Below are 41,205 nucleotides of genomic sequence, written 5' to 3' on the forward strand. Positions count from 1 at the left end.
GACGCGGGCCTTTAATGCACGGAAGTGCCTGTCCTAGTTGAGAACATTGACTTGCTGAGGGTCAATTTTCGTCAAACAGGAAGGCACTCCGTAGGTGAACCNTAGCGCGGTGTGTTCGGTGGTGCTGGATTCGGGTCGCGAGTCGCTGGTTTCTTCGGCCGGCGGGCTGTTGTTGGCCCGGACTCTGCGCTGCTCGGGACTGGATAAGGCCTTGTCAGCAGCGTTGGCGTCGTGGCGAGCGCCGCGTGCCGTCCATGACCCGGCCAAGATCCTTACCGATATAGCGATCGCGGTGGCCCTCGGTGGTGACTGCGCCGCCGACCTCGCCGTGGTGCGGGCCCAGCCCGAACTGTTCGGGCCGGTGGCCTCCGATGCCACCGTGTCCCGGTTGATCAGCACCCTGGCCGAGGACATCGATGCCGCCCTCGTGGCGATCCGGACCGCACGGGCCCACGCCCGGTCACAGGTGTGGGCTCGCCGACGGCCCGTCGGCGGGGTGGGCAACCAGGTCATCGTTGATCTGGATGCCACCCTGGTGACCGCGCACAGCGACAAACAGGGTGCGACACCAACCTTCAAGTACGGGTATGGGTTTCACCCGATGCTGGCGTTCGTCGATCACGGCGTCGAAGGATCCGGTGAAGCAGTGGCGGGCCAGCTGCGGCCCGGCGCAGCGGGGTCCAACAGCGCCGCCGATCACATCAGCGTCCTGGATGCGGCCTTGGCGCAATTGCCTGAACATGAGCGTGCCCACGTCGTGGTGCGCACCGACACCGGCGGTGGGGTCAAAGACTTCCTGCACCACATCACCGACCTGAACCTGCAGTACAGCGTCGGGTTCTACGGCATGCCCCCGATCGTCGAGGCACTCTCCAGGGTGCCGCGGCAGGCCTGGCGGGCTGCACTCGACGGTGACGGAGCACCGCGCGAGGGTGCTCAGGTCGCTGAGCTGACCCGGTATCTGCCCGCGACGTTGCGGGGCTGGCCCGCGGGGATGCGGGTCATCGCCCGCCGTGAACGCCCCCATCCCGGCGCCCAGCTGCGCCTCACCGACGACAACGGCTGGCGGATCACCTGCTTTGCCACCAACACCCGCGNGGGTCATCGCCCGCCGTGAACGCCCCCATCCCGGCGCCCAGCTGCGCCTCACCGACGACAACGGCTGGCGGATCACCTGCTTTGCCACCAACACCCGCGGGTGGTCAATCCCGGATCTCGAAGTCCGCCACCGCCAACGCGCCCGCGCTGAGGACCGTATCCGCAACCTCAAAGACACCGGCCTGACCAACCTGCCCTTCTACGGCTTCGACCAGAATCAGATCTGGCTCGAGATCACCCTGCTCGCTGCTGACCTGCTGGTCTGGACCCAGGTCCTGGCATTCCATGGGCAGCCGGCCCGGCGCTGGGAACCCAAACGGCTACGCCTGCGCCTGCTGGCCGTAGCCGGACGCATCATCACCACAGGGCGACGCTGCCACCTGCGCCTACCCCGCGGCTGGCCCTGGAGCAACCTCATCGAAACCGGCTGCACCGCACTGCAACCCAGCTGACCAATCACCACCGATCCCGACAACCAAGGACCAGGAGCACCGGCGACACGCAACGCCGGAAACCCACGCCGCCCACACCCACAATCACTCACCGACACCCGACCCGAAGATCAACTACCAACCAGACGAAAGATCGAGGCTAGGGGCATAAGTCACTGATCCCGGGAACTGCGTCTCGAACGCGCGGCGCCGGGCAACAGGACCACTCCACGATGTTCGAAAGTCCCTCTGCAGGAAGGGCGCCGAGGCGCACCATGACGTCCTACAACGTCTAAACCGCGCCCCTTAGACTCTGGTGCCCCCATGGTCGAACGTGCCGGCTTCAGGCAACCACGGACTGCGGACCGCCGGATCCGGCGGTCAACGACGCGTACCTGACCTCTCAGGACCTCTCATGTCGGGTGCAGCTAGACCTTCTTCGTCTCGCCGTAGTAGGCCAGGATCGCGTCGGACTCGTCGGTCGAGCGGGTCAGCAGCGCGAACGACCGGATGAACGACTCACCGACACAGCCGTCGATCTTGATCCGGAAGCCGTCGACCATGACCCACGGCTCGGCACCGGTGAATTCTTTCTCGGCGACCGCAACGGTGTTGATCAGTCCCGGCTTGAGGCCGATGATGATGCCGCCACCGAGATTGCCCGCAACCCCGGGGAGGATGCCCTCCGGGAACGGCGAGATGACGTCGGTTCCGAGAATGCCGATGGACGGGGTGATCCCCGCCGTTCCGGTCAGGGACACGCCGTTGGAGGTGCTCATGTCGATGCCGCAACCGATCTGGTATCCCACCTCGAGCACACCGTGCGGCGGTTCGTCCTCGGCGGGTCCCGTCATCGAAGCGGTGTAGGTTCCCCCGACCTCGTACTCGCGCGTCGACAGCGCCGTCGTCAACGGCGGGATGGCCAGTTGGGTTTCCTCCCTGGCCCCTACGGTCAGCGTCCAGCCGTCCGGGCTGGTCGTCGTCGCCGGCGGCGGCGACACCACCGCGCCCGGCTCAGCGACGGCCTCGGCCGGTGGCGGACCCGCTTCTCCGAGGGGCGCCTGCACGCCTACCGGCCTCGCTTCGGGGTCGGCCGACGCCGCAGGTGTGACGAGCGCTCCGGCGAGCAGCCAGCAGACCGACAGCACCAGGGGACGAACCAGCACGGCACCCCTCCGTTTCTCGCGTTATCAAAGCGTGACGTGAAGGGAAACTTAGAGCGTCTAGATAGTCAGCCGACGTGCGGTCTGCAGACAGCGCAGCGCGATGGGAGAGAGTCCGCGCACTGCCCGGCGGTCAGCGAACGCCCGGACCCGCCTGTCCCAGCAACGGGTTGACCCCGCCGCCCTGCGGGTTGTGCTCGCGCTGGTGCTGCTGGATGGCGTTGAGCAACGGGTTGTCCTTCATCAGCTGGCGGCGGTCTTCGTCGGAGAGTTCGTAAAACGTCCACATCCCCCATGCCGCCGGACGGACGTAGAGGGTGACCTTCTGCCGCTTCCGCGCGCCCTGCGGCAGCATCGCCGGAATCGGAACCACCCGGTCCAACGTCACCGCGCTGACGAGTTCCTGGGCGAGCCCGTCGATGTCGGTCGAGTCCTGAAGCTCGTAGACCGACGACTGGTGACTGGGCTGCGCCGGACCTTGCAGGGCGAGAAACCACGCCATGGCGCGTCTCCTTTGCTCGTCGTGGACAGCGCCAGCGTAGAGGACTGAGCACCGGGGTCGCCCGCGGCCTCCCGCCCGGGACCGGCCACAGGGGTTCGCGGCAAGCGCTCGACTGCGGCGGATCGCCGATCGTGAAAACTCTGCCCAAATCGCACACCATTCGCTCGTCGATGTGCTAGGCATCACATTCAGGGGGTTTCCATGGCTCGCTTCACCGAGGCCCGGGTAGTAACGGCTACCGGCGGTATTCGTCCATGCATGGGCTGTGCGCTGGGCAAAGAGCGGCATCGGTGCTATGGTCGGCGTTAGCTGGTACGCACGAAGTCCGCACGTTGCGGGCCCGGTCGGCACGAATCGAGGAATTAGCTGATGTCAAGCCTGGGCGATCCGGTGTCATCCGGTGCCATCGGCGAGGACTCGGTTCGAGGCGCACCTGCGCAACTGCCCCTCGCGGTGCACTCCTGCAACCGCCTCGGCCGCGTGGCCAATCCGCCCGGATTCTCGTTCGCCGAGTGGTTCCGGTCCGGCCGCAGACGCTGAGGCGTCGCTCAGGGCCGGCGCAGCCAGCGCACCGTGATCACGAGGACGAGCACACCCACCCCGGCCAGCGAGATGGCCACCGGGGGTTTCTTGACGAACCGGATCACACCCGCCTTGAGGTCTTCGGCCACCCTGCTGGGGTTCGCCCGAGCCGCGAGAGAGTCGACCGTCAACGCCAACTGATCACGCGCCTGGTCGATCTCCTGCTTGATGGTGTCGGGATCCCGGTCCGCCACATCTGCCTCCGCTGCCTCAACGCCCAGTCCACTACCCTGCCTTGCCGAACTACCCTAGATCAGCCGGCGCGCACCGCAGCGCCCGGTCTACAGATCGATCAGAGGAACACCGCCGATGCCGCAGAACCCCCGCCTCGAAGTGGGCGACAAAGCGCCCGCGTTCAGCCTGCCCGACGCCGACGGCAACACCGTCAAACTCTCGGACTTCAAAGGCCGCAAGGTCATCGTGTACTTCTACCCGGCGGCGTCCACGCCGGGCTGCACGAAGGAGGCCTGCGACTTCCGCGACAACCTCGGCGAGTTGGGCGAGGCGGGTCTCGACGTGGTGGGCATCTCCCCCGACAAGCCGGAGAAGCTCGCCAAGTTCCGCGACGCGGAGAAGCTCACCTTCCCGCTGCTGTCGGACCCCGACCGCAAGGTCCTGCAGGCCTGGGGCGCCTACGGCGAGAAGACCATGTACGGCAAGACGGTGCAGGGCGTCATCCGCTCGACCTTCGTGGTCGACGAGTCGGGCAAGATCGCGCTGGCGCAGTACAACATTCGCGCCACCGGCCACGTCGCGAAGCTACGACGCGACCTGTCCGTCTGAGCTAACCGAGGCGTCCGACGAGGAACCATTCCGCGGCCGGTCCGCGCGCGTCACAGAGCGAAAAGCTGGTTGACTCTGGGAACCGTTGCCTCCCAGCCTAACTCGTGATCCAGACGTCTGCGCAGCGTGTCCGCCGCCTGCGGTTCGCCGTGAACGACGAACACCCGCCGCGGAGGCTTCGCGAACCCGCCGGCCCATCGGATGAGTTCGTCGGCATCTGCATGCGCGGACAGCATCTGCAGGTTTGCCACCTGCGCATTGATCGGGACCCACTCGCCGTGGATCTTGACGTACCGTTCGCCGGCGGCGATGGATCGGCCGCGTGTCCCGGGCACCTGATAGCCGGTGACCATGATCGTGTTGCGTGGATCCGGAGCAAACGTCTTGAGGTGGTGCAGGATCCGGCCGCCGGTGGCCATGCCACTGGCGGAGATCACCACCTTGGGGTCGCGGTTGGCCGAGATCCTCTTGGACTCCTCGGCCTCCCGCGTGTAGATGGCCATCGCGCACATGCCCTGGTAAACCTCCGGCGGCAGGCGGTGGTCACGAGGGTAGGCGCCCAGCAGGTCGCTGGCGTTGATCGCCATCGGGCTGTCCAGGTAGATCGGGACGTCCGGCAGCTTCCCGCCGGAGCGCAACTGCCACAGGTAGTAGAGCAGCGTCTGCGCCCGACCCACCGCGAACGCCGGTATCAGCAAGGTGCCACCGCGTTCCACCGTCTCGTTGACGACCTTGGCGATAACGTCGGCCGGGTCGGCACGCTCATGCGTACGGTCACCGTAGGTCGACTCCATTAACAGGTAGTCCGCGGCCGGCACCGGCTCCGGGTCAAGCATCACCGGATCGTCGTAGCGGCCCAGGTCGCCGGTGAAGACGATACGGCGGCCCTGCCACGTCAGGTCGACTGTCGCCGCCCCGAGGATGTGTCCTGCGCGGCGGAACATCCCCACCGCATCTCCCGGCAGGCTGAACTCACGGCCGAACGGATGGGTGACGAACAACTCGAGAGCGCGACCGGCGTCGTCGCTGTCGTACAGCGGTAGTGCGGGGTGATGTTTGGTGGCGCGGTGCCTGTTGAGGAAGTCCGCGTCGCGCTCCTGGATAGCGGCACTGTCCCGCAGGATGATGTCGGCGACGGCGGCGGTCGCCTTGGTGGACACGATCGGCCCACGGAATCCGTCGCGCACCAACCGGGGCAGGTAGCCGGTGTGATCGAGGTGGGCGTGAGTCACGACGACTGCGTCGATACTGGACGGGTCGACCGCAAGCGGTGCCCAGTTGAGCTCCCGCAGGTTCTTCACACCCTGGAAGAGCCCGCAGTCCACCAGTATTCGCTTGCCGTCGCTCTCCAGGAGATGTTTGGAGCCGGTCACCGTGCTGGCGGCTCCCAGGGGGCGGAAAGTGAGTTCGGTTTGCCGCGCTGGGCTGTCACCGGCCGCCATGCCACCGAGTCTTCCAAAGTCGACGACGACGGGAGACAACTTGCCCGAACGCGGTCGGTCGAGGCCCGGCGCCGCGTCCCTGCCGCGGCGACACACGACAACTCCTGGTCGCGCATCAGGCCCATCGCACTTCTCCGACCCGTTTAGCGAAACCCGCGACGGTTTGAGGAAAACCACATAAGCTGCCCATGCAAGGGAAGCCTTGCATGGGCCTGGTTGAGCGGAGACACGAATGGCCGACAGGGCGGCGGACTGCCGCGCCGGTGGTGATTTCAGCGACGGCGCACCGTCGCCCACCCCGAACGCGGAGCATGGGGTATGACCGGAACCCGAATAGTGGTGATAGGCAGCGGGTTCGGGGGCGCGATTCCCGCTGCCCGACTAGCCGAAGCCGGCTTCGAGGTCATACTTCTGGAGCGCGGGCCGTGGCGCGACAGCGTTCCCGTGCGATCCATAGGGATCAGAAGTCGGGCACCGCTGCCGACGGGTCGCCATCTGGTCGGCGGCTTTCTACGCTCGATTCGCACACCCCGGGGTCGAGTCACCCTGAACAAGCGGGGGTTCCTCGAGGTCTACCTCAGCAAAGGCCTCAAGATCCTCAGCGCCTCCAACGTCGGCGGCGGCAGCCATGCGTACCTCGGCCTACACATGCGTCCGCCCGAACCCGGATACTGGGACGCCGCGGGGCTGAGCGATACCGGGATGGAGCGCCATTACGAGACGCTCATGGAACGAATGGGGACAACCGTCCCGGGGCCCGCACACCGCCGTAACTCAATCGGAAAGCTGGTTGAGCGTTCGTCGGTACTGTCGACCGACGATGTCGCGGCCGCGCTGCCGATGGGTCTGCGCCTCCCGGACGAGCCGGATTCGCCGCAGTTGATCAGCAACGACGGCCTGAGCCGGATGGAAGCTGCCCCGGGCCGGGACGGCACCTTCGGATCGCCGGGCGGAGGCAAGACCACGCTGGACGCCGCCTACCTCTACGCCGCCATGCGCGACCACGGCCTTCAGGTGCACGATCTCACCGAAGCGGTCCTCGTCCGACCGGCGGGTCCCGCGGCGGCTGGGCGGTGGCGGGTGACCGCGCGGAATCTGCGGTCCGGACGCGTTCGAGACCACTTCGCCGATCACGTTTTCGTGGCCGCCGGCACCGTCGGCACGTTGGACCTCCTATTGCGCAGTAGGCAAGCCCAGCACGGCCTGACCGGAATGCCTCGTCTTGGCGAGAAGTTCTTCGCCAACGGCGATTTGGCCTTCACCTGCCGCCTTCCCGATCGCCGGATGACCCGCCCGTCGATCGCCGTGGACGGCGCCGTGCGGTGCGTCGACGGTATTCGCCCACTCGGCGAACGGGCATGGCCGCTGCTGATCGTGAGCACACTGCCGACGGGCGATCTGCCCCTACCGAAATTTCTGAAGCGACGATTACGTCGCGACGTCATCATCGCCGGCATGGGGAAGGACCGCGGCGGTCGCGTGCGTCTGGTAGGCAACAGGCTCGTGGTCGAGTACGAGCCCGACACCAATCCGATCTACCGCGATGTCGCCGAGGCCGTCGCCATCGTCGCCGCCGAACTCGGCACCACCGTGTCCAAACCGGGAACGCCCACGACAGCCCACCCGATGGGCGGTGCCTGCCTGGCCGACAGCCCCGATCGCGGCGTCGTCAACCTTGGGGGCGAGGTTTTCGGCCACCCGGGGCTGTACGTCACCGACGCCGCCGCACTCCCCCAACCCGTGGGCGGCCCGCCGTCGCTGACGATCGGGGCTTGGGCAGAACATGTCGCCGAGCGGTTCATCGAGAAAAATGCACCGGCAGACCGGCGAGGAGTTCCGGTCGGCAAGAAGTCGATTCCCACACAAACGGCGATGGACGGCTGGTGGGGACGTCATGTGGTCACCCGGGTGGTCCGCGATGGCTGCCGTCGGCCCGCTCTCATGTCGGCCCGCGACGAGCTGCTTGCCCATGCCCACGGCGCCGTGTTCGAGCTCGGCTGCGGCGACGGCATCAACATCCCGCTGCTCGACGAGCCGCGGATCACCAGCTATACGGCGATTGATCCATCTGACGAGCTGCTGCTGCGGGCCCGCGACGTCGCTGCCGGGCATCGAATCCCCGCCGACATCCGCTGGGGCGTCGGCGAGGACGTGCCCTTCCCTGACGCGAGTTTCGACACCGTGATCACCAGCTACGCGCTGTGCTCCGTTCGAAGCCCCCACGAGGTTCTGCGCGAGATGCGCAGGATCCTGCGCCCCGACGGGGTGGTGCTGTACCTCGAACACGGACTCGCGCCCGATCGGGCGGTACGACGGTGGCAGCGCCGAGTCGACCCGATCTCCACGAGACTCTTGGGCAACTGCCACATGTCTCGCTCGATTTCGGACAGCTTCGGGCACGCCGGCTTCACCGTCGAGCGCTTGGGCGCGGCCTATGCCGATGGCCTGCCGCGTTTCGCCGGATGGCTGGAGTGGGGCGTAGCCCGCCCGGCGCCGAAGGTCGAACCGGAAGAGCGGGAAGGCACGGGTCAGCCGCAACTCCGTGACCTCGGCTTGCGGGCGGAACCGTGAGTGGCAGGATCAGTACCCGCGAACGCATCCTCGACGCCGCACTGGACCTGTTCAGCGACGTTGGCTTCGGCGGTACATCGATCAGCGAAGTCGAACGCCGCGTCGGACTGGCGGCGGGGACCGGCAGCTTTTACCGGCACTTCCGCTCCAAAGAGGAGCTCTTCCGGGCCGCGGTCGAATGTGAGGTGGCTCGTTGCATGGCCGCCGTCGCCGCCGACCGTGATCAATCGTCGGCTCCCGACGCACACGAGGTTCGGGAGGTGGTACTTCAGCGGATGCTTCGGGCAATTCAGCGGTTCGACCGGCTCTTCCGCCTCATCCTCAGTGAGGGCGACCGCATCCCCGAACTCCGCGACGTGATCGGCACCGCCCTTGCCGGCCTCGGGGAGTCGCTGACGTGGAAGGAGCATCCCACCGAAGTGTTGCTCCTGTCGGCGCTCGGCGGCTACCACTTCTTCGGGCTCGTGCAAGCCCAACCCTTCCAGGGGGCGAGTGAGGAGGAATTCATCTCAGCCCTGGCGGCCTTCGCCCGAGAATGGGATCCGCCGGCGGCATGACACCCATACCGGTACCGCGGGGACGCCAGCACTGACGTGGCCAACCGCACTATGGCCCGCCAGCTGCCCCGAGCGGCTTCATCTGCCTTGTGCCGCCGCCGGATTTAGGGACCAATGCCTCCTGACACTCCTGCGCTTTCTGACTAACGTCGGGACTGCACCGGACATCCGCGCCCACGTGCCTGTTTCAGGTATGTCGTCCGCTAGGAGTGGTACCAGAATGTCGACGCAAAGAACCGCTCGGAATCGTGGTCGGCGTGGACGGGTCGTCGCCGATCAGCGGTCACAAAGCAGCCCTGGACACCCAGGCCAGGGAGGCGTCGGTCCGGGCGACGTTGAGGTCGCTCGGTTCCACTCTGGTGCGCCACACGGTCAGATTCCGGTGATCATCGCCGGAAATTCTTAAGAGGGCCAACACGGGTTACGTCGAGAGGAAGGGCGACAGATGAGTTGCTGGTGCGGCCACGGGCCGTGGCATTACTACCAGGGGTATCCCTATCCGCCACCGGCGGGTTATGCGCCGCCACCGGCGGGTTATGCGCCGCCACCGGCGGGTTATGCGCCGCCACCGGCAGAGCATTACCCGCCGGCCGGTCCGGTGCGGCGGCGCCGGCGGCGCAGGGCCGACGCCCAGGAACTGGCCGACTATCTGGAGGATCTCGAGGCAGAGATCACCCGTATCCGAGGGGAACTCGACGAGCTTCGCCGGTCGGAAACGGCCGACGAGTGACTCGGCGCGGCAGTTGCCTCAACCGTTGACAGACCGCGATGGGGCGTCACGGGGCACCTTCGCCGAGTTCACGCCCGCGGCAGCGCACGATTACGACGCCTGGTTCGACCGGCCCTGGGGTGCTCATGCGTGGGCAGTGGAACTGGCAGCGGTCGACGACGCCCTGCCCGATCGTCCAGACCAGACCGTCGTGGAGGTGGGATGCGGCACCGGTCGCCTCATCGCACATCTGACCAAGCGGGCGGCAACTGTCGTGGGCGTGGACTCGTCACCGGCGATGCTCGCTGTGGCCACCGGCCGCGCGCCCGGCCGACTGGTCTGTGCCGACGGGCGACGGCTGCCGTTCCCGGACGGTGTCGCCGACGTCGCGATCACCATCGCAACGCTCGAATTCGCCGACGCCGCGGCGGTTCTCGAAGAGATGGCCCGCATCACCCGCCCCGGTGGCCGCATCATCGCCCTTACCCTGAATCCGGTCAGCCCGTGGGGGCTCCTTGATCGACCCACCCGTCGTGCCCCGTTCTCGACGGCCGCGTTCCTGACGCGCTCCGAGCTGAGACGCCTCGGCAGCCGCCACGGCCGGGCACGCCTGGCGGGCCGGCTGTTCACCTCAGCGCAGCCAGGGTTGCGCCGCCTCGAGCCGATCGCAACAGTCGTCGGAGCTGGGGTCCCGTGGTTCGGCGCCGTCCAGGTCCTCGTCGTGGACAGACCGATACGGCGTTGCGGCCGCGACCTTGTGCGTTTCAGCCGGCCGGGCAACACAGCAGTAGGTTGAGCCCTCTTCGTTTCGTTGGACGGTCGCACGATGGACGACCACGGGACCCGGCCCCGCTGTCCGAGGAGAAGACGCCGATGAGACCGACTCTGAGATGGCTGTTGAGCGCTATGTTGACGAGCATCGCCATGATGGCGGCGGCTCCGGTGTCCAGCGCCCGACCCGACGTCCGCGACGGTGTCTTCATTCACATCACCCGGGGACCGGAGGACCCGCACCGGGTGCTGATGACTTTGAACATGGCGACCATGATGTCTGAGGACCACGATGTGGCCGTCTACTTCGACATCAACGGTGTCAATGCCGTTCTCGCCGACGCCGCGGATCTCACGTAGGCCCAATTCCCGTCATCGAAGACGCAAGTTGCGACGCTCCTTGGCAGAGGGTCCCGTTGATGGCGTGCCCAGGCTGCTTCGCCGCTGCCGGAAAGAGCGCGGCCGATCTAGCGTCGGGGATCCAGGTGGCCGACACGCAGAAGTTCTTCTCGTTCACAAACGGCCGAATTCTCACGCTGGACTATTGATCGAGGCAGTACACATTCGCGCCACCGGCCACGTCGCCAAGCTGCGACGCGACCTGTCGGTCTGAGCTAACCGAGGCGTCCGAGACGCTCCAACAGCAGGGCCTCGGCGGTCGCCGCACGTTCCAGCACACCGAGGTGTAGGCTCTCGTTGATGCTGTGCGCCTGCGTGTCCGGGTCCTCGACACCGGTTACGAGGATCTCGGCCTCGGGGAACGCCGCCGCGAACGCCGCGATGAACGGGATCGATCCCCCGACGCCTGTGTCGACCGCATCGTGGCCCCAGGCCTCGCGGAACGCGTGCCGCGCCGCGTCGTAGACGGGGCCGCCGGCATCGATCGCATACGGCTCACCGATGTCGCCGGGGGTGACGGTCACCTGCGCGCCCCACGGCGCGTGCTGCTCGAGATGGCGGGTCAGCGCGGCGAGGTGCTCGGCAGCGCCGCCGCCGGGGGCCACCCGCATGCTCACCTTGGCACGCGCCCGCGGGATCAGCGTGTTCGACGCCTGCGCGATCGGAGTCGTGTCGATGCCGATGACGGTGATCGCAGGCTTGGCCCAGAGTCGTTGCGCCACTGAGCCGGAACCGATCTCGCGGACCCCTTCGAGCAGGCCGGTGTCGGCGCGGACCCGCTCGGGGGTGTACTCGACGTTCGCGGCGGTCGCTTCGTGCAGGCCGGCGACCGCGACGTTGCCGTCGTCGTCGTGCAGGCTGGCCAGCAGTCGGACCAGGACCGTGAGCGCGTCGGGCACCACCCCGCCCCACATCCCCGAGTGCAGGCCGTGGTCGATCGTCGCGACCTCGACGACGCAGTCGGCGAGTCCACGCAGCGAGACGGTCAGCGACGGGATGTCGGTGCTCCAGTTGTCGGAGTCCGCGATGACGATGACGTCGGCGGCCAGCAGGTCGCGGTGCGCCGAGAGCAATCGCGCCAGCGACGGCGAACCCGACTCCTCCTCCCCTTCGACGAACACCGTCACACCGACCGGCGGGTCACCACCGTGAGCCCGGAAGGCGGCCAGATGCGTTGCGATGCCCGCCTTGTCGTCCGCGGTGCCGCGTCCGTACAGCCGCCCGTCACGCTCGGTGGGCTCGAACGGCGGCGAATGCCACTGCGAGCGATCCCCTTCCGGCTGCACGTCGTGGTGCGCGTACAGCAGCACCGTGGGCGCCCCCGCAGGTGCGGGGTGTCGGGCGATGACGGCGGGCGCACCGCCCTCGGCCACGATCCGCACATCCCCGAATCCCGCCTGAGACAACAGTTTCGACACTGCGTCGGCGCTGCGCTCGACCTCCGGGCGGCGAGCGGGGTCCGCCCACACGGACTCGATGCGCACCAGATCCTCGAGGTCGGCGCGCACCGACGGCAACACGTCGCGGACCCGGGCGATCAGATCACTCATGGCGCCAAGGCTAGTCGGAGGGGGCGTCACGCTCTTCGAGTACCGCGACCGCGGCCGCGGTGTCGGCCTCGTGGGTCAGCGACAGGTGGATCGTCACCTCTTTGAGGTGCTCGGCGATGGCGCCGGAGAGGCGCACCCGCGGCCTGCCCCACATGTCGGTGATCACCTCGATGTCACGGTGGATGCCCTCGGGCAGCACCGGACGCTTGGCGAAGCGGGACCCGGACCAGGCCTTGATCACCGCCTCCTTGGCCGCCCACCGCGCCGCCAGGTGGCGCGCCGCCGACGAACTCTTGTCGGCGGCGTCGCGCCGCTCACCCGGGGTGAACGTCTCGGCGAACACCGTGCCGGGACGGTCCACCTGTTCGGCGAAGTCGGGGATGGATACGAGATCGATGCCTATCCCGACGATGCCCACGCGCAGCACGCTATCTCACTGGTCACCGCTGGTACGCGCCGTCCTCGCCGAGTCGCGACGCCGCGTCGAGCAGCATGGCCGCCTCCTGCGCCTTCTCCGGATGCTCGTGGTCGAAGCGCCGGTCGGCCGGTCGCTCGTACATCGGCCGCCCGCCGGCGATCGCCGACACCAGCCTGCGCTGCCCGGCCAGCGTGCGCTCCTGAGCCCGAGCGGTGTACTCGGCGCGCTGCTCGGGATCCAGTGCGGCCAGGAACGCCTGCGGGTGCACCAGGGCGATCATTCCCGACACGTGGCCGAACCCCAGACTGGTCACCAGACCGGCCTTCAGCGGGTACTTCTCCCCGAGTCGCAGCGTCTCACGCGGCCACACGAAGTGCGCCGAGGTCGCCAGTTCCTCGTCGACACAGTCCAGGCTGCGGTTCGGCGGGATGACACCGTCACGCAGGATCTGGCACAGACCCATCGTCTGGAAGACCGCCGCGCCGCCCTTGGCGTGCCCGGTGAGGCTCTTCTGGCTGACGATGAACAGCGGCGCACCCTCGGAACGACCCAGCGAGTCCGCGAGCCGCTCGTGCAGCTCCTGCTCGTTGGGATCGTTGGCCAGTGTCGAGGTGTCGTGCTTGGAGATGACGGCGATGTCGTCGGCTCCGACTCCCAACCTGTTCAACGATTTGGCCAGCACCGACTCCCTGCCGCCGCGACCCGCGCCGAGAGCGCCGAGCCCCGGAGCGGGGATCGAGGTGTGCACGCCGTCGCCGTAGGACTGCGCGTAGGCGACGACGGCCAGCACCGGCAGGCCCATCCTGACGGCCAGGTCGCCGCGGGCCAGCAGAATCGTGCCGCCGCCCTGCGCCTCGACGAAGCCCAGCCTGCGCCGGTCGTTGGCGCGGGAGAACCGCGAATCGCTGATGCCCTTCGCCCGCATCACCTCGGTGTCGGCGGTGGCGGCCATGTCACCGAAGCCGATGACGGCTTCCAATGTCAGGTCGTCATATCCGCCGGTGACGACGACTTCGGCCTTGCCCAACCGGATCTTGTCGACGCCCTCCTCGAGCGAGACGGCCGCGGTCGCACATGCCCCGACCGGGTGGATCATCGATCCGTAACTACCCACGTAGCTCTGGATCACGTGGGCGGCAACGACGTTCGGCAGCGTCTCCTGCAGGATGTCGTTCGGCTTGTTCGCGTCCAGCAGATTGCCGTGGAACATGGTCTGCATCGAGGTCAGCCCGCCCATGCCGGTGCCCTGGGTGCTGGCGACCAGGCTGGGGTGCACCCAGCGCATCAGCTCCGTCGGGGAGAACCCGGCGGACAGGAACGCGTCGACCGTCGCGACGAGGTTCCACAACGCCACCCGGTCGATCGAATTCGCCATGTCCGGCGTGATGCCCCAGACCTGCGGGTCGAACCCGGTCGGGATCTGCGCGCCGACCGTGCGGGACAGCTTCGACTTGCGCGGCACCCGGATCTCGGTACCGGCCTTGCGGGTGACCGCCCAGTCGGCGCTGTCGGGCACCGGGCTGATGACGGTGTGCTCCGGGTCGAATTCGACGAACGCACGCGCGTCGGCCTCGGACGACACCACGAAGGAGAAGTCCTTGTCCAGAAACACGGACACCAGCAACGGCGCCGAGTGATCCGGATCGATGGCCGCGTCACCGACGAACTCGCGGATGCCCACCCGCTCGACGACCACATCGTGGTAGCGCTCGACGATCTCGGATTCGTCGACCAGCTCGCCGGACTCGGTGTCGTACCAACCTGGTTGAGGATCGTCCTCCCACTTGATCAGACCTGTGGTCCACGCAAGCTCGAGAACACCGGCTGCCGACAGTTCGTTGTCGACCTCCATCTCGAAGCGGGTACGCGAGGACCCGAACGGTCCGAGTTCGGCACCGCCGACGATGACCACCAGATCGGCAGGGTCGACGTCGAGGTCCTCCCACGGCGGCGGGGGCGCCGGGGTGGCCGGACGCGGCGGGGACGGCAGGGCCGCGATCATGTGACCGGGAACCTCGTCGTCGGTGGCCTCCTCGGCCGGGCTCGCCACCGCTTCTTCGCGGGCCTTGGCGGCCAGCGCCGACAGATCCAGGTCGACCTCCGCCAGACCTCCGGTCAGGTCGGCCTGCACGGGCTCCCGCGCGGCCGCGACCCTGGTCTCGACGTCGCACAGGGCCAGCAACATGCTCGCCATCTGCTCGGTCGAGTAGGTGGTCACGCCGGCTTCCTCGACCCCGTCGACGATGACGTCGTTGTGGCCCATCAGGCCGGTGCCGCGCGTCCAGCCGATCAGAGCGTGGGCCAGGCTGACGCGCTGCGCCCACGACGACTCGGCCTTCCAGCGCGAGACGACCGCGTCCAGCGCGGACTTCGACTCGCCGTAGGCGCCGTCACCGCCGAACATGCCCCGGTTCGGCGAACCGGGCAGCACCACGTGCAGCCGCGCCGCGATGTCGCGATCGGCGCCGATGTGAGACAGGCCCGCTATCAGCCGCTGCACGGCCCACAGCAGAACCTTCATCTCCATCTCGGAGCGCGACCCGGCGTCGGACAGATCGCCTGCCACCCGAGGTGCCGCGAACGGGAACAGCAGTGTCGGTGTGAGCGCGTCCTTGATGTGGATCGATTTCGGTCCGAGGCTCTCGGTCTGCTCGCCGCCGACCCACTCCGCCAATGCGTCGATGTCGTTGTAGGAGGCCATGTTCGCGGGCACCACCCACAACTGAGCGCCATAGCGGGCGTTGTCGCGGTACAGGCTGCGGTAGAACCCGAGCCTGCTGTCGTCGAGCTTGGACGTCGTCGCGATGACGGTGGCGCCGCCGTCGAGCAGCTGAGCCACCACCGATGCCGCGATCGAACCCTTCGAAGCACCCGTCACGACGGCGACTTCGTCGGTGTAGCGGCCCTTGCCCGGGTTCTCCGCGCCTGCTGCGGCACGGGCGTAGAGCGAGGCGTGGATGTTCAGGCCCGCGGCCAGCGCCTTGCCCTGCCAGTAGGTGGCCTGGGTGCCCACGACGTGTCCGGCACCCTCGAACCGCTCCGACAGGCGAACCCAGTCGGCCTCGAGGTCGTCCTCGTCCATCAGCCAGATCTTGGCCAGATCCTCACGGGCACTGGCCCACCGGTCGTCGAACAACACCGCCTTGCGGCTGTCGAACGCCGGCGCCACCAGACGTGGCCAGTCCGAACCGAGTTCGGCGGTGACCAGATCGATGAGCTCCGCGTCGGCGGCCGGCTCGGGGGTGACAACGGGACGGCCGTGGCCGAGCTGATCGAGTATCGCGCGGGCCGCCGAGGCCAGCACCCCGTCAGGCCCGGTCACCTTCTCGGCGAACTCGCCGAGGGCGGCCGAATCGACGACGCCGCCACCGCCACCGGCAGCGGACGGCAGCGACACCGGCACACCGCGGCGGGCGCCCACGGCGGCCACCGCGGCGTCGATGGCCTTGTCGACACTGGCGGCGTCCCCCAACGCGCCGTCGTGCAGACCGCCGAGGGCACCGCCGCGCACGCTGGTTCCCTCGCGGGTTCCCAGCGCCACCTCCACGGTGACGTGCTTGGCCCAACCCTCACCGAGCTCCCAGGTCTTCTTGACCCGCTCGGCGATGTAGGCGGGCCGCTTGCCCGACGGCCCGAGGACCGTGCGCAGCTGGTCGTTGATCGCGTCGGAGAGCACCGGACCGAATGGCTTGTAGGTCCGGGCCAGCTTCGTCACCTGGGTCTTCAAGCCGGCGAGGTCGGCCTCGGCGGCACCGTCGATGGCGCCGAGGTTCAGCTCCGAGCCGAGGTCTACCAGCATCTGGTTGCGCCGCGAGGACGCACCGTCGGTGATCGACTCGATGGAGTCCAGCGCCTCGATCTGGTCGATGCGGATCTTGGCCGACAGCGCGATGAGCGCCATGGTGGCGTCCGACGCGTCGAATCCGAGGTCGTCGGGGCGCGGAGCGCCGCTGGGCGCGACATTGGACCCCGGAGCGCCGCTGGGCGCGACATTGGACCCCGGAGCGCCGCCGGGGCGCGGAGCGCCGCCGGGCGCGACATTGGACCCCGGAGCGCCGGCCGGGGCGGCCTGCGCCTGCGCAGTCTCGGCCGCCGGCGCCGGGTCCGCTGCGGACTCCTCGAATTCCGGCTCCGGATCGGTGTCGGTGGCGAACAGCACCGCGGCGTCGCGCTCGGCGTTGAGCACCTCGGTGGTGTTGTGCGAGTACTCCGGCAGCTTGAGCGTGTTGGTGGCCAGGCCCGCGACGGTCGGCGCGGACTTCACGCCGATCTCGACGAACCGCTCGACCCCGAGACCGCCTGCGGCCTCCTCGATGAAGAGCAGATCCTGGGTCTCGATCCAGCGCACCGGGCTGGCGAACTGCCAGGCCAGCAGCTCGATGACGATCTTGCGGCACAGCTCGCGCGGCCGCTCGTTCCGCCAGGTGTCGTAGTCGGCGAGGATCTCGTCGAGCGGCTCGGCGGGCACCAGGTCCCGGATCTCCTCGATGAAGTCGCGGTCCAGGGTGAACGGCCGCGGCACCAGGTTCGGGATGTAGCGGCCGACGAGCAGCGCCGGATCGGCGTCGCGCGGCATGACCCGCTCAAGGGCGCGCCGGAAGTCGGCGACGCCGACCCGCAGCACCGAGGAGTGGAACGGCACATCGATGCCCGGCACCAGGATGAACGACCGCTTGCCGCCGCTGATCTCGCGGCGGCGCTCGACCTCTTCCTCCAGCTCCTCGAGACCGCGGACCGTGCCGGCGATCGCGTACTGCGAGCCGCGCAGGTTGTAGTTCACGATTTGCAGGAATTCGCCTGTGCGCTCGGAGATCTCGTCGATGAAGGCGGGCACGTCGTCATCGTCGAGGTCGATCTGCGACGGGCGGATGGCCGCGAGCCGGTAGTTGGAGCGGCCCTGGGCGTCGCGGGGCACGATGTCGTGCATCTTCGACCCGCGGTGGAACACCACCTCCAGCAGGGCCTCGAGCTCGTAGACACCGCTGACGCATGCCAGCGCGGTGTACTCGCCGACCGAGTGGCCGCACGCCATCGCGTCCTCGACGAACGCGCCCTGCTCACGCATCTCGGCGACCTGGGCTGCGGCCACCGTGGCCATCGCGACCTGGGTGAACTGCGTCAGGTAGAGCACGCCCTCGGGGTGGTGGTAGTGCACGCCGGAGGCGATCAGGCTGGTCGGGTTGTCGCGCACCACGTGCAGCACCGAGAAGCCCAGCGTCTCGCGGGTGAACTTGTCCGCCGAGTCCCAGACCTTGCGCGCTGCCTTGGACCGGGCCCGCACGTCCATGCCCATGCCCTTGGACTGGATGCCCTGGCCGGGGAACGCGTAGACGGTCTTGGGGGCAGCCAGCTGGGCCGTCGCCGCCATCACCAGTTCGTTGTTGACCTTCGCGGTGACCTCGATGATCTCGGCGCCGCGGTCGATGCCGACGCGGTCGACCCGGAACTCGATCTCGTCGCCGGGCAGCACCATCCCCAGGAAGCGGGACGTCCAGCCGACCAGGCGGGCCGGCGGGGTCGCGCGGCCGTCGGTGGCGGTGACGGCGTGCTGAGCCGCCGCCGAGAGCCACATGCCGTGCACGATCGGTGTTTTCAGACCGGCGAGCAGCGCGGCCGCCCGATCGGTGTGGATCGGGTTGTGGTCACCGGAGACCACCGCGAACGCACTCATGTCGACCGGTGCCGTGACGACGACGTCGCGGCGCCTGCGTCGCGGAGTGTCGGTGGCGTTGTCGGTGATGGCACCGCCGGCCCGCGGCGGATCGGTCAGCTCGACCGCACCGGTCCGGCCGCGGATCGCGAAGCGCTCCTCCAGCGTGGCCAGCACCGCGTCACCGCCGGTCTCCCTGATGGTGACGGTGACCGGGACGACGCGTCCGACCTCGGTGTCAGTGGCCGCCGAAGTGGTTGCGGTGACGGTCAATTCGGACTTGGCCGTCGGCATCGCCTGCATCAGGTGAGCCGCGTGGTCGAGGTGCACCAGGCTCAGCAGCCCCTCCACGACGGGGAAGCCGTCGTCGGTGAGCGCCGACCCGATCGCCGAGAACACGGCAGGCCAGCACAGCCCGACGAGGGCATCCGGCACCAGGGTGAGGCCGGGCGCCAGCGGCGCACCGAACGTCGCGGTGACACCGGTGTGGTCGGCGACCTTCTCCGGATCCCATTCGACAGTGACCGTCGCGGTACCCTGATCGCTCCTCCCGTCCGCGGTGCCCTGATCGCTCCTCCCGTCCGCGGTATCGTCGTTCACCGGCGGAAGCGCTTCGGGCCCTTCGACACCGGCGGCGATCGCCAGCACCGCGCGCATCGCCTTGGACGCATCCTCGACGGTGACGATCGGCATGCCGCCGTCGACCGTGCAGGACGGCAGGGTGAAGTGGATGTCGATCCAGATGTCGGACAGCGGCACGCTCAGCGTGACGGAATCCCCCGCCAGCTCCAGCCGGGCACCCGTGGACGGATGTGTGGCGCTGGGCTTTCCCGGCACGTCGTTGACCTGCCACTCGCCCGGCTCACCGATGCGGTGCACGGGATTGATCGCGGTGCGTCCCGCCCAGAGCACGTCGGGCGAATCGAGGACGACGGCCAGTGGTCCGGTGACGTCGGCGCGCGCCTGACGGCGGGAGACCACGGCGACGGGCTCGGCTCCCGAGCCCACCACGCGGTCGATGATCTCCTGCTCGAACCGGTCCAGCAGCTCGCCGACCGGCTCGTCCACCCGGGTGATGCCCGCGACGGCTTGGGTTCCGGGGATGATGCACACCTGGTCGGCGGAGTAGCGGGCGTCGTGTGCCTGCCACAGCGAGTCGCTGCGCCACCAGCGCCGGACGTCCTTGTCGATGACCGGGACGAAGTTGACCGGCTTGCCCGGCTTCTTGCACAGCGTCACGAAGAACGGCACGTCAGCCGGATGCAGCCTGACCGTCTCCGCGTCGGGGTAACGAGCCAGCAGTTCGGCAATCGCCTGGGCCGGATTGTCAAGCAGCGCTTGACCTTCCGGGCTGTCGTCAAAGAGCGACTCGATCGGCCCGAAGTCCTTCTCGTGCAACCGCGACTCGGCGCGCTTGAGCATCTCCTCGAAGCGTTCCCTCCAGGTGTCGGCCAGCCAGATGCTGCCCGGCGCCGCGGTGTCGGCGGTGCTGTCGCCGTCTCCGATCGCCAGCTCGATGTAGCGCTGCAGCCACTGCAGGTAGGTCATGTCGCCGACGTCGCCGAAGTACGGCTTGGCGGTGTCGGCCATCGCGGCGATGATCTCGGCGCGGCGCTCGGCGACGGCGTCGGCGTCACCGGCGACCTCGTCGAGAAGGCGGCCGCAGCGTGACGCGGTGTTGTCGATCTCGTGGATGTCGGCGCCGAGCTGGCTGCGACCGCTGGCCATGCCGTTGATGGCCCGGCCCGCCCCGACCCAGGTGTCGGTGCCGGTGGTCTCGACGAGCATCTGCTTGACCGCAGGCGACGTCGTCGCCTCCTTGGTGGCCATCGCGGCGGTGCCGACGAGGATGCCGTCGACCGGCATCGACGGGAATCCGTACTGCTTGGCCCAGTCACCGGACAGGTATTCGGCCGCGCGTTCGGGAGTGCCGATGCCGCCGCCGACGCAGATCGTGACGTTGGTGTACTTGCGCAGCTCCCCGTAGGTGGCCAGGAGCAGGTCGTCGAGGTCCTCCCAGGAGTGGTGTCCGCCGGCACGGCCACCCTCGATGTGGACGATGACGTCCCTGTTGGGGACCTCCGTCGCGATCTTGATGACGGACTTGATCTGGTCGACGGTGCCGGGCTTGAAAACCACGTTGCTGATGCCGACGGAGTTGAGCTCCTCGATCAGGTCGACGGCCTCTTCGAGGTCGGGGATGCCCGCGGTGACGACCACCCCGTCGATCGGCGCACCGGACTGGCGGGCCTTCTGCACCAGCCGCTTGCCGCCCACCTGCAGCTTCCACAGGTACGGATCGAGGAACAGGGAGTTGAACTGCACGGCGCGGCCCGGCTCCAAGAGCTCCGTCAACTCTTTGATGCGCGCATCGAAGATCTCTTCGGTGACCTGACCGCCACCGGCGAGCTCGGCCCAGTGACCGGCGTTGGCTGCGGCGGCGACGATCTTGGCGTCGACCGTCGTCGGCGTCATGCCCGCGAGCAGGATCGGGGACCGGCCGGTGAGGCGGGTGAACTTGGTCGAGACCTTGACCGACCCGTCGGGCAGCGTGATCGGCTTGGGAGCGTAGCTCGACCAGGCCGGGGCGACCGCCGGGGCGGCACCGACGGTGAACAGGCTGCGCTGCCCGGCGCGGGTGGCGGCGGGCACGATGCCGATGCCGAGTCCGCGGATCACCGGCGCGGTCAGGCGCGTCACGGTGTCGCTGGGACCCAGGTCGATGATCCACTTGGCGCCCGCGGCGGCGAGGCCCTCGACCTCGGCGACCCAGTCCACGGGCCTGACGAAGATGATCTCGGTGAGCTCGCGCGTCAGATCGTGGTCGAGACCGGTACGCGCGGCCCACTCGTTGACGAGGTCGACACCACCGGACAGCCGCGGCGTGTGGAACCCGACCTCGACGTTGAGCTGGCTGAACACCGGGCGGAAGATCGCCCCGCCGCGCGTCTTGTTCTTGCGCTCGGCTTCTTCCTTCTCGGTGATCTTGGTGCAGTAGAGCTCGAATCGGGCGAGCTGCTCGGGGGTGCCGGTGATGACCACCGAACGCCTGCCGTTGCGAATGGACAGGGCGGGCGGCAGCACGGTGCGCACGTCCTGAGCGAACTCGTCGAGGAGCTCGGCCACGCGCGCGGGGTCGACGTTGGTCACCGACACCATCGGCGACTTGTCGCCGCGGCCGACCATGCCGCACCGGCGGGAGACCAGCGATCCTGCCGCGCCGATCAACTGACCGATGGCGAGCAGCTCGACGTCGCGGGTGCCGTGCGCCTTGAGCGATTCGACGGCGGTGACGCCCTGCGAGTGCCCGGCGATGGCGACCGGCGGGTGACCGGTGAGATCGAGACCCTGGCGCCTGAGCGCGCGCATGGCCGCCATCTGGGTGAGCAGGATTCCCGGTCCGGAGATCGCGGCGGTGGTGAGGTCCTTCGCGGCGGGCAACGGCTCGTCTGCCGCCAGCGCGCGGATCCACGTCATCGGTTCGAAGCCGATCGGGCGCACCACGACCAGCTCGCGCGCCAGCGGCTCCAGCAGCAACTCGGCCTCAGCGACCAGCTGACTGATCTCGGACTCGATACCGGCCGAGTTGACCAGCTCCTCGAGGTTCTCCAGCCAGGAGCCACCCTGGCCGCCGAAGGCCACGGCGTAGGGCTCGCAGGAATGGAGTCGATCGACGAGTGCGTGCGTCCCTGTCAGCGGTTCGTAGGCCCGGCCCGTGTCGGAGCCGTTGTCTGCAGAGGTGGTGGCACGCTGCTGGTCGTTGATCGTCACGTCTTGTTGTCTCCCTCAGTTTCGCGGTTCCGCGCGTATCGCTCGTCGTGGGCTGTCGTGGGCGCCGGCCTGCACCGGGTGCGGCCGTTGCGATTCGGCGTCGAATCCGGCTGGTCTCGGTCGCGACCCAGGTGCCGTCAGGAATCTCGCGGACTCCGACGCATCCCAGCGGGTCGCGGTGGACACTCCAGCCGTACTAAGAGTGTCATAAGAGACTGTACGATTTTCGCGCTCCGAATGGTTACTGGCGAGTTCTACGCATGGGTAACAGACTTTGCATAACGCGCCGTTCGCAAGCGCTCAAACCCATCCGGGACAAACGTCCTGCATGCAGGTGGTTACGGTCGAGTAGGATAGAAGTGCAGATCAAGGCAGTATTGTTACACAATCGTTATCTGAAAATTTGCGTTCGCAACTCGCCGGTCTCCGCGGTCCGGATGGTGGACACCGTACCCGCAACTGTCTTGTCACGTGTTTTCGCGATGTGTCCTAGTTTGCTGCAAAAACTTACTGGTCAGTAAGTCCTAGTCCCACTGGCCGAACTGCGGCTTCAGAATGTGGTTGATGTCGACGCCTATCCCGGCCACTTTGCGCTTGTCGATCTCCACCTGATGGAGATGGGCAGCGGGGTGCGCGACGCGTCCCGGCGAGCCCCAGTTGTGCTGCCAGTAATACGACCCGAGGCCATCCTGAAGTGCCCACTCGATGGTCTTGGAGTTCGCGTACACGCCGACCCGCTGCCGCCCGAGGACCCGCTCCCAGCCGCGCAGATACGGCGCTACCTGGCGCTTGTACTGCTCGAACGTCGGGTCGTCGTCGATGGAGGTGTAGATGGGCGCGCCGACGGGGCCACCCGCGGCGGTGTGCAATTGCCAGCCGCGCTGCGCGTGCTGGATTCCTGCGGGCTCGCCGGCCAACCAGTCAGCGGTGTCCTGCTTGCCGTACTGATAGCAGGAGACGATCTTGCACCCACCCTGGTAGAGATCGCGCGCCTCGGCCAGCTGGATCGGCTTGCCCAGCATCCATGCGCCGCCGGGGCGCCGGTCCGAAACGTACCGGATGGCCCCGATCGCGCCCGCGGCGCGGAGGTCGACGGCGTTGATCACGCCGGCGGCGTAGTCGAGCAGGATTCCCAGTGGTGCGGCGGTCGCCGTGGGCCTGCCGACTGCCGACGACAACGCGCCCATGCCGAAGACCGCGGGCGTGGCTGCGGCGGCATATTTGAGCACATCGCGCCGGGACATCGACACGAGCCACAGGGTACGACAGCTACATCACTTTTAACGCCAACGCCACTGGTCACATCTGTATCAAAAATTCCCCCAGCACGGGTCTCACGGGTCCTCGTGCGGCTCCCATTCGCCGCTCAGCAGGATCCCGGCGGTGTACTCGGATGCCGAGGCCACCATGAAACGACGGGTGGCCTGATCGAAGCGGGCAGCCATCGCCTTCTCCCCGAGCACCCGGTAGTCCTGGACGACCTGGCGGAGCTCGTCCATCTCCTCGGGCTTGGGGAGGTAGTTGGTGCCCACCCGCGCCCGGTACAACTCGGTCAGGCTCGTCACGAACGCCTTCGCCAGGTCGTCGAGCGAGGCGTCGGCGGCCTCGACGAACCTCAGCAGTGCCCGCACGTACAGCAGGCGATCCGGTGACCGGGTGAGGATGTCGCCGGCGGTTCCGTCGACCATCACCACCTTCCCCCCGACGATCTCGGCCATCCCGTACGAGACGAGCTTGCGGGCCTCCTCGGAGTCGGCGGTCAGGGTGAGCGGCTCCCCGTCGCTCTCCGAGTCGGTGCGCGGTCCCAGCACAGCCCGCTGCAGTCCCAGGATGTCGGCCAGGTCCGTCCCCTGGCGCATGCTCGTGAAGAAGTCCGCGATGTGTGTCGAGGTGAAGCCTCGACGCAGCAGCTCACTGATGGTGTTGAGCTGCGACAGGTGGTAGTCGTCGTACAGCGCGGACCGGCCGACCCTTCGCGGCGGGTCGAGCAGGCCTCGCTCCCGGTAGGCCCGGATGTTGCGGGCACTGACTTTGGACACCCGCGCCAGGTCCTGCAGCCGGTACTCAGCCACGGCGACGCGCTCCCCCATCCCTCGGGAGGGGGACCGGTGCGCGTGCGCGAGAGCACATGCACCCACTGTAATCCCGCAGGCAACCGCGTGAGCGAAGCAAAGGTCCCCAACCCATGAAGCCGATAGTAGGTGCATTCGTGCGTCACCATCTGCACGAATACTGCGGCACCGATGACCTACCCGACGGGGCAGTGCAGTCTCAGCCAACTTCGGCCGGATCTCGCGACATCTTCGCCGGCCCGCGCCGGTTGGCGTCGGCACCCGGCTGTGCGGGAGTATGGATTGCCGGCCCTGAAACTGCAGGACATTAAGACAAAGTGGGAGAGGTACCGCGTGCGTCCGTGGATCGTCTGGGCGACCGGGCTTCTCGCCTACATCGTGGCAGTTCTGGACCGGACCACGTTGGGCGTCTCGGGCCTCGCCGCCGCGGACCGTTTCAGCGCGGGCCCGACCCTGCTGTCGACGTTCGTCGTGCTCCAGGTCGTGGTGTACGCAAGCGCCCAGGTGCCCGCCGGGCTGCTGCTCGACCGGTTCGGGTCCAAGGCGCTGATCGTGGCGGGAGCCGGACTGATGGCCTCGGGTCAGCTCGTGCTGGCACTCACCGAATCCCTGCCTGCGGCCATCGGCGCACGCGCCGTCGTCGGCCTCGGGGACGCCGTGACGTTCATCTCGGTGCTGCGACTCGTTCCCCACTGGTTCGCCCCGCACCGGGTTCCCCTGGTGACGCAGCTGACGGGGATCTGCGGACAGCTGGGCCAGGTGCTGTCGGCGGTGCCGTTCCTCGCCGTGCTCTCCGCCTCCGGGTGGTCGATCGCCTACGCATCGGTGTCGGCGCTGGGGGTGGTGGCGATCCTGCTGACGCTGCTCGTCGTCAAGAACACCCCGAACGGCGGCGTGGTCGCGGTCGAGACGATGTCGGTGCGGGAGACACTGACCAGTGTCAAAACGGTCTGGCTACGCCCAGGAACGCGGCTGGGTTTCTTCACCCACATGGGCACCCAGTTCTCGGTGACCGTGTTCGCGCTGATGTGGGGTGTGCCCTACTGACGGTGGCCCAGGGCGTGTCGTCGGCAGTGGCCGGAACACTGCTCACCGTGTCGGTGGTCGCCGCGATCTCCGCGGGGGTGTTGATCGGCATCGTCACGGGGCGCCACCCCCATCGACGCTCCCGCCTGGTTCTGGCCATCATCGCGAGCAACGCGCTGGTGTGGACGGTGGTGCTGGCGCTGCCCGGCAGGGCGCCGCTGTGGCTGCTCGTGATCCTCGTCGTGGTGATCTCGGTCGGCGGCCCGGGGTCGATGGTCGGCTTCGACTTCGCGCGGACCTTCAACCCCAGCGCCACGCTGGGCACCGCGCAGGGCATGGTCAACATGGGCGGGTTCATCGCATCACTGCTGCTCATGCAGGCGATGGGGATGATCCTGGAAGCCGCCGGAGGGATCACGTTCGAGTCCTTCCGGTTGGCGTGGACGCTTCAGTACGCCGTCTGGACGTTGGCCGTCATCGGCATCCTGATCACCCGGCGCAAGGCCCGCACACTGCTGAAACTGGAGAACGACCGAATACTGCTCGAGGGCGCGGGACCGCTCGAACGCTAAGCCTCACTTCCGGTTCTCGCCACCGCCCGCGCCGCATGGCGGTGACCCCGCAGTTCGTAACCCACCACCGACACCACGGGAGCCAGCGTCACGACCAGCAGACAGGTGGCCATCGAGATGCCGTTGGCGGCCAGCAGCACGGCCAGACCGAGCACCGCGGCGACACCGGCGAGCAGCAGTACGTGCAACACGGGGGAGTTGTGCGTCATGACCGCGTAGAGCGCGTAGACCATCACGATGTACACGCCGACCGGAATGACGACGGAGAGCACCGTGGCGACCGACCCCAACTCGGTGTGGTGCTCGATGTAGTACGCCGCCGCGTGCAGTCCGGCGCCCGTGGCCACGATCGAGGCGTACACCAGGATGTGCAGATACCCGAACCAGAACGATCGCTCGCGGCGGGCGTGCAGGATGTCGGCTTGCGGGAGAACGAAATACGTCCACCACATGCCGAAGGTGAGGCCCGTGCCCGCGACGCCGACGAACACGGCCTCGACGGACCATCCCTGCTCCCCCACCACCGCCGACAGCGAGGCGACGGTGCCGACCACACCCTCACCGAGGGCGATGATCGTGAACAGCCCGTATCGCTCCACGATGTGATGGGCATGCCACGGGGTGCCGCCCTGCCGGGTCTCCGCGATCAACGGCCCCAACATCTCGACGAGCACCAGTGTGAGCACGATCGCCGCGGTGACGAGAACCGATGTGTGGACGAATATCGCCGCGACCCAGCCGATTTGGGCGACGGTGATCCACAGCGCGTAGGTCAGGCAGGCCCTGCGCCGCGGCGGGTCCTGCCTCGCGGCGCGCAACCACTGAGCGACCATCGCGGTCCGCATCACCACATACCCCGCGACGACAACCCTGTTGTCGACGTGGCCGCCGTGTTCGATCGATGAGTACAGCTGCGGAAGCCCGAGCGCCAGCACGATCACGCCGACCATCTGCAGCATGGTCGTCAGGCGGTAGATCCAGTCGTCGGTGTCGTAGGCCGAGGCGAACCAGCTGAAGTTGATCCACGCCCAGCAGACGGCGAACATCGCGAAGGCGAACGCCGCCAAGCCGGCGGCCACGTGAGCGCCGGCGAGCGCATGCGCGACCTGTGAGGCCGAGATGCCGAACGCCACGACGAACGTCAGATCGAACAGCAGTTCCAGTGGCGTCGCCGCCCGATTCGACTCATGCGGATCCCGTCCGGCCATCCGCCGGAACCGGTGTGCCTGGCTGACAGGCCCTTGCGCTCCTTCGGTCACCGACCGTCCCCTTTCATGCCGGTCGTCGACGCTACCGCTGACACCCGCCGCGATACTGTTCGTCCATGGGCATGGCGGTCGGTGTGGTGTTGGCCGCCGGTCTGGGCACCCGGGTGGGCGCCGACGGGAACAAGGCCTACCTGCCGCTGTCCGGACGCAGCATGCTGATCTGGTCGCTGCAGACGCTCTCGCAGCACCCGGATGTCGCACGCACCGTTCTGGTGTTCCGCCGCGGCGAGTTCGCGCTTGCCCGCGACAGCGTGCAGCGTGAACTTCCAGCCGCACAGGTGGAAATGGTCGAGGGCGGTGCGACCAGACACGCCTCTGAGGCCAACGTGCTGGGGTATCTGGCCACCGACATCGAATCCGGGGCAGTCGACGTGGTCGCCATCCATGACGCGGCCCGCCCGCTCGCGGGACCCGAGATGTTCGGCAGCGCGATCGCGATCGCACGCGAGTGCGGCGGTGCGTTGCCCGCCCTTCCCATCGCGGGCGTTGCCCGGGTCGGTGCGACGGGCCTGGAATCCCTTGCCGATCAGGGGCCACTGGTCAGAGTGCAGACACCGCAGGCGTTCCGCGCCCGTGAGTTGTTGCAGGCCTACCGCAGCGCCGACCGCGACGGGTTCGAGGGCACCGACACATCGTCGTGCATCGAGCGGTACGCCGCTGTGCAGGTGCGTACCTTCCCCGGAGATGCCGCCAACCTCAAGGTCACCTACGGGCGGGATGTCGCTGTCGCGCAACGTCTTCTCAATCAGCGATCAGGTCCTGCCGCCCCTCGATGATGGCGGCCAGATAGTCGGTGTCGCGCGGCAACTCGACGCTCAACGCAGCGTCGTCCCCGTCGATCACGGTCACCTCTGTTCCCGTCGACAGCGCCGCCTCGAGTTCGTCGAACGGCGCCGAATCGCTCTGTGCCACCAGCAACGCCAAGGCGTCGGCGGTGAAGCCGCGGGGATACTGCACGGTGCGGAGCTGCGAGCGGTCCAGAGTCGCCGTCACCACCCCTTCCGCGGAGACCGACTTGACGCTGTCGGTGACGGGGCGGGCTGGCATGACCGCGACCGCACCGTCGCGCAACGTCGCCACAATTCGGTCGAGAACATCGGCCCCGACCAGCGGCCATTCGATGTCGTGCAGCACGACGTGCGGGCGGCCTGCGAGCTCTCGCAACCCCGCCGCGACGCACTGGGCCCGCTCTCCGGGCGACTCGGCGACCGCGATCCGCACGGCGGAGAACTCCTGGCCCGCGAGGGCTCGGCGCACGGGCTCGCGTAGCTGTTCGGCCACCGCGACCACGACGTCGGCGGTCTCCGTGAGGCTGCGGACGACCCTTTCCAGCGGTGACAGGCCGGCCACGGCGGCGAGCACCGCCGCAGGGCGCTCGGCGAACCGGGCGGGCACCGGAACGATCGCCGCCACACTCACGGCGCTGAGGTTATACCGCTACACCGGATCGAACGACTCGATGAGCCAGGCGCCGTCGACCTTCGTCAGACCCACCTTGACGCTGCTCGCCGCGAACGCCCCGTCGGGATTCTCCTTGCTCGTGGTCGTCTGGTTGATGAACACCAGCACCTCGGCGGAATCGGGCTCGATGTCCGACACCGCGGCCCGGACGACCGACGCCGTGGTCTTGACGGATTTCTCCTTGGCCGCCGGCGTGACGATCTGCTCGGTGAATTGCGTGTAATACGAGAGGAAATCACCGGTCAACCGCGCCTTGGCGGCTGTGAAGTCCTGGTCGAGAGACTCGGGCGAATAAGACAGCAGGGCGATGGTCCCGCTGGTGGCGGCGTCGAGCGCGACCTTCGACGCAGCGGCATCGGTCTGCTGGTCGGGCCGGTACTGACTGACGTAGAGCCAGCCCGCCAGTCCCGCGGACGCGAGCAGTGCGGCAGCCAGCGCGACCGCGCCCACGAGCGCGCGGCCGCCGCGCCGCGAGCGGCGGGTGCCGGCGGACTCGATGTCGGTCGAGGTCTCGGGCTCCACACCGGTCGGCTGCGCAGCGTCCGGCTCTTCGCCGACGGTGTCGTCGGCCCCGTCGGCGGCCGTCACCTCGTCGGGTTCGGTGTTCTTGCCATCAGCGCTCACGGGACGAACTCCACTTTCGACATCTTGATCTGGTCGCCCTCCCGCTGAAGGTCCACGCTGAGCCGCCACGTACGTGGTTCCTGATTGGCCCCTGCGGAGTTGGTGACTCGAGAGGATGCGGCGACCAGCACGACGGCCTTGTCGTCCGACATCGATTCGACGGCCACGGAGTTGACCGTGACCTCGGTGATGACCTTGGACTCCTGAGCCACCTGGACGAAGTCGGTCGCCTGCTGCTCGAAGTCGGTCTTGAACTGCCCGGTCGCGTTGTCGATGATGCGCTGGACGCCCTCTTCTGCCTTGTTGAAGTCCAGGGACATCAAGGTCACGACACTCTGCCGACCCGCGGCGGTGTACTCGGCGTTCTGCTGCTGCAGTTTCTGCGCCTCACGGTGGGTCCAGGCCATGTATCCACTCACGGCCAGAAGCGCCACCGTGCACAGGACCGCCACCGCGGCGGCGAGCGCCTTCCAGCCCGGCCGGGGAAGCCTGCGCCAACGAGACCTGGCGGGTTCGGTCCCACCTTCATCGTCGGCGGTCGTGTCCTCGTCGGCCTCGTCGATCCCCGCGTCGTCCAGTTCGACCAGTTCTGGGGCTTCGGCCGGCGGCTCGGCGACGGCCGCTTCGCCGTCGGTGGCTTCCGGTTCGACCTCGACGTTCGGTTTGTCGGACACCTGCTTCTCGGAGACGGCGGCGTCTTCGGCTTCTCGACGAAGTCGCAGCGCGCGCGCTCGTGCGCGAGCCGCAGCAGCCATCGCCTCGGCCTCGGCGGCCTCCGCTTCGGCCTCCTCGGCGAGCGCGCGGGCCTGCTGCGGATCCGCCGCATGCTCGGCGCCCTGCGGCGGTTGCTCGACGCGGTCGGCGTCGATCACCGAGTCACGGCGCCTGAAAGACGGCACACCGACCTCCTTGCATTGTCACGCGCCAGTGCGCATGTGCGCATGTGCGTTACTGAGAATGGCATTCTTCTTTTTTGAGTATTGACGCGACGATACCCGTCGCCGCGCAGCCCGAGCAAAGGGCGCTGCGGAAATGCTATTTACACGCTGTGGGATTGCTCAGCGGTGATTGTGTTGCAGCTTGTCCTTCATCACCTTGCCGGTGGCGTTCAACGGCAACTCGTCGAGGAACTCTACATACCGCGGCACCTTGAAACCGGCCATTCGGTCGCGACTCCATGCGATCAGTTCCTCGGCGGTCAGCGAGCCGTCCAATCCGTGCCCCGGGGTCTCGGCGACGACGAACGCCTTGCCGACCTGGCCCAGCCGTTCGTCGGCCACCCCGATGACCGCGGCCTGCGCCACCTGCGGGTGCTCTAGGAGGAAGCCTTCGATCTCGGCGGGATAGGCGTTGAACCCCCCGACGATGAACATGTCCTTCTTGCGGCCGACGATCCGCAGCCTGCCTGCCGAATCGAGCGTGCCCAGATCACCGGTGTGCAACCAGCCGTCGGGGTCGATCGCCTCGGCGGTCGCGGCGGGGTCGTCCAGATAGCCCTGCATCACGGTGTAGCCACGCACCAGCACCTCGCCGTCCTCGGCGATGCGCATCTCCACGCCGTCACAGGCCACGCCGGCAGTGGTGGCGATGTCGGTGAACGAGTCCCCCGGCCGCGACAAGGTCACCGTGCCCGCCTCGGTGAGCCCGTAGCCCGTGGCCAGCGTCTGGAACGGAAGCTCCTCGTGTACTCGCCGCACGAGCTCGACCGGGATGTCGGCCGCGCCCGTGACACCGGCACGGAGCGTGGCAAGCTTCGCCTTGTCGTCCACACCCAGCAGGGAGTGATACAGCGTCGGCGGCCCGGGCAGCATCGTGACTCGTTCTGCCGCAATGAGTTCCACGACGCGATCGACGTCGAACACAGGCACCGGCAGCATCGTCGCGCCCCGGATGAACGACGCGATCAGGCCCGCTTTGTATCCGAACGTGTGGAAGAACGGGTTGACCATCAGATAGCGGTCACCCTGACGAAGGTCCGCCAGGTCGCACCACTCTTCGTACAGGCGAAGGTTCTGACGATGGTTCATCATCACGCCCTTGGGCCGACCGGTGGTGCCTGAGGTGAAGATGATGTCGGAGATGTCGCCGCCGTCGACCGGTCGAATGAACGGCCCGCCGCCGGCCAGGAAATCGGACTTCACGTCGATCACCGGGACCCCTTCGGGGGCGGTGTATTCGACCCCGAGGAAGCCCTGCTGCACCAACACCGCCTTGGCCCCGCTGCGGCTGATGATGTCGGCCGCCTCGTCGGTCTTGAACCGGGTGTTGACGGGCACCAGCACACCGCCTGCGGTGATCAAGCCGAACGCGGCGATGATCCACTCGGCGCTGTTGGGCGCCCAGAGTGCGGCGCGCTCCCCCTTCGCGATGCCGAGGTCAGCGAATGCCCCTGCGGCGCAGTGAATTCGCTCGACCAACTCACTGAAGGACAGGCGCAGCGGGCCGTCGACGACCGCTTCCGCGTCGCCGAACCGGTCCGCCGCGCTCGACACCATCTCCGGGATGGTGTCCCAGCGGGCCTGGTACGTCACGTAGTGACGAGGCGACCCAGGTTGCCGCCCATGATCTTCGCCTGATCCTCCACCGAGAGGTGTTCGAGCGCAGTCACGTAGTGGGTCGGCTCGGCCAGACCCTCAGGATGCGGCCAGTCGGACCCGTACAGCACCTGGTCCACACCGATCAGGTTGATCAGGTCGTCGATGCCCTCCTCGTAGAAGGGGCTGACGTAGATGCGGTTCTTGATCTCCTCGATCGGGTTGCCGAGGAACGCCTCGGGCGCCTTCTTGTAGACCTCGGCCATCGAGTCCAGCAGCGGGAACATCCACTTCGACCCGGCCTCGACGATGCCGACCTTCAGCTTCGGGAAGCGGAACAGTGCGCCGTGGATGACCCAGGAGGCCACCGCGTCCTGAATCGGGCGCCACTCGTTGAGGATCGACATCGCGTTGGTCTGGAACGGCAGCATCTCCTGGGCGGCGCCGTCCCACTCGGAGGTGTAGCGGGAGTAGCCGCTGTCGCTGGAGTGCATCCCGACGAATACGTCGTGGTGCACGACGCGCTCCCAGAACGGGTCGAACTCGGGCAGCGCGAACGACCGCGGGCCGCGGAAGCCGGGCACCGGAGCCGGGCGGATCAGGATCGCGCGGGCGCCGCGCTTGACCGCCCATTCCAGCTCCTCGATCGCCTTCTCCACGATCGGCAGCGTGATGACCGGGGTGGTGAAGATGCGGTTCTGGTAGTTGAAGCCCCACACCTCGTCGAGCCACTGGTTCAGCGCGTGGATGATGACGTGGATGGCGACGGGGTCGTCGGACAGCCGCTCCTCGATCAGGCTGGCCAGCGTCGGGAACATCAAGCTCCGTTCGATGCCCAGCTCATCCATCACCTTGATGCGCGGCTCGGGCTCGAAGAACGCCGGGATGGCCTTCATCGGCTCGCCGAACAGTTCGCGCTTGCTCTTGCCGTCGGGGTTGCCGTACTTGAAGTACTCCTCCCACGCGCCCGGCTTCGCGACCACCGAGAAGGTGGGGTTGGGGATGTAGTTGCTGATCTGCCCTTCAGCGCGATCTTGGTGCGTCCGTTGACCTCGACGTACTGCACGACGTCTTTGTACTCCTTGGGGAGGTACTTGGTCATCGCCTCTGGCGGCTCGTACAGGTGGTTGTCCGCATCGAACAGCGGGAACGGGATGTCCACCCGGTGCGACAGTTGTCCCATGAAAGACTCTTTTTCCTATCGGGAGAATCGTATTCTCATTATCAGCGGGCCGCAACGACCGGGTCGCTACTCGGCGATCGCCTGGCGGACGTGTTCGCGCACCCGGTACTTCTGGACCTTGCCGCTCGCCGTCCTCGGAAAGTCCTGCCCGTCGGGGACCTGATGCAGCTGTTCCGGCCACTTCTGGGCCGCCACCCCGGACTCCCGGAAATGCGCGCGGACGTCGTCCAGCGACGGCATCGGATGGCCGTCACGGACGCGCAGCACCGCGGCGGTGCGCTCCCCCAGCCGGGCGTCCGGCGCGGCGACGACGACCGCCTCGGCGACCGCGGGCATGGCGAGCAGCACCTCCTCGACCTCGATCGCGCTGATGTTCTCGCCGCCGCGGATGATGACGTCGGCCTTGCGGTCGGTGATGGTCAGGTAACCGTCCTCGTCGACTACGCCGATGTCGCCGGTGCGGTACCAGCCCTCATCGTCGAAGGAGGCGGCGGTGAGTTCGTCGTCGGTGTAACCCAGGCACAGGTCGGGTCCGCGGCTGAAGATCTCGCCGTCGGGCCCGAGCCGAACCTCGACCCCCGGACGCGGGTCGCCGTCGGTGAACAGCCGCTTCTCTTCGGGTGCGCTCGGGCGGGATCCCGTGATCGACGGGTGCTCGGTGCTGCCGTAGGAGCGGAATACGAACATCCCCAGGTCGGTCAGCCGCCGGGTCACCGCCGCGGGAACCGTGGACCCGCCGAGGCCGACGGTCGTGAAGCGGCGGACGTGCTCGGGCCGGCAGTCGGGATGGTCCAGCAGGCTGGTGACGAAGTACGGCGGCCCACCGCCGACGGACACACCCTCGCGTTCCATGAGCTGCAGTACCTTGCCGGGATCCCAGACGTCGCACAGGTCGATGGGGGCGCCTTCGAGGACCGGTATCAGGAACGCCCCGAGCATGCCGATGAAGTGCCCGACCGGGGTCGCGGTCAGCTGACGACCCCGGTCGGGCGGGTAGTTCTCGAGCAGCTGGCGCGTCTCGAAGCTCAGCGTCTGGTGGCTGTGGATCACGCCCTTGGGATCCCGGGTGGTGCCCGAGGTGAACGCGATCAGCGCAGGCCCGGCGGGATCGGCGGCGACCGTCCCCTCGAGAGGCTCGTCGGCCAGCAGATCGTCGAACGACGGGGTGCCGACCAGGCCCACGATGGGCACGTCGGCGACGAGGTCGGGCTGGAAACGCATCCGTCCGAACTCGTCGGCGGTGATGAAGACTCGTGGCCGCGCGGTCGCCACGATGTGGGCGAGTTCCTTGCGGCCGTAGAAGTGCACGATGGGCACGATCACCGCGCCGAGGAAGGCCGACGCCCAGAACGTGACGGCGGCCTCGCGCCAGTTGGGCAGCTGGAGGGCGACGACGTCGCCGGCGCCCACGCCGCGGGCCTGCAGACCGGCGGCCAGCCGGCGAGCGTCGCGCTCCACCTCACGGAAGGTCCCGGCATATGGGCGCACCGCCGAGTGGACGTAGAAGCCGCTGTCCGGGTTGTCTTTCAGTCCGGCCGCGAGGAGCTCACCGAGGGTCTCGCGGGTCCACCAGCCCTGCCGTTCATAGAGCTCGACCAGCTCAGCAGGGATCCTTCGCATCTCCGCCGCACACCTCCCGTTACGGACGCGATGCTATTCTCCGCTGACGAGAATGCCAATACCGGACAGGGAGAATGCGCGATGGTCGACCTCGAAGTCGATGACGGTCTGGCGATCATCACCATCGACCGCCCGCACGCGCGCAACGCGATCTCGCTGGAGACGATGGACCAGCTGGACAAGGCGCTCGACGGCGCCGAAGGCGCCGCGGCACTGGTCCTCACCGGTGGCGGCGACCGGGCCTTCGTCTCGGGCGGCGACCTCAAGGAGCTGGCCGCGCTGCGCACCGAGGAGCAGGCCTCCGCGATGGCCTTCCGGATGAGGTCCATCTGCGACCGCATCGCCGGTTTCCCCGCGCCCACGGTCGCCGCGCTCAACGGCCACGCCCTCGGTGGCGGCGCCGAGTTCGCGGTGGCCGCGGACATCCGGATCGCCGCCGACGACATCAAGATCGGCTTCAACCAGGTCGCGCTAGCGATCATGCCGGCCTGGGGCGGCGCCGAACGCCTCGTCGAGTTGGTCGGCTACGGCAGGGCGCTGTTGCTCGCGGGCAGCGGCCGCATCCTCACCGCGGCGGAGGCCGAGCGCATCGGGTTGATCGACCAGGTGATCCTGCGGGCCTCCTTCGCCGAGCAGTGGCGCCTCCTCGCGCGCTCCCTGGCCACCACACCCGCCGGTCAGGTCAAGCGCGTGATGCGCGGCGTGCCGACCACCGAAGCCGTGGCGGCGTTCGCCCGGCTGTGGGCGTCCGACGAGCACTGGGCCGCCGCCGACAAGGTGATGAAAAAGGCCACCTGAGGCATCCCGAGCCTTCGATTCTCTCTAGACGAGAACGTCATTTCCGATTATGGTCAACGCGTGTCGACCACGCAGCGGGCGCTCGCGCCCGAAATCTCCACATGGCCCAGTGACGATCCGCAGCTCATCGGCAGCACATGCGCGCACTGCGGCGCCACCACGTTCCCGGTACAGCAGCGCTGCCCGAAGTGCAGTCGCGGCGAGATGTCGGAAACCTTGCTTCCGCGCCGCGGAACCCTCGTCGCCTGGACCACACAGGGCTTTCCGCCGGGGCCGCCGTACAAGGGGCCTACCGGAAAGGACTTCGTGCCGTTCGGCGTCGGCCTCGTGCAACTCGGTGACGGTGACGATGCGGTCATCCGCGTCGAGGGCCGCCTCACCGAGAACGATCCCGCCAAGCTCGAATTCGGCCAGCACGTCGAGCTGACGATGATCCCGTTCGCCAAGGACGAGGACGGCACCGAGATCGTCACCTTCGCCTTCCAGCCAGTCGCCAACTAGGGGAATCACTTTCATGAGCACAGCCGCCAATGAGGTCGCGATCATCGGCGTCGGCCTGCACCCGTTCGGCCGGTTCGACAAGACCGCCATGGAGATGGGCGCCGAGGCCATCGATCTCGCGCTCGCCGACGCCGGCGTCGAATGGAAGGACATTCAGTTCGGCTTCGGCGGCAGCTACGAGGTCTCCAACCCCGACGCCGTCACCCGCCTGGTCGGCCTGACCGGCATCACGTTCACCAACGTCTTCAACGCGTGCGCCACCTCCGCGTCGGCGATCCAGCAGACGGCCGACACAATCCGGCTGGGCAAGTACGACATAGGTATCGCGATCGGGATGGACAAGCACCCGCGCGGCGCGTTCACCGACGACCCCGCCAAACTCGCCCTGCCGCAGTGGTACGCCGAGAACGGCCAGTTCGTCACCACGAAGTTCTTCGGCATGAAGGCCAACCATTACATCCACAAGCACGGCATCTCCCCCGAGACCCTGGCCCGCGTGGCGAACAAGAACTTCCGCAACGGTGCGCTGAACCCGAACGCGTTCCGGCGCAAGGAGATCCCGGTCGAGGAGATCCTCAACTCGACCGTGCTCAACTATCCGCTGACCCAGTACATGTTCTGTGCGCCCGACGAGGGCGCTGCGGCGGTGATCATGTGCCGGGGCGACCTCGCCCACAAGTTCACCGACACGCCGGTGTTCGTGCGCGCCACCGAGATTCGCACCCGCACCTACGGCGCCTACGAGGTGCATGCGACGTCCGCACCGCTCGACGAGGATCCCTCGCCGACGGTGTTCGCCGCCAAGGCCGCCTACGAGGCCGCGGGCATCGGACCCGAAGACGTCGACATCGCCCAGCTGCAGGACACCGATGCGGGCGCGGAGGTCATCCACATGGCCGAGACCGGGCTGTGCGCCGACGGCGAGCAGGAGAAACTGCTGGCCGACGGGGCGACCGAGATTCACGGCACCATGCCCGTCAACACCGACGGCGGCCTGATCGCCAACGGCGAGCCCATCGGCGCCTCGGGACTCCGCCAGGTCCACGAGTTGGTGCGGCAGTTGCGCGGCCAGGCCGGTGATCGGCAGGTGCCGGGCTCACCCCGCGTGGGGCTCGCCCAGGTGTACGGGGCTCCGGGCACAGCCTCGGCGACGATCCTGTCGCTGTAGCCCGGCGCTCTTCAGGTGTGGCGGACGTTCGGCGACCGTGAGTTGCCTACCCGGACGCCACCGCCGGGGGATGGACCGGTTTTGGGATCTACCGCGGCGGATCGTCCGGGACGAACTCGGGCAGCGGGTCACCCTCGAGGCGGCGCAGCCAGCGCTCGCAGAACTCGAACGTCTCGGCATGACCGGTGTTCATGCCGAGCGCACGCTCCATCACCATGGCCTGCGACACGCTCGTCGCGAAGACGGTCCACACCACCGGCGGCACATCGGAGGCGTCGATGCCATGCCGCCGCAGTGCGTCGGCGATGGCCTTGTTCTGCTCCTGGCGGAAACGCTCGGCGTAGAACGCGATCTCGGCCCGCAGCGCTTTCCGGTGGTTGGCCAGGCCCATGAACTCCATCGTCAACCTGGTGGCCTCGGGGGCCGTGCTGAACCGCCACAACGCCCACAACGGCTGCGGCGACTGCAGCGCGGTGCTCAGCACCGTCAGGCCCTCCTCGGCCCTGCGGTGGAACACGGCGAGAAACAGATCCTCCATGGTGCGGAAGTAGTAGTGCACCAACTGGGGTTTGAGCCCGGCCCGGTCTGCGACACGGCGCGACGTCACCGCGGCGTACCCCTCCTCGATCAGCAACTGCTCCGCGGCATCGAGAAGCACGACGCGATTCTTCGCGTCCGGCGCCCCGATCCGTCGCGGCGATGCCATGCTGACCCTCACTCCTCCACACGCGCCGTTCCCCAGGGTGACACCACCCGGACACGCCACGCGCACGCGGGCTGCGTTGCCCGTGGGCGTGTCGCCGGTGATCTTGACCCTAACTCTTGCACCATGCTAAGCAGGTGCTCAGCATTTATGAAATTCCATGAAGCACGTACTGCTTCTTCGACACCACTCCGCCAGCCCGGGAGGCCTTGGACATGAGCGACTTCGACACGATCGATTACTTCACCGATCCCTCCCTCGTGCCCGACCCGCACCCGTACTTCGACCACCTGCGCAGCAAGTGCCCGGTGGTCCGGGAGCCGAACTACGGGGTGCTGGCGGTCACCGGCTACGAGGAAGCCGCCACCGTGCTCAAGGACGCCGACACGTTCTCGTCGTGTATCGCGGTGGCCGGGCCGTTTCCGCCGCTGCCGTTCACGCCCGAGGGCGACGACATCACCGACCAGATCACCGTGCACCGGCCTCAGATGCCGATGTTCGAGCACATGGTCACGATGGATCCGCCCGACCACACCAACGCCCGCTCGCTGCTGAACCGGCTGCTGACGCCGAGCCGGCTCAAGGAGAACGAGGACTTCATGTGGCGGCTGGCCGACGAGGTGCTCGACGACATCTTCAGCAGGGAGCCCGCAGGCCGGTGCGAGTTTCTCAGCGCGTACGCAAAACCGTTCTCGCTGTTGGTGATCGCCGACATGCTCGGGGTGCCGGAGGCCGACCACGAGGAATTCCGCACCGTCCTCGGCGCGCCGCGGCCCGGCGCCAACGTCGGCTCGCTCGACCACAGCGACCTGGTGGGCGCCAACCCGCTGGAGTGGCTCGACGAGAAGTTCATCGGATACCTGGAGGACCGCCGCAAGGAGCCCCGCGACGACGTGCTCACCGCGCTGGCGACCGCGAAGTATCCGGACGGCTCGACACCGCCGGTGATCGAGGTGGTCCGCTCCGCGACCTTCCTGTTCGCCGCCGGGCAGGAGACCACCACCAAGCTGCTCACGGCGTCGCTGCGGGTGCTCGGTGATCACCCCGACGTCCAGGAGCGGCTGCGCCGCGACCGCAGCCGCATCCCGGTGTTCATCGAGGAGGCGCTGCGGATGGACGCCCCGGTCAAGAGTCAGTTCCGGCTGGCCAAGAAGAACACCAGGGTCGGCGACCTCGACGTGCCCGCGGGCACCACGATGATGGTGTGCCCGGGTGCCGTCAATCGCGATCCCAACCGATTCGAGCATCCGCACGAGTTCGATCTCGACCGCAAGAACGTCCGCGAGCACATCGCTTTCGGCCGCGGCGTGCACTCGTGCCCGGGCGGGCCGCTGGCCCGCGTCGAAGGCCGGGTGTCGATCGAGCGGATCCTCGACCGCATGTCCGACATCGCGATCGACGAGGAACTGCACGGGCCGCCGCATGCCCGCCGCTACACGTACGAGCCGACGTTCATCCTGCGTGGCCTCACCGAGCTGCACATCACGTTCACGCCGGTCTACTGAGCGTGGAACGAATCTGGCCCGGCAGACAGCCCCACGTCCTAGGATCTCAGCATGCGGATATCCAAGGCTCTTGGTGTCACTCATGGCTTGACACTCGGCTTGCTGGTATCGAGCATGATCTTCGTCAGCACACCAGCTCGCGCTCAACCTATCCTGCACCATGTGCGATACACCGTCGGTGCGAGCGAAGATATCGCCAATGCCGAGATCTACTATCGCAATGTCGATCCGCCCAACTGGGCTGAATACAGTCACGATCCCTATCTGTACAGCCCGAACGCGGAAGCGAACCTAGGGCCTAATAAGGCATGGGTATTTGAAACGATGCTCGCAGATCCCGATGCCTGGGCGATGGTGGTGGTGGGTCTGCCTGACCCCTCGGTCCCGCCCTTGTCGACACCAGGCTTCGTTTGTGAATTGCGCGTCGACGACAAGGTGGTGGCCACCGATTCAGGCAGCAAGGGAGCCTTGTGCTCAATCCGAAATTGGTAGGTGAAGCGGTTCGAGCCGGGCTGCTGTCGACCGCGGGATGACCCACCTCTTGAGTTCGTAGAAGCTCAGAGACTGCGTTCGTCGCAACTGTTGATCGGACAGACTCGATCTGAGCAAGGGGGTGGGACTTGGTGTCAGAGATCCCCGCGCTCCCAGTAGGATCGACCGTCCTTGCTCACACACGTCAGGAAGAGACCGTCGGGCGCCTGCGCTACTTCGCCACTGAGGCCCGGACAAAGGTCCCCCTGGTTTTTTACGCCGTGCATTTCGGGTGAACGGAACCACCTTGGCTCATACCGCCTCGGCGAGCCACAGAAGACGAGGCGTCCCCACGACGTAACACCAAAGACGTAATACGTGGTGTTCTCGCAGTAGGATCCCAACACAACGTTCGGTTTAATGCCGGGTGTGCAGTTGGGGTAGTGGCACTCGGCCCCAGGTGTCGGCACAGGCGGCTGAGCCGAAGCAGGGACAGAAGTCACGATTGCGCAGCCAACAGTAGAGGCGACGCAAAGAAGCACTGCGGCTGAAGATCGCACACGAATATCTTTGCATGTGCGGCAATGGGAATTCGGGTTTTCGGCCAGTCCTCCGGTTCTTCAGATTAGGCTGGGCGCATGTCCACGCGCGTCGCCGGTTGCATCGGTATGGTCATCGTCGCCTTCGTCGGAAGTTTGGGGCTAAGCCCGTCGGCGCGCGCCTCGAATTTCGGTGTCGAACTGAACGGCGTCTATCGCGTCTTCTCCGACGGCGAGTGGGCCAAGAAGAACGAGGTCTTCTTCGATCAAGCAAGCGTCATCGAAACATGGACCGTTACAACGGATTGCGTGAGCCCAATCGAGTGTAGCGGCGAAGTAAAGAGCGATTTGGGATGGACCGGAACCGCCCGGCTTGGGTATTTCTGGTACGTTGAACACACGATCCCGAAGTGGATACCGTGTTCAGACGGCACTTTCGCCGACGGGGTGCAGCAGTTCATCATCTGGGGGGTCAACCCGGATACCGGAGAACGGATGATCAAAGACTTCACTCATTTCGCGGCGCGTAACGTCACGAAAGGCCCGAGTGGAGCCTGTGGCGTCAGCAATCCGGTCGTCATCGAACTCCCGGCTCGCATAGATAAGATCTCGTAAACTCTCGGGCCTTGCCCCCATGTAGTGGACACGGGATTTGTGGTTATGCGGCTTAGCCTGGATTCACCGATGAGGTAGGGATGGGAGGCGGGTTGTAACAGCGAAATGCCCTGTCGTGGTGAAAGAATGAGATTTCTCGAGGATCACA

Annotated in this window: 31 protein-coding genes and 3 pseudogenes; 16 read left to right on the forward strand and 18 right to left on the reverse strand. The window is 67.5% G+C overall.

Going from position 1 to position 41,205, the window contains the following annotated elements; translation table 11 throughout:
* The first annotated feature begins 94 nt into the window (after positions 1-94).
* A pseudogene (locus H7I57_RS15950) lies at positions 95-1,550 on the forward strand (IS1380 family transposase).
* Between the two features lie 407 nt (positions 1,551-1,957).
* Here the strand turns inward: H7I57_RS15950 and H7I57_RS15955 are convergent.
* Both H7I57_RS15955 and H7I57_RS15960 read right to left on the reverse strand, forming a co-directional pair.
* A complete protein-coding gene (locus H7I57_RS15955) occupies positions 1,958-2,695 on the reverse strand; it encodes an MspA family porin (RefSeq protein ID WP_264024584.1) in 738 nt (245 codons plus the stop codon).
* A gap of 130 nt (positions 2,696-2,825) precedes the next feature.
* Positions 2,826-3,194: a hypothetical protein gene (locus H7I57_RS15960; protein ID WP_264024586.1), complete on the reverse strand. Its 369-nt coding sequence runs from the start codon at positions 3,192-3,194 to the stop codon at positions 2,826-2,828.
* Positions 3,195-3,563: 369 nt separating this feature from the next.
* On the opposite strand from H7I57_RS15960, the gene H7I57_RS15965 reads away from it, so the two are divergent.
* The gene (locus H7I57_RS15965) at positions 3,564-3,734 is read left to right on the forward strand and encodes a hypothetical protein (RefSeq protein ID WP_264024587.1); all 171 of its coding nucleotides are present in this window, start codon (positions 3,564-3,566) and stop codon (positions 3,732-3,734) included.
* An 8-nt stretch (positions 3,735-3,742) separates the two neighbouring features.
* On the opposite strand, the gene H7I57_RS15970 is transcribed toward H7I57_RS15965, so the two are convergent.
* Complete coding sequence (locus H7I57_RS15970) at positions 3,743-3,970, reverse strand: DUF3618 domain-containing protein (protein WP_264024588.1); 228 nt, start codon at positions 3,968-3,970, stop codon at positions 3,743-3,745.
* Positions 3,971-4,085: 115 nt separating this feature from the next.
* Here H7I57_RS15970 and bcp point away from each other — a divergent pair, with 115 nt between their 5' ends.
* A complete protein-coding gene (gene bcp / locus H7I57_RS15975; RefSeq protein WP_264024589.1) occupies positions 4,086-4,559 on the forward strand; it encodes a thioredoxin-dependent thiol peroxidase in 474 nt (157 codons plus the stop codon).
* 50 nt (positions 4,560-4,609) lie between these two features.
* Here the strand turns inward: bcp and H7I57_RS15980 are convergent, their stop codons facing one another.
* Positions 4,610-6,001, reverse strand: a complete 1,392-nt coding sequence (locus H7I57_RS15980; protein WP_264024590.1) for an MBL fold metallo-hydrolase RNA specificity domain-containing protein — start codon at positions 5,999-6,001, stop codon at positions 4,610-4,612.
* 318 nt (positions 6,002-6,319) lie between these two features.
* Between H7I57_RS15980 and H7I57_RS15985 the strand changes: the two genes are divergently transcribed.
* From H7I57_RS15985 to H7I57_RS16005, 5 genes are all read left to right on the forward strand, one after another.
* Positions 6,320-8,572, forward strand: a complete 2,253-nt coding sequence (locus tag H7I57_RS15985) for a methyltransferase domain-containing protein (RefSeq protein ID WP_264024591.1) — start codon at positions 6,320-6,322, stop codon at positions 8,570-8,572.
* Positions 8,569-9,129 carry a TetR/AcrR family transcriptional regulator gene (locus H7I57_RS15990; protein ID WP_264024593.1) on the forward strand — a complete coding sequence of 187 codons (561 nt, stop codon included), beginning with the start codon at positions 8,569-8,571 and terminating at the stop codon, positions 9,127-9,129. Before H7I57_RS15985 ends, H7I57_RS15990 begins: the two co-directional genes overlap by 4 nt.
* Before the next feature lie 445 nt (positions 9,130-9,574).
* On the forward strand, positions 9,575-9,859 hold the full coding sequence (locus tag H7I57_RS15995; RefSeq protein ID WP_264024595.1) for a hypothetical protein: 285 nt from the start codon (positions 9,575-9,577) through the stop codon (positions 9,857-9,859).
* Between the two features lie 25 nt (positions 9,860-9,884).
* Positions 9,885-10,634, forward strand: coding sequence for a class I SAM-dependent methyltransferase (locus tag H7I57_RS16000; RefSeq protein WP_264024596.1), 750 nt, complete (start codon positions 9,885-9,887; stop codon positions 10,632-10,634).
* Positions 10,635-10,711: 77 nt separating this feature from the next.
* Complete coding sequence (locus H7I57_RS16005; RefSeq protein ID WP_264024597.1) at positions 10,712-10,969, forward strand: hypothetical protein; 258 nt, start codon at positions 10,712-10,714, stop codon at positions 10,967-10,969.
* Positions 10,970-11,223: 254 nt separating this feature from the next.
* Here the strand turns inward: H7I57_RS16005 and H7I57_RS16010 are convergent, their stop codons facing one another.
* From H7I57_RS16010 to H7I57_RS16030, 5 genes are all read right to left on the reverse strand, one after another.
* A complete protein-coding gene (locus tag H7I57_RS16010; RefSeq protein WP_264024598.1) occupies positions 11,224-12,558 on the reverse strand; it encodes a dipeptidase in 1,335 nt (444 codons plus the stop codon).
* Positions 12,559-12,568: 10 nt separating this feature from the next.
* Positions 12,569-12,976: a holo-ACP synthase AcpS gene (acpS, locus tag H7I57_RS16015; RefSeq protein WP_264024599.1), complete on the reverse strand. Its 408-nt coding sequence runs from the start codon at positions 12,974-12,976 to the stop codon at positions 12,569-12,571.
* A 22-nt stretch (positions 12,977-12,998) separates the two neighbouring features.
* Complete coding sequence (locus H7I57_RS16020; RefSeq protein ID WP_264024601.1) at positions 12,999-22,397, reverse strand: type I polyketide synthase; 9,399 nt, start codon at positions 22,395-22,397, stop codon at positions 12,999-13,001.
* Positions 22,398-22,921: 524 nt separating this feature from the next.
* The gene (locus H7I57_RS16025; RefSeq protein WP_264024603.1) at positions 22,922-23,647 is read right to left on the reverse strand and encodes a DUF1906 domain-containing protein; all 726 of its coding nucleotides are present in this window, start codon (positions 23,645-23,647) and stop codon (positions 22,922-22,924) included.
* An 84-nt stretch (positions 23,648-23,731) separates the two neighbouring features.
* On the reverse strand, positions 23,732-24,469 hold the full coding sequence (locus H7I57_RS16030; protein ID WP_264024605.1) for a MerR family transcriptional regulator: 738 nt from the start codon (positions 24,467-24,469) through the stop codon (positions 23,732-23,734).
* 333 nt (positions 24,470-24,802) lie between these two features.
* Here H7I57_RS16030 and H7I57_RS16035 point away from each other — a divergent pair.
* Positions 24,803-26,067 (forward strand): annotated as a pseudogene (locus H7I57_RS16035) (MFS transporter).
* Here H7I57_RS16035 and H7I57_RS16040 read toward each other — a convergent pair.
* Entirely contained in the window at positions 26,064-27,275 is a 1,212-nt protein-coding gene (locus tag H7I57_RS16040) for a low temperature requirement protein A (RefSeq protein ID WP_264024621.1), read from the reverse strand. The pseudogene H7I57_RS16035 and the gene H7I57_RS16040 overlap by 4 nt on opposite strands.
* A 116-nt stretch (positions 27,276-27,391) precedes the next feature.
* On the opposite strand from H7I57_RS16040, the gene H7I57_RS16045 reads away from it, so the two are divergent.
* Positions 27,392-28,111: an IspD/TarI family cytidylyltransferase gene (locus H7I57_RS16045; RefSeq protein WP_264024606.1), complete on the forward strand. Its 720-nt coding sequence runs from the start codon at positions 27,392-27,394 to the stop codon at positions 28,109-28,111.
* Here H7I57_RS16045 and H7I57_RS16050 read toward each other — a convergent pair.
* The 6 genes and pseudogenes from H7I57_RS16050 to H7I57_RS16075 all read right to left on the reverse strand — a co-directional run bounded on the left by H7I57_RS16050 (position 28,077) and on the right by H7I57_RS16075 (position 34,757).
* Positions 28,077-28,754, reverse strand: coding sequence for an IspD/TarI family cytidylyltransferase (locus H7I57_RS16050; protein ID WP_264024607.1), 678 nt, complete (start codon positions 28,752-28,754; stop codon positions 28,077-28,079). The genes H7I57_RS16045 and H7I57_RS16050 overlap by 35 nt on opposite strands.
* Positions 28,755-28,772: 18 nt before the next feature.
* Entirely contained in the window at positions 28,773-29,420 is a 648-nt protein-coding gene (locus tag H7I57_RS16055; RefSeq protein ID WP_264024608.1) for a hypothetical protein, read from the reverse strand.
* The gene (locus H7I57_RS16060) at positions 29,417-30,319 is read right to left on the reverse strand and encodes an Rv1363c family protein (protein ID WP_264024609.1); all 903 of its coding nucleotides are present in this window, start codon (positions 30,317-30,319) and stop codon (positions 29,417-29,419) included. Before H7I57_RS16060 ends, H7I57_RS16055 begins: the two co-directional genes overlap by 4 nt.
* A 159-nt stretch (positions 30,320-30,478) precedes the next feature.
* On the reverse strand, positions 30,479-31,915 hold the full coding sequence (locus H7I57_RS16065; protein ID WP_264024623.1) for a FadD3 family acyl-CoA ligase: 1,437 nt from the start codon (positions 31,913-31,915) through the stop codon (positions 30,479-30,481).
* A gap of 32 nt (positions 31,916-31,947) precedes the next feature.
* A pseudogene (locus H7I57_RS16070) lies at positions 31,948-33,137 on the reverse strand (amidohydrolase family protein).
* Between the two features lie 66 nt (positions 33,138-33,203).
* Positions 33,204-34,757 carry an AMP-binding protein gene (locus tag H7I57_RS16075; RefSeq protein ID WP_264024610.1) on the reverse strand — a complete coding sequence of 518 codons (1,554 nt, stop codon included), beginning with the start codon at positions 34,755-34,757 and terminating at the stop codon, positions 33,204-33,206.
* Positions 34,758-34,838: 81 nt separating this feature from the next.
* On the opposite strand from H7I57_RS16075, the gene H7I57_RS16080 reads away from it, so the two are divergent.
* From H7I57_RS16080 to H7I57_RS16090, 3 genes are read left to right on the forward strand one after another with little or no spacing between them, the layout of a single operon-like run.
* Complete coding sequence (locus H7I57_RS16080; protein WP_264024612.1) at positions 34,839-35,555, forward strand: enoyl-CoA hydratase/isomerase family protein; 717 nt, start codon at positions 34,839-34,841, stop codon at positions 35,553-35,555.
* A 60-nt stretch (positions 35,556-35,615) separates the two neighbouring features.
* Entirely contained in the window at positions 35,616-36,056 is a 441-nt protein-coding gene (locus H7I57_RS16085) for a Zn-ribbon domain-containing OB-fold protein (RefSeq protein WP_264024614.1), read from the forward strand.
* Positions 36,057-36,069: 13 nt separating this feature from the next.
* Complete coding sequence (locus H7I57_RS16090; protein ID WP_264024615.1) at positions 36,070-37,224, forward strand: thiolase family protein; 1,155 nt, start codon at positions 36,070-36,072, stop codon at positions 37,222-37,224.
* An 88-nt stretch (positions 37,225-37,312) separates the two neighbouring features.
* Here H7I57_RS16090 and H7I57_RS16095 read toward each other — a convergent pair whose 3' ends face one another.
* Positions 37,313-37,930: a TetR/AcrR family transcriptional regulator gene (locus H7I57_RS16095; RefSeq protein WP_264024616.1), complete on the reverse strand. Its 618-nt coding sequence runs from the start codon at positions 37,928-37,930 to the stop codon at positions 37,313-37,315.
* Positions 37,931-38,142: 212 nt separating this feature from the next.
* Between H7I57_RS16095 and H7I57_RS16100 the strand changes: the two genes are divergently transcribed.
* Together H7I57_RS16100 and H7I57_RS16105 are read left to right on the forward strand one after the other, a co-directional pair.
* Positions 38,143-39,432, forward strand: coding sequence for a cytochrome P450 (locus H7I57_RS16100; RefSeq protein WP_264024617.1), 1,290 nt, complete (start codon positions 38,143-38,145; stop codon positions 39,430-39,432).
* 114 nt (positions 39,433-39,546) lie between these two features.
* A complete protein-coding gene (locus H7I57_RS16105) occupies positions 39,547-39,924 on the forward strand; it encodes an Rv2576c family protein (protein ID WP_264024624.1) in 378 nt (125 codons plus the stop codon).
* A 134-nt stretch (positions 39,925-40,058) separates the two neighbouring features.
* On the opposite strand, the gene H7I57_RS16110 is transcribed toward H7I57_RS16105, so the two are convergent.
* Complete coding sequence (locus H7I57_RS16110) at positions 40,059-40,409, reverse strand: hypothetical protein (RefSeq protein WP_372510241.1); 351 nt, start codon at positions 40,407-40,409, stop codon at positions 40,059-40,061.
* Between the two features lie 132 nt (positions 40,410-40,541).
* On the opposite strand from H7I57_RS16110, the gene H7I57_RS16115 reads away from it, so the two are divergent.
* A complete protein-coding gene (locus H7I57_RS16115; RefSeq protein WP_264024620.1) occupies positions 40,542-41,057 on the forward strand; it encodes an Rv2253/PknI dimerization domain-containing protein in 516 nt (171 codons plus the stop codon).
* The last annotated feature ends 148 nt before the right edge of the window (positions 41,058-41,205 follow it).

Origin of the sequence: Mycolicibacterium pyrenivorans, from assembly GCF_025821625.1 — a bacterium.
GTDB classification, from domain to species: domain Bacteria; phylum Actinomycetota; class Actinomycetes; order Mycobacteriales; family Mycobacteriaceae; genus Mycobacterium; species Mycobacterium pyrenivorans.

Coding starts and splice junctions, on each gene's coding strand:
- H7I57_RS16080 (WP_264024612.1), top strand. CDS start 34,839: ATGGTCGACCTCGAAGTCGATGACGGTCTGGCGATCATCACCATCGAC.
- H7I57_RS16075 (WP_264024610.1), bottom strand. CDS start 34,757: ATGCGAAGGATCCCTGCTGAGCTGGTCGAGCTCTATGAACGGCAGGGC.
- H7I57_RS16105 (WP_264024624.1), top strand. CDS start 39,547: ATGATCTTCGTCAGCACACCAGCTCGCGCTCAACCTATCCTGCACCAT.
- H7I57_RS15980 (WP_264024590.1), bottom strand. CDS start 6,001: ATGGCGGCCGGTGACAGCCCAGCGCGGCAAACCGAACTCACTTTCCGC.
- H7I57_RS16090 (WP_264024615.1), top strand. CDS start 36,070: ATGAGCACAGCCGCCAATGAGGTCGCGATCATCGGCGTCGGCCTGCAC.
- H7I57_RS15985 (WP_264024591.1), top strand. CDS start 6,320: ATGACCGGAACCCGAATAGTGGTGATAGGCAGCGGGTTCGGGGGCGCG.
- H7I57_RS16045 (WP_264024606.1), top strand. CDS start 27,392: ATGGGCATGGCGGTCGGTGTGGTGTTGGCCGCCGGTCTGGGCACCCGG.
- H7I57_RS16010 (WP_264024598.1), bottom strand. CDS start 12,558: ATGAGTGATCTGATCGCCCGGGTCCGCGACGTGTTGCCGTCGGTGCGC.
- H7I57_RS16095 (WP_264024616.1), bottom strand. CDS start 37,930: ATGGCATCGCCGCGACGGATCGGGGCGCCGGACGCGAAGAATCGCGTC.
- H7I57_RS15965 (WP_264024587.1), top strand. CDS start 3,564: ATGTCAAGCCTGGGCGATCCGGTGTCATCCGGTGCCATCGGCGAGGAC.
- H7I57_RS15960 (WP_264024586.1), bottom strand. CDS start 3,194: ATGGCGTGGTTTCTCGCCCTGCAAGGTCCGGCGCAGCCCAGTCACCAG.
- H7I57_RS16065 (WP_264024623.1), bottom strand. CDS start 31,915: ATGGTGTCGAGCGCGGCGGACCGGTTCGGCGACGCGGAAGCGGTCGTC.
- H7I57_RS16040 (WP_264024621.1), bottom strand. CDS start 27,275: ATGGCCGGACGGGATCCGCATGAGTCGAATCGGGCGGCGACGCCACTG.
- H7I57_RS16115 (WP_264024620.1), top strand. CDS start 40,542: ATGTCCACGCGCGTCGCCGGTTGCATCGGTATGGTCATCGTCGCCTTC.
- H7I57_RS16005 (WP_264024597.1), top strand. CDS start 10,712: ATGAGACCGACTCTGAGATGGCTGTTGAGCGCTATGTTGACGAGCATC.
- H7I57_RS15995 (WP_264024595.1), top strand. CDS start 9,575: ATGAGTTGCTGGTGCGGCCACGGGCCGTGGCATTACTACCAGGGGTAT.
- H7I57_RS16100 (WP_264024617.1), top strand. CDS start 38,143: ATGAGCGACTTCGACACGATCGATTACTTCACCGATCCCTCCCTCGTG.
- bcp (WP_264024589.1), top strand. CDS start 4,086: ATGCCGCAGAACCCCCGCCTCGAAGTGGGCGACAAAGCGCCCGCGTTC.